51 protein-coding genes and 1 pseudogene (1 of these 52 running past the window's edge) are annotated in these 57671 nt (G+C 57.5%); 34 read left to right on the top strand and 18 right to left on the bottom strand.

The window, feature by feature from the left end; translation table 11 throughout:
* Positions 1–1696, top strand: the 3' portion of a protein-coding gene (gene thiC, locus HBH25_RS16160; RefSeq protein ID WP_168084965.1) for a phosphomethylpyrimidine synthase ThiC. Its footprint begins 191 nt before the window's first position; the window shows 1696 of its 1887 coding nt (coding positions 192–1887); the start codon falls outside the window, past its left edge; it ends in the stop codon at positions 1694–1696.
* Positions 1697–1754: 58 nt separating this feature from the next.
* Entirely contained in the window at positions 1755–3044 is a 1290-nt protein-coding gene (gene cytX / locus HBH25_RS16155; RefSeq protein WP_178089015.1) for a putative hydroxymethylpyrimidine transporter CytX, read from the top strand.
* Here the strand turns inward: cytX and HBH25_RS16150 are convergent.
* The gene (locus HBH25_RS16150; protein ID WP_168084964.1) at positions 3004–3747 is read right to left on the bottom strand and encodes an RsiV family protein; all 744 of its coding nucleotides are present in this window, start codon (positions 3745–3747) and stop codon (positions 3004–3006) included. The two genes, cytX and HBH25_RS16150, sit on opposite strands and share 41 nt — an antisense overlap.
* Positions 3748–3890: 143 nt before the next feature.
* On the opposite strand from HBH25_RS16150, the gene HBH25_RS16145 reads away from it, so the two are divergent.
* The 22 genes from HBH25_RS16145 to HBH25_RS16040 all read left to right on the top strand — a co-directional run bounded on the left by HBH25_RS16145 (position 3891) and on the right by HBH25_RS16040 (position 28106).
* Positions 3891–4508 (top strand): NUDIX domain-containing protein, encoded by a 618-nt coding sequence (locus tag HBH25_RS16145; RefSeq protein WP_168084963.1) that lies wholly within the window; start codon positions 3891–3893, stop codon positions 4506–4508.
* Positions 4499–4951, top strand: coding sequence for a DUF1249 domain-containing protein (locus HBH25_RS16140; protein WP_168084962.1), 453 nt, complete (start codon positions 4499–4501; stop codon positions 4949–4951). Before HBH25_RS16145 ends, HBH25_RS16140 begins: the two co-directional genes overlap by 10 nt.
* Before the next feature lie 347 nt (positions 4952–5298).
* The gene (cpdA, locus tag HBH25_RS16135; RefSeq protein WP_178089013.1) at positions 5299–6111 is read left to right on the top strand and encodes a 3',5'-cyclic-AMP phosphodiesterase; all 813 of its coding nucleotides are present in this window, start codon (positions 5299–5301) and stop codon (positions 6109–6111) included.
* A 56-nt stretch (positions 6112–6167) separates the two neighbouring features.
* Positions 6168–6776 carry a YqiA/YcfP family alpha/beta fold hydrolase gene (locus HBH25_RS16130; RefSeq protein WP_168084961.1) on the top strand — a complete coding sequence of 203 codons (609 nt, stop codon included), beginning with the start codon at positions 6168–6170 and terminating at the stop codon, positions 6774–6776.
* Positions 6777–6806: 30 nt separating this feature from the next.
* Positions 6807–8711 (top strand): DNA topoisomerase IV subunit B, encoded by a 1905-nt coding sequence (gene parE, locus HBH25_RS16125; protein WP_168084960.1) that lies wholly within the window; start codon positions 6807–6809, stop codon positions 8709–8711.
* Positions 8708–9697: an esterase-like activity of phytase family protein gene (locus tag HBH25_RS16120; RefSeq protein WP_168084959.1), complete on the top strand. Its 990-nt coding sequence runs from the start codon at positions 8708–8710 to the stop codon at positions 9695–9697. Before parE ends, HBH25_RS16120 begins: the two co-directional genes overlap by 4 nt.
* The gene (locus tag HBH25_RS16115; protein ID WP_168084958.1) at positions 9694–10212 is read left to right on the top strand and encodes a retropepsin-like aspartic protease family protein; all 519 of its coding nucleotides are present in this window, start codon (positions 9694–9696) and stop codon (positions 10210–10212) included. The genes HBH25_RS16120 and HBH25_RS16115 overlap by 4 nt, the downstream gene beginning before the upstream one ends.
* Positions 10213–10222: 10 nt before the next feature.
* Positions 10223–12481 carry a DNA topoisomerase IV subunit A gene (gene parC, locus HBH25_RS16110; protein WP_168084957.1) on the top strand — a complete coding sequence of 753 codons (2259 nt, stop codon included), beginning with the start codon at positions 10223–10225 and terminating at the stop codon, positions 12479–12481.
* Between the two features lie 162 nt (positions 12482–12643).
* The gene (locus tag HBH25_RS16105) at positions 12644–13348 is read left to right on the top strand and encodes a PqiC family protein (protein WP_168084956.1); all 705 of its coding nucleotides are present in this window, start codon (positions 12644–12646) and stop codon (positions 13346–13348) included.
* Positions 13349–13895: 547 nt separating this feature from the next.
* A complete protein-coding gene (locus HBH25_RS16100; protein WP_168084955.1) occupies positions 13896–14954 on the top strand; it encodes an LPS O-antigen chain length determinant protein WzzB in 1059 nt (352 codons plus the stop codon).
* A 410-nt stretch (positions 14955–15364) separates the two neighbouring features.
* Positions 15365–16258 (top strand): glucose-1-phosphate thymidylyltransferase RfbA, encoded by an 894-nt coding sequence (gene rfbA / locus HBH25_RS16095; protein ID WP_168084954.1) that lies wholly within the window; start codon positions 15365–15367, stop codon positions 16256–16258.
* Positions 16259–16322: 64 nt separating this feature from the next.
* Positions 16323–16727, top strand: coding sequence for a sugar 3,4-ketoisomerase (locus tag HBH25_RS16090; RefSeq protein ID WP_168084953.1), 405 nt, complete (start codon positions 16323–16325; stop codon positions 16725–16727).
* Positions 16720–17184 carry an acyltransferase gene (locus tag HBH25_RS16085; protein ID WP_168084952.1) on the top strand — a complete coding sequence of 155 codons (465 nt, stop codon included), beginning with the start codon at positions 16720–16722 and terminating at the stop codon, positions 17182–17184. The genes HBH25_RS16090 and HBH25_RS16085 overlap by 8 nt, the downstream gene beginning before the upstream one ends.
* A complete protein-coding gene (locus HBH25_RS16080) occupies positions 17181–18308 on the top strand; it encodes a DegT/DnrJ/EryC1/StrS family aminotransferase (protein WP_168084951.1) in 1128 nt (375 codons plus the stop codon). Before HBH25_RS16085 ends, HBH25_RS16080 begins: the two co-directional genes overlap by 4 nt.
* Complete coding sequence (locus HBH25_RS16075; protein ID WP_168084950.1) at positions 18305–19582, top strand: O-antigen translocase; 1278 nt, start codon at positions 18305–18307, stop codon at positions 19580–19582. Before HBH25_RS16080 ends, HBH25_RS16075 begins: the two co-directional genes overlap by 4 nt.
* Positions 19579–21036 (top strand): glycosyltransferase family 4 protein, encoded by a 1458-nt coding sequence (locus HBH25_RS16070; protein WP_168084949.1) that lies wholly within the window; start codon positions 19579–19581, stop codon positions 21034–21036. Before HBH25_RS16075 ends, HBH25_RS16070 begins: the two co-directional genes overlap by 4 nt.
* A gap of 140 nt (positions 21037–21176) precedes the next feature.
* Positions 21177–22193: a hypothetical protein gene (locus HBH25_RS16065; protein WP_168084948.1), complete on the top strand. Its 1017-nt coding sequence runs from the start codon at positions 21177–21179 to the stop codon at positions 22191–22193.
* The gene (locus HBH25_RS16060; protein WP_168084947.1) at positions 22190–23095 is read left to right on the top strand and encodes a glycosyltransferase family 2 protein; all 906 of its coding nucleotides are present in this window, start codon (positions 22190–22192) and stop codon (positions 23093–23095) included. Before HBH25_RS16065 ends, HBH25_RS16060 begins: the two co-directional genes overlap by 4 nt.
* Before the next feature lie 47 nt (positions 23096–23142).
* Positions 23143–24054, top strand: a complete 912-nt coding sequence (locus HBH25_RS16055; RefSeq protein ID WP_168084946.1) for a glycosyltransferase — start codon at positions 23143–23145, stop codon at positions 24052–24054.
* Positions 24051–25019: a UDP-glucose 4-epimerase family protein gene (locus HBH25_RS16050; protein ID WP_168084945.1), complete on the top strand. Its 969-nt coding sequence runs from the start codon at positions 24051–24053 to the stop codon at positions 25017–25019. The genes HBH25_RS16055 and HBH25_RS16050 overlap by 4 nt, the downstream gene beginning before the upstream one ends.
* Complete coding sequence (locus tag HBH25_RS16045; RefSeq protein WP_168084944.1) at positions 25016–26035, top strand: MraY family glycosyltransferase; 1020 nt, start codon at positions 25016–25018, stop codon at positions 26033–26035. Before HBH25_RS16050 ends, HBH25_RS16045 begins: the two co-directional genes overlap by 4 nt.
* Positions 26036–26111: 76 nt before the next feature.
* On the top strand, positions 26112–28106 hold the full coding sequence (locus tag HBH25_RS16040; protein ID WP_168085057.1) for a polysaccharide biosynthesis protein: 1995 nt from the start codon (positions 26112–26114) through the stop codon (positions 28104–28106).
* A gap of 32 nt (positions 28107–28138) precedes the next feature.
* On the opposite strand, the pseudogene HBH25_RS16035 reads toward HBH25_RS16040, so the two are convergent.
* Positions 28139–28715 (bottom strand): annotated as a pseudogene (locus HBH25_RS16035) (transposase).
* A 169-nt stretch (positions 28716–28884) separates the two neighbouring features.
* Positions 28885–30399, bottom strand: coding sequence for an AhpA/YtjB family protein (locus HBH25_RS16030; RefSeq protein WP_168084943.1), 1515 nt, complete (start codon positions 30397–30399; stop codon positions 28885–28887).
* Between the two features lie 121 nt (positions 30400–30520).
* On the opposite strand from HBH25_RS16030, the gene serB reads away from it, so the two are divergent.
* Positions 30521–31732: a phosphoserine phosphatase SerB gene (gene serB, locus HBH25_RS16025; RefSeq protein ID WP_168084942.1), complete on the top strand. Its 1212-nt coding sequence runs from the start codon at positions 30521–30523 to the stop codon at positions 31730–31732.
* Positions 31733–31813: 81 nt separating this feature from the next.
* On the opposite strand, the gene betA is transcribed toward serB, so the two are convergent.
* The 7 genes from betA to HBH25_RS15990 form a co-directional block, all read right to left on the bottom strand.
* Positions 31814–33508, bottom strand: a complete 1695-nt coding sequence (gene betA, locus HBH25_RS16020; protein ID WP_168084941.1) for a choline dehydrogenase — start codon at positions 33506–33508, stop codon at positions 31814–31816.
* A gap of 63 nt (positions 33509–33571) precedes the next feature.
* Positions 33572–35044, bottom strand: a complete 1473-nt coding sequence (betB, locus tag HBH25_RS16015; RefSeq protein ID WP_168084940.1) for a betaine-aldehyde dehydrogenase — start codon at positions 35042–35044, stop codon at positions 33572–33574.
* Positions 35045–35112: 68 nt separating this feature from the next.
* Entirely contained in the window at positions 35113–35712 is a 600-nt protein-coding gene (gene betI / locus HBH25_RS16010; protein WP_168084939.1) for a transcriptional regulator BetI, read from the bottom strand.
* Positions 35713–35848: 136 nt separating this feature from the next.
* Entirely contained in the window at positions 35849–37084 is a 1236-nt protein-coding gene (gene choV / locus HBH25_RS16005; protein ID WP_168084938.1) for a choline ABC transporter ATP-binding protein, read from the bottom strand.
* Entirely contained in the window at positions 37081–37926 is an 846-nt protein-coding gene (gene choW / locus HBH25_RS16000; protein ID WP_168084937.1) for a choline ABC transporter permease subunit, read from the bottom strand. The genes choV and choW overlap by 4 nt, the downstream gene beginning before the upstream one ends.
* Positions 37927–37988: 62 nt before the next feature.
* Positions 37989–38936, bottom strand: coding sequence for a choline ABC transporter substrate-binding protein (locus HBH25_RS15995; RefSeq protein ID WP_168084936.1), 948 nt, complete (start codon positions 38934–38936; stop codon positions 37989–37991).
* 39 nt (positions 38937–38975) lie between these two features.
* The gene (locus HBH25_RS15990; protein ID WP_168084935.1) at positions 38976–39134 is read right to left on the bottom strand and encodes a hypothetical protein; all 159 of its coding nucleotides are present in this window, start codon (positions 39132–39134) and stop codon (positions 38976–38978) included.
* A gap of 182 nt (positions 39135–39316) precedes the next feature.
* Between HBH25_RS15990 and HBH25_RS15985 the strand changes: the two genes are divergently transcribed.
* The 4 genes from HBH25_RS15985 to gbdR all read left to right on the top strand — a co-directional run bounded on the left by HBH25_RS15985 (position 39317) and on the right by gbdR (position 45072).
* Positions 39317–40693, top strand: coding sequence for an L-serine ammonia-lyase (locus tag HBH25_RS15985; RefSeq protein ID WP_168084934.1), 1377 nt, complete (start codon positions 39317–39319; stop codon positions 40691–40693).
* Between the two features lie 205 nt (positions 40694–40898).
* A complete protein-coding gene (locus tag HBH25_RS15980) occupies positions 40899–41384 on the top strand; it encodes a CesT family type III secretion system chaperone (RefSeq protein WP_168084933.1) in 486 nt (161 codons plus the stop codon).
* Positions 41385–41524: 140 nt separating this feature from the next.
* Positions 41525–43513 carry a hypothetical protein gene (locus tag HBH25_RS15975; RefSeq protein WP_168084932.1) on the top strand — a complete coding sequence of 663 codons (1989 nt, stop codon included), beginning with the start codon at positions 41525–41527 and terminating at the stop codon, positions 43511–43513.
* Between the two features lie 455 nt (positions 43514–43968).
* On the top strand, positions 43969–45072 hold the full coding sequence (gbdR, locus tag HBH25_RS15970) for a choline metabolism transcriptional regulator GbdR (protein ID WP_168084931.1): 1104 nt from the start codon (positions 43969–43971) through the stop codon (positions 45070–45072).
* 16 nt (positions 45073–45088) lie between these two features.
* On the opposite strand, the gene HBH25_RS15965 is transcribed toward gbdR, so the two are convergent.
* The 5 genes from HBH25_RS15965 to choX all read right to left on the bottom strand — a co-directional run bounded on the left by HBH25_RS15965 (position 45089) and on the right by choX (position 48825).
* A complete protein-coding gene (locus tag HBH25_RS15965; RefSeq protein ID WP_168084930.1) occupies positions 45089–45343 on the bottom strand; it encodes a hypothetical protein in 255 nt (84 codons plus the stop codon).
* A 107-nt stretch (positions 45344–45450) separates the two neighbouring features.
* Complete coding sequence (locus HBH25_RS15960) at positions 45451–45963, bottom strand: thioesterase family protein (protein WP_229631941.1); 513 nt, start codon at positions 45961–45963, stop codon at positions 45451–45453.
* A complete protein-coding gene (locus HBH25_RS15955) occupies positions 45956–46921 on the bottom strand; it encodes an L-carnitine dehydrogenase (protein WP_168084929.1) in 966 nt (321 codons plus the stop codon). The genes HBH25_RS15960 and HBH25_RS15955 overlap by 8 nt, the downstream gene beginning before the upstream one ends.
* A 12-nt stretch (positions 46922–46933) precedes the next feature.
* Complete coding sequence (cdhC, locus tag HBH25_RS15950) at positions 46934–47821, bottom strand: 3-dehydrocarnitine:acetyl-CoA trimethylamine transferase CdhC (protein WP_168084928.1); 888 nt, start codon at positions 47819–47821, stop codon at positions 46934–46936.
* 65 nt (positions 47822–47886) lie between these two features.
* Positions 47887–48825 (bottom strand): choline ABC transporter substrate-binding protein, encoded by a 939-nt coding sequence (choX, locus tag HBH25_RS15945; RefSeq protein ID WP_168084927.1) that lies wholly within the window; start codon positions 48823–48825, stop codon positions 47887–47889.
* A gap of 163 nt (positions 48826–48988) precedes the next feature.
* On the opposite strand from choX, the gene HBH25_RS15940 reads away from it, so the two are divergent.
* Together HBH25_RS15940 and HBH25_RS15935 are read left to right on the top strand one after the other, a co-directional pair.
* Entirely contained in the window at positions 48989–49924 is a 936-nt protein-coding gene (locus tag HBH25_RS15940) for a GlxA family transcriptional regulator (RefSeq protein ID WP_168084926.1), read from the top strand.
* A gap of 130 nt (positions 49925–50054) precedes the next feature.
* Positions 50055–51731, top strand: coding sequence for a metallopeptidase (locus HBH25_RS15935; RefSeq protein ID WP_168084925.1), 1677 nt, complete (start codon positions 50055–50057; stop codon positions 51729–51731).
* Positions 51732–51787: 56 nt separating this feature from the next.
* On the opposite strand, the gene HBH25_RS15930 is transcribed toward HBH25_RS15935, so the two are convergent.
* From HBH25_RS15930 to HBH25_RS15920, 3 genes are all read right to left on the bottom strand, one after another.
* The gene (locus HBH25_RS15930; RefSeq protein ID WP_168084924.1) at positions 51788–52357 is read right to left on the bottom strand and encodes a hypothetical protein; all 570 of its coding nucleotides are present in this window, start codon (positions 52355–52357) and stop codon (positions 51788–51790) included.
* A gap of 62 nt (positions 52358–52419) precedes the next feature.
* Entirely contained in the window at positions 52420–53151 is a 732-nt protein-coding gene (locus HBH25_RS15925; protein ID WP_229631942.1) for a hypothetical protein, read from the bottom strand.
* 109 nt (positions 53152–53260) lie between these two features.
* Positions 53261–53689, bottom strand: a complete 429-nt coding sequence (locus HBH25_RS15920; RefSeq protein WP_168084923.1) for a lysozyme inhibitor LprI family protein — start codon at positions 53687–53689, stop codon at positions 53261–53263.
* Positions 53690–53933: 244 nt separating this feature from the next.
* On the opposite strand from HBH25_RS15920, the gene HBH25_RS15915 reads away from it, so the two are divergent.
* From HBH25_RS15915 to dgcA, 3 genes are all read left to right on the top strand, one after another.
* Positions 53934–54923, top strand: a complete 990-nt coding sequence (locus tag HBH25_RS15915; RefSeq protein ID WP_168084922.1) for a dipeptidase — start codon at positions 53934–53936, stop codon at positions 54921–54923.
* Positions 54924–54990: 67 nt separating this feature from the next.
* A complete protein-coding gene (locus HBH25_RS15910; RefSeq protein WP_168084921.1) occupies positions 54991–55521 on the top strand; it encodes a DUF5943 domain-containing protein in 531 nt (176 codons plus the stop codon).
* 15 nt (positions 55522–55536) lie between these two features.
* Positions 55537–57597, top strand: a complete 2061-nt coding sequence (gene dgcA, locus HBH25_RS15905) for a dimethylglycine demethylation protein DgcA (RefSeq protein ID WP_168084920.1) — start codon at positions 55537–55539, stop codon at positions 57595–57597.
* Positions 57598–57671 lie beyond the last annotated feature (74 nt).

Below are 57671 nucleotides of genomic sequence, written 5' to 3'. Positions count from 1 at the left end.
GGTGGTGTATGACACATCGGGCCCCTATACCGATCCCACTGCCCGCATCGATGTACGCAAAGGCCTGGCCGATGTACGTTCGGGCTGGATCGATGACCGGGGCGACACTGAACGCCTTCCAGGCCTGAGCTCCAGTTTTGGGCAGCAGCGCCTGGCAGATGCCGAATTGACCAAGCTGCGCTTCGCCCACGTGCGCAACCCGCGCCGCGCCAAGGCAGGCGCCAACGTGAGCCAGATGCACTATGCCCGGCAAGGCATCATCACCGCTGAGATGGAGTACGTCGCCATCCGGGAGAACATGAAGCTGCAGGAAGCCCGGGCAGCCGGCCTGTTGACCGACCAACACCCCGGTCATAGTTTCGGCGCCAGCATTCCCAAGGAAATCACGCCCGAGTTCGTGCGCGATGAAGTGGCCCGCGGCCGGGCGATCATCCCTGCCAACATCAACCATACCGAGCTGGAACCGATGATCATCGGGCGCAACTTCCTGGTGAAGATCAATGGCAACATTGGCAACAGCGCGCTGGGGTCGTCCATTGAGGAGGAAGTAGCCAAGCTCACCTGGGGTATCCGCTGGGGGTCGGACACCGTCATGGACCTGTCCACAGGCAAGCATATCCATGAAACCCGTGAGTGGATCATCCGCAACTCGCCGGTGCCTATCGGCACCGTGCCCATCTACCAGGCCTTGGAAAAAGTGGGCGGAGTGGCCGAAGACCTCACCTGGGAGCTGTTCCGTGACACGCTGATCGAACAGGCGGAGCAGGGCGTGGACTACTTCACCATCCACGCCGGGGTATTGCTGCGCTATGTGCCTCTGACCGCCAAGCGCGTGACCGGGATTGTCAGCCGTGGCGGTTCGATCATGGCCAAGTGGTGCCTAGCCCACCACCAAGAGAACTTCCTGTACACGCATTTCGATGAAATCTGCGAAATCATGAAGGCCTATGATGTGAGTTTCTCTCTGGGCGACGGGTTGCGCCCCGGTTCCATTGCCGATGCCAACGACGCAGCCCAGTTCGGCGAACTGGAAACCCTGGGCGAGCTGACCAAGATCGCCTGGAAGCACGACGTGCAGTGCATGATCGAAGGGCCGGGCCATGTGCCCATGCAGTTGATCAAAGAGAACATGGACAAGCAGCTGGAATGCTGCGACGAGGCGCCGTTCTATACCCTCGGCCCACTGACCACAGACATTGCCCCTGGCTACGACCACATCACCTCTGGCATTGGCGCGGCGATGATCGGCTGGTTCGGCTGCGCCATGCTCTGTTACGTCACCCCCAAGGAGCACCTGGGGCTCCCCAACAAGGATGATGTGAAAACCGGGATCATCACCTACAAGATCGCTGCCCATGCCGCCGACCTGGCCAAGGGGCACCCTGGGGCGCAGATCCGTGACAATGCCCTGTCGAAGGCGCGCTTCGAATTCCGCTGGCAGGACCAGTTCAACCTGGGGCTGGACCCGGATACTGCACGGGCGTACCACGACGAAACCCTGCCGAAGGAGTCGGCCAAGGTGGCGCATTTCTGCTCCATGTGTGGGCCGAAGTTCTGCTCCATGAAAATCACCCAGGAGGTACGCGAGTACGCAGCGAACCAGATTCCCAGCGTGGAGGTAAACGCCGAAGAGGGGATGCGCCAGCAGGCCCAGCGGTTCAAGGCCGAAGGCAGCCAGCTGTATCACAAGCTTTGAAACCCTGCGCGCCTGGCTAAGCCGGGCGCTCGTTTATCTTGCTGCGAGAGCCTGCCCCTTGACTCACTATTCGCCTGACCTTCCTGTTGCACCTGAGCACCGTGTATTCGGTGCCCGTGATCTGTTTACCCTGTGGTTCTCCCTGGGCGTCGGCCTGATGGTCTTGCAGACCGGCGCTTTGTTGGCACCGGGCCTTGGCCTGGCCCACGGCGTGCTGGCCATTGTGCTGGGCACGGCGGTGGGGGTGCTGCTGCTGGCTGCCGTGGCGGTGATTGGCGCCGATACGGGCCTTTCAGCCATGGCTTCGCTCAAAACCAGCCTGGGCCGCCAAGGCGTGATGCTCCCTACGCTGCTCAACCTGTTGCAGTTGATAGGGTGGGGGGCGTTCGAGCTGATCGTGATGCGCGATGCGGCCAGTCTGTTAGCCACCACCCGCTGGGGTGAAGCCAGCCCATTGGCCAACCCACTGCTTTGGACCCTGGCCTTCGGTGCCTTGGCCACCCTCTTGGCTGTAGGCGGCCCGCTCACCTTTGTGCGTCGTGTATTGCGCAGGTGGGGTATCTGGCTGTTGCTGGCCGCGTGCCTGTGGCTGACCTGGAACCTGTTTGCCAAGGCAGACCTGGCAGCACTCTGGGCGCGTGCAGGGGATGGCTCCTTGAGTTTTGCCGTAGGGTTCGACATCGCAATCGCCATGCCGCTGTCCTGGCTGCCGCTGATTGCCGACTACTCCCGTTTTGGCCGGTCGGCACGTCAGGTATTCACGGGTACGGCCTTGGGCTTCCTGCTGGGCAATGTCTGGCTGATGGGCCTGGGAGTGGCCTATACCTTGGCGTTCGCGCCCAGTGGGGAAACCAATGCGTTGCTGCTGGCCCTGGCAGGGGCAGGCCTGGGCATTCCGCTGCTGCTGATTTTGCTGGACGAGTCCGAGAATGCGTTTGCCGATATTCATTCGGCAGCGGTTTCTACGGGCCTGCTGGTGCGGCTGAAGGTTGAACACCTGGCGGTGATGGTGGGCGTGGCCTGTACCCTCATTGCCGCGTTCGCGCCGCTGGCCCAGTACCAGAACTTCCTGCTGCTGATCGGCTCGGTATTCGCGCCACTGTTCGGTGTGGTGTTGGTGGACCACTACCTGCTGCGCCGGCGTCGTGTGGCAGGCACCTGTCCGGCATGGCGCGCCCCGGCAGTGATAGCGTGGCTAGCGGGGATTGTGCTGTACCACTTCTTGGCCCGTTACTGGCCAAGCGTGGGCGCCACGCTGCCATCCTTGGTCATGGCAGGAGCGCTGCACGGAGTACTATCAAAAATGCTTAGCGGCGTGGGCGCAGTTCCGGCCGGATCACACCGTTGAGCCGGGCATAGGGGATTTTCAGCTCGATGTGGCCCATGGCGTACGGCGCGATGCTATAAACATTGTATTTGAGCACCACTGCATCAGACGCCAGGGCGATGTTGTCAGTGCGCTGGAACGGCCAGTTCTTGATGAATTCAGCGTCCTGGTCCAGCTTGGACGCGATCAGCCAGCCCCGGTGCGCTTCCTGGGCAGCCAGCCAGAAGGTGGCTTCCTGGCCTGGCACTACCATGTCGGCCAGGCTCAGTGCCTTATGTTGCTCGCGTGACCACGTAATGAACCCGCGGCCCGGCATGCCATGGGCACCACCGGTGTCCAGGTAGCTGGACAGTTCCACAATCACCAGCCCGTCATGCTGTTCCCTTACCTTGGCTTGCAGGTAGGTGGCGTTGCCAGTTTGTGCTCTGCCCAGAAACTGTTGCTCGTAGGCCGGCAATGACGCCGTGGGCGCAACATCTGGATTGTCCTGCGTCATTTGGACCAGGCGTTGCTGTACAAGCGTATCCAGCGCAGGCTCATCGGGAAAATGCACGGTATCCAGGTTTACCAGCGGGCAGTCTGCTGTGGTACAACCGGGCTTGATGTGTTCCCAGGCCTCACGCTCGGTTTTGAGCGGTTTGTCGTAATTGGGTTGAAAAAGGCTTTGGCAGGCGCCAAGACTCAACGCTAGAAGCGCCAGCGCTGAAATTTTCAAGGGTGACATGGAAATCCCTGGCGATGATGAAGTCGGGGTTGGACTATAAACGCTAAGGCGAGTTCGCCATAGGCTTACGGCGCTGCATTAGGCACGCGGGTTGCAGGTGTGTCAGGCACGTGCAACCCAAACGATGGGAAAAGAGGATTCGTATGACAGACGCTAACCATTCGGTGCCGACGAAAGTCGAGATCACCCGCCGCGAAAACTGCTTCAAGGGTTTCTACAAAGTAGACAAGCTGTTCCTGCGCCATGAACTGTTCTCGGGCGGGCTGTGCAAGGAAATCAGCCGCGAGCTGTTTGTGCGTCACGACGCTGTGTGCGTGCTGCCCTACGACCCCCAGCGGGACGAAGTGGTGCTGATCGAGCAGTTTCGCGTAGGGGCCATGGGCAAGGTAGCTAACCCCTGGCTGATTGAAATGGTCGCCGGCTTGATCGACAAGGACGAACAGCCCGAAGAGGTTGCACACCGCGAAGCGGAAGAGGAAGCTGGGCTGAAATTCCAGGCGCTGTGGCCGATAACCAAGTACTTCCCATCACCAGGCGGCAGCGACGAATACGTTCACCTGTACCTGGGCCGGTGCTCCAGCGAGGGCGCGGGCGGGTTGCATGGCTTGGAAGAAGAAGGCGAAGACATCCGTGTACGGGTGTGGGCCTTTGAAGATGCACTGCAGGCGGTACGCGATGGCAAGATCATCAATGCCGCCGCACTGATTGCCATTCAATGGCTGGCGCTGAACCGCGAAGAAGTCAGGGGGTTGTGGAAGTGAATTTGTTGCGCGAACGCTACCGGGTCGATCTGGCCGGTTTGCAAGCGGCCTGCGAGGCCAACTATGCACGCTTGATGCGCCTGCTGCCCGGCATGCGCGGGGAGCAGCGTTTGCGCCATATTGGCCTGAGCCAGGGTGACCGGGCATTGGGCGTGATCAGCCTTGAAGTTATCCAGGCCAGCCCCTACACCACCACGATCAGTGTGAGCCAGAAGCACAGCCTGCCGTGGCTGCCTGTGCCTCGCATGGAAGTGCAGGTGTACCACGATGCCCGCATGGCCGAAGTGATCGGTGCCCAGCACGCACGCCGCTTCCACGGTATCTACCCTTACCCCAATGCAGCCATGCACCAGCCGGACGAGAAGGCCCAGCTGAACCTGTTCCTGGGCGAGTGGTTGAGCCATTGCCTGGCATGCGGGCATGAGTATGAGCATGTGAGGTAGCACAGGCCTGTTGGACCGGGCATAGCCGGGAACAGGCGCTTCCAATACGCAAGCCAGTGCTTTGGCTGTCGAAATTACCCGTCAATATCGCGCTTTTCGCCCAACCACACCATAATCCTAGGTGTATTCGCCTTGGGCTGTGTACGAAATGTTCTGACGCAAAGGTCAGGCCGGGCCGCGCAGGCAAGGCGAAAACAGCTCGGGCCGCGCAGGCGAGGAAGCGGACTGGGCCCGCATTCGGGTTTACTGGTTGTAAATGAGCATTCCGAGCCTGGGCGGCCCCAGCTGTTTTCAACGCAGCATCACCGAGTGTCAGGACTTTTCATACATAGCCTAGGAGACGGCCCTTGCCTGACCGACATATAGCCCCCGACGCCTCGGTCCTGTTGTTGCAACTGACCGATAGTCACCTGTTTGCCGAAGCCGAAGGCACGCTGCTGGGCATGAACACGGCTGACAGCCTGCGTCAGGTCGTGGCACGGGTGATGGCCGAGCTGCCAGCAGTGGACCTGATGATTGCCACAGGGGACCTGTCCCAGGACGGCACGGTAGCGTCGTACCAGCGCTTTCAGGCCATGACCGCTTGTATCGATGCGCCTCACCGCTGGATGGCAGGCAACCACGACGAAGCGGCGATCATGGCGGACCATTTCGGTGCTACCGAATTGATGCAGCAGGTGGTGGACATCGGCAACTGGCGTATCACGCTACTGGATTCGTCCGTGTCCGGATCAGTGCCGGGCAGGCTGGCTGACGACCAGCTTCAGGTGCTTGAAAACGCCTTGAAGGGTGCGCCCGAACGTCACCATCTGGTATGCCTGCATCACCATCCGGTGTCCATCGATTGCAAGTGGATGGAGCCGATCGGCCTGCGCAATGCCGAGGCCTTCCTGGCCATCATCGACCGTTACCCGCAGGTGCGCGCCATTCTCTGGGGGCACGTGCACCAGCACCTGGACCGCGAGCGCAACGGTGTACGGCTACTCGCCACGCCATCCACCTGTGTGCAGTTCGAACCTTTGAGCGAGGCATTCGCGGTGGACCGTATCGCACCTGGGTATCGCTGGCTGCATCTGCACCCTGATGGCACCCTGGATACCAGCATCTCTCGCGTGCCGGGTTTCGAATTTGCCCCAGGGTTCGGGGGCAGCGGTTATTGAAAAGGCCCACCTGAGATACACTTGGCCGTCTTCAATTCATCCGCCAAGGGGGCCATGTGTTTGCTTCTATCCTGTACATACACGGGTTCAACAGTTCGCCCGCATCGCAAAAAGCCCGCCAGCTGGTCGCGGCGGCGGCGCAGCTGGGGCTGGAAGAGCACGTGTGCGTTCCTGCCCTGCATCACCATCCGCGCCAGGCGATGGCTCAGTTGGAAGCGGCAATTGTAACCTCGGGCAAACCGCTGCTGGTCGGTAGCTCCCTTGGCGGCTACTATGCCACCCACCTGGCACAGCGGCATGGGCTCAAAGCATTGCTGATCAACCCGGCGGTCAATCCGCATCGGCTGTTCAATGGCCAGTTTGGCCCCCAGCGCAACACCTATACCGGTGAGCCATGGCAGCTTACCCAGGACCACGTGGACGCCTTGGTCGAACTCGAGTTCGCGCCGCCCCTGGCAGGCGACCGTATTCAGGTCTGGCTGCAAACCGCTGACGAAACCCTCGACTACCGCCGGGCCATGGTCTTCTACCAAGGCTGCAAGGTAGATGTGCGCGAAGGTGGCGACCACAGCTACCAGGGCTTCGCCCAGCGCCTGCCGGATGTATTTCGGATGGCCGGCGTCGAACCGTCGCGGTGCGATACCCTCGACTGTGACGCCCTGTGAATTTTCACCACGAATCAACTAAGAGAACCCATGGCCACTCCTAGCGCTAGTTCTTATAACGCCGACGCCATCGAAGTCCTCTCGGGCCTCGACCCGGTGCGTAAACGCCCGGGCATGTACACCGACACGCAGCGGCCCAACCATTTGGCCCAGGAAGTCATCGACAACAGCGTGGACGAAGCGTTGGCTGGGCACGCCTCATCCATCCAGGTCATTCTGCATGCCGACCACTCGCTTGAAGTGATCGATGACGGGCGCGGCATGCCCGTGGACATCCACCCGGAAGAGGGCGTGCCCGGTGTGGAGCTGATCCTCACCAAGCTGCACGCTGGCGGCAAGTTCTCCAACAAGAACTACCAGTTCTCCGGCGGCCTGCATGGTGTGGGCATTTCCGTGGTGAACGCCTTGTCCAACCTGGTGCGCGTGCGGGTGAAGCGAGACGGCCAGGAATACGAAATGACTTTCGCCGACGGCTTCAAGGCCACGGACCTGAAAGTCATTGGCACCGTGGGCAAGCGCAATACCGGCACCAGTGTGTACTTTGCACCGGACCCGAAATATTTTGATTCCCCCAAGTTCTCCATCAGCCGCCTCAAACACGTGCTCAAGGCCAAGGCAGTACTGTGTCCAGGCCTGTCAGTCACCTTTGAGGACAAGGCCAGCGGCGAGAAAACCGAGTGGCACTACGAGGATGGCTTGCGTTCCTACCTGGCCGACGCGGTCAGCGAGTTCCAGCGCCTGCCTACCGAGCCGTTCTGTGGCAGCCTGGCAGGCAACAAGGAAGCCGTAGACTGGGCCTTGCTGTGGTTGCCTGAAGGGGGCGACAGTGTTCAGGAAAGCTACGTCAACCTGATTCCTACCGCCCAGGGCGGCACCCATGTGAATGGCCTGCGCCAAGGGCTGCTTGATGCCATGCGCGAGTTCTGCGAGTACCGCAACCTGCTGCCGCGCGGCTTGAAGCTGGCGCCGGAAGACGTGTGGGAGCGCATCGCGTTTGTGCTGTCGATGAAAATGCAGGACGCCCAGTTCTCTGGCCAGACCAAGGAACGGCTGTCATCCCGAGAGGCAGCAGCCTTCGTGTCCGGTGTGGTGAAGGATGCCTTCAGCCTGTGGCTCAACGCGCATCCTGAGCTGGGCCTGCAATTGGCCGAACTGGCCATTAACAATGCCGGGCGCCGCCTGAAGGCCAGCAAAAAGGTGGAGCGCAAGCGCATCACCCAAGGCCCAGCACTGCCGGGCAAGCTGGCCGACTGTGCCGGGCAGGATCCGGCCCGTGCCGAGCTGTTCCTGGTAGAGGGGGATTCAGCCGGTGGCTCCGCCAAGCAGGCGCGGGACAAAGAGTTCCAGGCCATCCTGCCATTGCGTGGCAAGATCCTGAACACTTGGGAAGTGGACGGCAACGAAGTATTGGCCAGCCAGGAAGTGCACAACATTGCCGTGGCTATCGGGGTCGACCCGGGGGCCACGGACATCAGCCAGCTGCGCTACGGAAAAATCTGCATCCTGGCGGACGCCGATTCCGACGGCCTGCACATTGCTACCTTGCTGTGCGCGCTGTTCGTGCAGCACTTCCGCCCCCTGGTCGATGCGGGTCATGTCTATGTGGCCATGCCGCCGCTGTACCGCATCGACTTGGGCAAGGAAATCTACTACGCCCTGGACGAAGCCGAGCGAGATGGCATCCTGGACCGCCTGGTCGCTGAAAAGAAGCGTGGCAAGCCCCAGGTCACTCGCTTCAAGGGGCTGGGTGAAATGAACCCGCCTCAGTTGCGCGAAACCACCATGGACCCTAACACCCGCCGGCTGGTGCTGCTCACCTTGGAAGATTTCTCCCACACCAGCGAAATCATGGACATGCTGTTGGCCAAGAAGCGCGCCAGCGACCGCAAAAGCTGGCTCGAAACCAAGGGTAACCTGGCCGAGGTGCTTAGTTGATCCGTGTGCTACTGGCCATGGGGTTGCTGTCAGCCACCATGGCAGTTGCCCAGGCCGCAGCGGCTGTTCCGGAGCTCGCCTTCGAAGGTGAGTACCCCATAGAGGGTATGCGTGGCGGCAACCTGTCCGGTTTTGCACTGTGCGCGGGCGAACTGTGGGCTGTGTCAGACCGGGACGATGACCAGGTGTATCGCATGGACAGGTCCGCAGCGGTATGGCAAAGCCAGGCCCTGACGTTCAAGGCCCCGCCAGCGCCTGACATGGGCTTGCCTACAGGTATTGTCGCGCGCACGGTCGCAGCAGGCCTGGTACGCGGCGGCAGCCTGGACTTCGAAGGTATCGCCTGCGACGCGCGCCAACAGCTGTATTTGGTGAGCGAGGCCAAGGCGGCCGTATTGCGCATTGCACCAGGTGGCGACGCCGCTTGGCTGCCACTGCCTGCCAGCATCGTGGCCGAGGCGCGCCAGCGCGGTATGCTTCACCACTTCAATGCCATTTTCGAAGGCCTGGCCATGGACCCGAAAGGGCAACGCCTGTGGCTGGCGGCCGAGCGTGAAAAGCGTGGCCTGCTTGCCTTGCAGTTCGGCGCGGATGGTTGGGCCTGTGGCAAGGCCTGCGTGTTGCTGAGCGAGGGCGGTTCAGAAGATGTACCACCCCCTATGCGCACGGGTGCAAGTTATGCCAAGGACTTTTCCGACCTTACCTGGTTCAAGGGCAAGCTGTTCACGTTGGAGCGCAACGCCTACAAGCTGTGCCGCCGCGACGCTGACACCGGTGCGGTTGAACGCTGCTGGTCGTTCGCTGACACGGGGCTGCAACCCTCCCGGCGCTATGACCAGCCGTATGGCCTGACCGAGGCGCTGGCGCTGGACGATACGGGCGCCTGGGTTGGCACAGACAATAACAACTGGGTACGCGCCGATGGCGAGCGGCGTCCTGTGGCCTGGCGGTTTGCCGCGCCGGCCGGCGGTTGGGAGGCCCCTTGACGTCCGCACCGGGCCGGCAAGCGGGGCGTTGGCTGATGGCGCTGGCCTGGGTGGCCGGGCTGTTCCTGGCATCGCGTTTCTTCGGCGACTGGGAGCAGAAGCAGGAAAACCCCAACCGCGAGATAAGCTCTACCCATGGCGCGGGCTTTGTGGAAGTGCGCTTGCAGGGTAACCGTCAGGGCCACTTTGTGGCAGAGGGCGGCGTCAATGGTCAGAAGGTCAGTTTCATGATTGATACCGGTGCGACCGACGTGGCAATCCCAGCCGCCGTGGCCAGCCGCCTCAACCTGGACAAAGGCATGCCGGTGACCCTGAACACCGCCAATGGCGCAGCCCAGGGTTATCGCACGCGGCTAACCAGCCTGGAGCTAGGTGATATTCGCCTGGCGCAAGTTAGCGCTGTCGTGGTGCCTGGGCTGCCGGGCGAGCAGATACTGTTGGGCATGAGTGCCTTGAGACGACTTGAATTCACGTTGCGCGACGGCAATATGCTGTTGCGCCAGAACACCCATTGATGAGGCTTGAATGAGCGAATCAACCGATCTCAGCCTGGATGGCGTAGAGCGCCGGTCCCTGGCTGACTTCACCGAACAGGCCTACCTCACCTACTCCATGTACGTGATCAAGGACCGCGCGCTGCCCCACATCGGCGATGGGCTCAAGCCCGTGCAGCGGCGGATCGTGTATGCCATGAGTGAGCTGGGGCTGGATGCTGACGCCAAACACAAGAAATCCGCCCGTACCGTGGGTGACGTGCTTGGTAAGTTCCACCCCCATGGCGACTCGGCCTGCTATGAGGCCATGGTGCTCATGGCGCAGCCGTTCAGCTACCGCTATACGCTTGTGGACGGGCAGGGCAACTGGGGTGCGCCGGACGATCCCAAGTCCTTCGCAGCCATGCGCTACACCGAGGCACGCCTGTCGCGCTATTCCGAGGTGTTGCTCACCGAGCTGGGGCAGGGCACGGCCGACTGGGTGCCCAACTTCGACGGCACCTTGGACGAGCCGGCGGTACTTCCGGCACGCCTGCCTAACATTTTGCTCAATGGCACCACCGGTATTGCTGTGGGCATGGCCACCGACGTACCGCCCCATAACCTGCGGGAAGTAGCTACGGCCTGTGTACGCCTGCTGGATGAGCCGGACGCGACCATCGAGCAACTGTGCGAACACGTACCGGGGCCGGATTACCCGACCGAAGCTGAAATTGTCACGCCCCGGCACGAGCTGCTGAAGATGTACGAGAACGGCCGTGGCTCGTTGCGCATGCGTGCCGTGTACCGGGTTGAGGACGGTGATGTGGTGGTCACTGCACTGCCGCACCAGGTGTCTGGCGCCAAGGTGCTGGAACAGATTGCCGCACAGATGCAGGCCAAGAAGCTGCCCATGGTGGCGGACCTGCGCGATGAATCGGACCATGAACACCCTTGCCGTATCGTCATTATCCCGCGCTCCAACCGTGTGGATGCCGCCGAGTTGATGCAGCATCTGTTTGCCACAACGGACCTGGAATCCACCTACCGGGTGAACATGAACATCATTGGCCTGGACGGCCGCCCGCAGTTGAAAAACCTGCGTGCGTTGCTTCAGGAGTGGCTGGTGTTCCGCACCCGTACCGTGCGCCGTCGCCTGCAATTCCGCCTGGACAAGGTCGAGCGCAGGCTGCACTTGCTCGAAGGCCTGCTGGTGGCCTTCCTCAACCTGGATGAAGTGATTCAGATCATCCGTACCGAGGATCACCCCAAGGCCAAGCTGATCGCGCGCTTCGGGCTGTCCGAGACCCAGGCCGATTACATCCTCGATACCCGGTTGCGCCAGCTGGCGCGCCTGGAAGAGATGAAGATCCGTGACGAGCAGGACGCACTCGCCAAGGAGCGCGACAAGCTGCTAGCCCTGCTGGGCAGCGAGGCAAAGCTGAAAAAACTGGTGCGTACCGAATTACTGGCCGATGCCAAGACCTACGGCGACGACCGCCGTTCGCCGATCGTTGAGCGGGCCGAAGCCCGTGCCTTGTCGGAAAACGAGCTGATGCCCACCGAGCCGGTGACCGTCGTGCTGTCGGAAAAAGGTTGGGTACGCTGCGCCAAAGGCCATGATATCGATGGCACGGCCTTGTCCTACAAGGCCGGGGACGGCTACAAGGCCGCCGCGCCTGGCCGCTCCAACCAGTACGCAGTGTTCATTGACTCCACAGGCCGTAGCTACTCGCTGCCGGCCCATACCCTGCCATCGGCCAGGGGGCAGGGCGAACCACTGACAGGGCGCCTTACGCCACCGCCAGGGGCACAGTTCGAATGCCTGCTGCTGCCCGATGACGATGCTCTTTATGTCATCGCCTCGGATGCCGGCTACGGGTTTGTGGTGAAAGGTGAAGACCTTCAAGCCAAGAACAAGGCAGGCAAAGCGTTGCTCAGCCTACCCAACGGCGCCAAAGTCATGGCTCCTCGGCCCCTTAGAAACCGTGAGCAGGAATGGGTAGCAGCCGTCACCACCGAAGGCCGGCTGCTGGTATTCAAGGTGGCCGACTTGCCGCAACTGGGTAAAGGCAAAGGCAACAAGATCATCGGCGTACCAGGGGACCGCGTGGCGAGCCGCGAAGAGTACGTGACCGACCTTGCCATCGTGGCCGAAGGGGCCACACTGGTACTGCAGGCTGGCAAACGTACCTTGTCGCTCAAGGCCGATGACCTCGAACATTACAAGGGCGAGCGTGGGCGCCGTGGCAACAAGTTGCCGCGAGGCTTCCAGCGTGTAGATGCCCTGTTGGTCGAGCCCTCTGTCTAAATTCGGCCTCCTAGGCCGCCGCTTTCCGGCAGGCGGTCGTGGGAGGCTGGAGTCTGCCATGTTATTCACGGATGATATGGGCCTTGTGGCGCGCCCTGTAGGTGCGCCCGTTGGTATCGGCATTACTGCGGCCCTGCTCAACAGCGCCGCCTGGACGGGACAATGAATTTTCTGCGCCTACCTTTCGCTGTACTTCTGACCGGTGTGCTCGGCTTGGCCGGCTGCAGCGTTCACCAGCCGGTGGCGTTGTACCAGCTGGACAGCGGTAACCCTGGCCAGCCAAAACGTGCCAGCGGCATGGCGGTGCTATTAGGCCCGGTGTCCGTAGCCGACTACCTGCAGCGTGAAACCCTGTTGCAGCGGCAGAAGGACGGAAGCTTGCGCGCGGCCACCGACGGGCGGTGGGCTGGTAGCCTTACAGCCGACATCGACCAGTTGCTGGTGCGCCAGTTGGCATGGCGGCTCGATACGCAGCGGGTCATGCTGGCCCCTGCCAAGGCGAGCTTCAGCCCGGACGCCCAGGTACTGCTCTCCATCACACGCCTGGACTCAGGCGGCAACCAGCCGGCCGTTCTGGATGCCCAGTGGCGTGTGCTGGACCGTCGTGGCCAGGTACGTGCCAGCCGGCTGGTGCACCTGGAAGAAAAACACAGTGGTGATACGGCGGCGCAGGTTCAAGCCCAAGGCGTGCTGCTGCAACGGCTGGCTGCTCAACTGAGCGCTGCCGTAAAACCCCTGGCCAGCCAGCCGGCGCTGGCGGATGAGCGCAAGCCAGTGCCCACGCAAGTGGAAAAGGATGAGCCTGAAAAGCAGAAAATCCCCTTGGCCGTGCCCGTGCGGACGAAGGCGGAAGTGTTCAGGTTCTAGGCGCTTGCCTGGCCCTATAGCGCTAGGCAAGACAGAACATAAACGTCAGCGTCTACACTCTGTTTTGCCAATGAGGGCGTAGGCAAAAGAAACCAAAATCACTGCTTCTCCGCCAGGATCAGTGTGAAGTCATGTCTCGGCTCGAACACCTTCTAGCTATTACTGCAGGGCAGTACTAGCTGCTAGTCAGCCTGGGCATGTTCATCCTTTCTCCAGCCAGGTTGAGCTAGTAGGTGGCCTACCTGCTACAACAGGTATTACTGCGCATCCTGATATTCCCACCAAAGCTCAGCGACTGACCACGCACCATGACCGCCCGTTACTGTAGGCGAGTGGCTTGAGCCTAGGTTGCCGAAGCGCAGGTACTCGCAGGCCGACTCACAACATGATTCCGCCCACACCTTGGCTTTTGCATTGCCCTGAGGTATAGCTTTACGCCTAGCACATACCATTCGTCTGCCATCCACGTTGGCTAGAGGAACTATTTCAGTTAAATCTTATTTAGTGTAAGACTTGGCGTATAAATTCTTACATAGGTCTTATCAGAATGTTGAATCACCCACCGACGACGCGCGAAGCAGACGAAATTGATCTGTTCGAGCTCGCCGCGGCCGTCTGGGCTCAGAAGGTGTTGATCATTGGCTTTATTGTGCTGGCCACGGGCGCCGCCGCTGCCTATGCATTCTTGAGCAAACCAATCTACGAAGCGAGGCTGTACGTGCAGCCTCCTACCTTGAACGATATCGCCGACTTCAACTACGGCCGCACACGTGAAGCCGAACTAACGCCTTACACCATCAATGACGTTTACGGCGTGTTCACCCGTAACCTGCAAGGCGAGTCGCTACGGCGTGCCTTTTTCACTGATGTGTATCTTCCATCGTTGAGCGAAGAGCAACGCCAGGGTTCTCAAGATCTGTTGTATTCAGATTTCTTGAATACCCTGATGATCGGCGGCCCAACCAAGGATTTGCCGGATCGATACTCCGTTGCGGTATACGGCAGCGATCCGGCCCAGGCCACTGCCTGGGCCAAAGCCTTCGTGGAGAAGGCCGGCGCACAAGCCGAGAATGAGATGATCACTAACGTGGAGCGCGAAGGCGAGGTGCGAGCACGTAATTATGAGCATCAGATTGCCACCCTCCAGGAAACCGAAAGTCGGGTTCGCAACGACGCGATTTCACGCTTGCAGGAAGCGTTAAACGTGGCTCAAGCCATCGGCCTCGAAAACCCACCTATTATTTCCGGGGGCGTTGCCGCTGAAGTTTCAGCGACCATGGATGGTCAACTGACTTACATGCGTGGCACCAAAGCGTTAAATGCAGAGATTAAAAACCTGAAAGAACGTAAGTCCGATGATCCCTTTATCACTAGCCTGCGTGCATTGCAGATCAAGCAGAGCTTCTACCAAGGGCTGCAGGTGAGTCCGCAGACCGTTTCCGTCTATCGTCAGGATGGGCCGATCGAGGTACCTGACCGCCCCATCAAGCCTAGAAAAGGGTTGATCATCGTTGGTGGATTCATCGGTGGCGGTATTCTTGGGGTGCTGTTTGCGCTCAGTCGTTTCTTTATCGGTCAACGTAGAAAATCACTTCACAGCGCCTGATCACTAACGAGCGCCTGTGATCAGGCGCTTCCTGCCCCAGTCTGAACAGACATGAATTTTATTGAATTGTCCACGCGCTTGATGCTTGCTTCGACGTGAAAATGCCCGCGTTTCTTGGCCTATAAGTCGCCCATTGCGTGACGAAAAAGCGGCTGGCATCTATCATTGGCACGTTTTGGAGCTGCGTTTCATGGAAATGTAGCCCAACGTGCACAATGGATTCGCCTGGCTCAGGCTGCATTAGTGCCCGCTGGCAGCGCCCGTAGCACCAATTTTCAAAAAAAATACCGACGCAAGCGTGCCGGTCGCTGACCTCGCAGCCCGATACGGATAAGCTGTGCAGGACCTTTTCTCCGTTTGCCAGGCTGGCAGAGGGGAGCAACCCGGATGTTGAAGGAAATGTTAGTCAGATGACCGTCACTAAACGCAAAGGCATCATTCTCGCAGGCGGTTCAGGCACACGCCTGCACCCGCTGACCCTCGGTGTATCCAAGCAGATGCTGCCGATCTTCGACAAACCGATGATTTTCTATCCGTTGTCCGTGCTGATGCTCGCAGGCATGCGCGAAGTGCTGATCATCTCCACGCCGGAAGATTTGCCGGCCTTCCGCAAGCTGTTGGGTGACGGCAGCCAGTACGGCATCGAGCTCAGCTACGCGGTGCAGCCCAGCCCAGATGGCCTAGCACAGGCCTTTATCATTGGCGAAGAATTTATCGGCAACGATGCCTGCTGCTTGATTCTCGGTGACAACATTTTTTATGGCCACCACTTCTCCGAGAACCTGAGCGCTGCCATGGCCCAGGGTTCAGGCGCGACGGTGTTCGGCTACCATGTATCCGACCCGGAGCGCTTTGGTGTAGTGGAGTTCGACAAAACTGGGCGGGCACTGAGCATCGAAGAAAAGCCCACCGCACCGAAGTCCAACTATGCCGTCACGGGGCTTTATTTCTACGACAATCGGGTTGTCGAGATTGCCAAGAACATCAAGCCCTCAGAGCGCGGTGAGCTTGAAATTACGGATGTGAATCGCGCTTACCTGGAAGATGGTTCGCTCACTGTAGAAATGCTCGGGCGCGGGTTTGCTTGGCTGGACACCGGCACCCACGAATCGCTCCTGGAAGCCAGCCAGTTCGTGCACACCATCGAGCACCGCCAGGGTTTGAAAGTGGCGTGTCTTGAAGAGATTGCGTTTGCCCAAGGGTGGATCACACCTTCGCAACTCAAAGAACAAGGCGAGAAACTCAAAAAAACCGGTTACGGCCAATACTTGTTGAAGCTGCTGAAAGAGAATGACCACGTATGAAGTTGATCCAGACTCTGGCAGTTGATGAGTTGGCTGTAGCTCATTCAATCCTGGCAATAAGCAAATGAGCCTGATTACGGTTTTGGATTTGAAGACGCTTGGCGACGAACGGGGGCATCTTGTTGTTCTGGAGAACAACCGGGATGTGCCGTTCGAAGTCAAGCGGGTCTATTACTTGACCGACACCCAGCCAGGAGTGCCGAGGGGGTTTCACGCGCATAAGCAGCTTCTTCAGGTTGCCGTATGTGTGTCTGGAAAATGCCTGATGAAGCTGGATGACGGCATACTCAAAGAAGAGGTCTGGCTGGACACGCCTAATAAGGCCATCTTGATTGATAAAATGATCTGGCATGAAATGCATGATTTCAGCCACGGCTGCGTGCTGCTGGTACTGGCAAGTGACTTTTATGATGAGGCTGATTACGTGCGCGATTATTCTCGCTTTTTGGAGATGATCGGGCATGCCTAAAATACATCCACTTGCTGACGTGAAAAGCGAGCAGATTGGTAAAGCCACGCGTATTTGGCAGTACGCTGTCGTCTTCGAGGGAGCTGTAGTTGGCGAAGATTGCAACATCTGCGCTCATACTCTGATTGAAAATGGAGTGACTGTTGGTAATAACGTTACAATCAAGTCAGGTGTTTACCTGTGGGCAGGAACGGTTATCGCCGACAACGTATTCATTGGGCCAAACGCGACGTTTACCAATGATGTTATGCCACGTTCCAAAGTCTATCCCGAAAAATTCTCAGGCATTATGGTAAATCAGGGCGCAAGTATCGGCGCTAACGCTACTATATTGCCCGGCCTGACTATTGGCAAAGGTGCTATGGTTGGCGCAGGTGCGGTAGTCGTCAATGATGTTCCAGAGCGTGCAGTTGTTGTCGGTAATCCTGCAAAAGTTATCAGGTATTTGAGCGAATGATCAGTTTCCTAGACTTGAAAGAAATCAACCAGGCCTGCCGCGACGAGCTGGTTGCCGCCTGCACGCGAGTCATTGATTCCGGTTGGTATATCGGCGGCACAGAGCTGCAGGCATTTGAAAGCAGCTTCGCCAACTATTGCGGTACTAGGCACTGCATAGGGGTCGCAAACGGGCTTGACGCATTAGTGCTGGTTATCCGCGCCTGGAAAGAGCTTGGCTGTCTTCAGGCTGGCGATGAGATCCTTGTACCTTCAAATACCTACATTGCCAGCATCCTCGCGATCTCCGAAAACGGGCTGGTGCCCGTGCTGGTAGAGCCTGATCCGGCAACATTCAACATGTGCCCGCTAAAGGCGGAAGCCGCGATCACTGAGAAAACAAAAGCTATCTTACCGGTTCATCTTTATGGCCGTCTGGCTGATATGCCGGCCATCATGGCGCTGGCAGAGCGCCGCGAACTGCTTGTCTTGGAAGATTCCGCTCAGTCTCACGGCGCCAGCATTAATGGCCGACGTGCGGGGAGCTGGGGTGATGCATCAGGTTTTAGCTTTTATCCAGGCAAGAACCTAGGCGCGTTGGGTGATGCAGGTGCAATCACAACGAACGATGATCTGTTAGCGACGACGCTGAAGGCCCTGCGCAATTACGGGTCGCACAAGAAGTATGAAAACCTGTATCGCGGTGTAAACAGCCGACTCGATGAAATGCAGGCTGCCTGCCTTTCAGTCAAGCTGAAATACCTGGATGAGCAGACTGCGCATCGTCGCGTGATAGCCGACGTGTACACTCGTACGCTATCAAACCCCGCCATTCGCACACCCGTGGCGACTGAGTTCGACGTCTCCCACAACCTTAGTCACGTATGGCACGTCTATACAGTGCTCTGTGAAGACCGCGACGGATTGCAGCGCTATCTAGCAAATCAGGGTGTACAAACGTTGATTCACTACCCAATCCCCCCACACCATCAAAAAGCCTACGCCGAATGGGGTGATGCTTCATTCCCGGTTTCCGAGCAGATCCATCAGCAGATCCTGAGCTTGCCCATAGGGCCGACGCTTTCGTTGGAAGATGCCGAAGCTGTAGTTAGGGCGTGCAATAGTTTCAAATCAGGAACGTTATGAACCTGATTAAGACTAGCTTGCTGAATGGTATTGCAGTTGCTGTGAAGATGGTGACACTTCTAGGTCTTAACAAGATACTGGCTATCTATATAGGTCCGGCAGGCTTTGCGGCGATCGGCCAGTTCCAAAATGCATTGCAGATGATTACTACATTTACCGGAGGTGCAATTACAAACGGAGTAGTCAAGTATACAGCTGAGTACGGTGACGATGAGAATCTGCAGAGGGGTGTATGGAAGGTGGCTGGAACCCTAACGGTTCTAGGTAGTTTGCTGACTGCGGTGCTCTTAGCGATATTTAGTAGAGAGCTTTCTGGGTTTTTTTTGCATGATGAAAGCGTCTACGACATATTTTTATGGTTGGCAGGTGGAGTAGTATTTTTTTCGCTTAATACCTTGTTGCTTGCCATCTTGAATGGGAAGAAAGAAATTCTTCTTTACGTTGGCGCCAATATCGCAGGAAGCCTTCTGTCATTATTAATTACCGTGGGCTTAACGATGCTGTACGGTCTCCACGGGGCACTTATATCATTAGTGTTGTATCAATCAATCAGTTTTTTTGTCACAGCTACTTTTTGTGTGCGTACGCAATGGTTCCGACTGACCTTTTTATTCGGCTCCCTTGAAGGGTCAGTAATCAAAAAGCTATCAGCTTTTTTTTTCATGGCATTGGTGGCCGCAGTCGCTACTCCCATTGTTCAGACCTTGATTAGGCGCCATCTTGGCGCCGATTTTGGCTGGGAGGTTGCCGGGTATTGGGATGCGATAACGCGCTTAAGTGGTGCCTATCTTCTTATTGTCACCACCACATTGAGCGTGTACTACTTGCCAAAGCTTTCTGAGCTTAAAACAGGCAAGGAGATCCGATCTGAAATACTGCAGGGATACAAGTTTATCCTGCCTGTAGCTATGTTTGCTGGATTGATGATGTATCTACTTAGAGATTTCATCATCCTCGTTTTATTTACCGACGCGTTTTCTCCAATGCGTATGCTTTTCGCAGGACAGGTCGTGGGAGACAGTCTCAAAATTGTGAGTTGGATAATCGCCTACGTCATGCTAAGTAAGGCAATGGTTAAGGAGTTCGTGATAGCCGAGGTGGCGTCCTGTCTGTGTCTCTATGGGCTTACGGTCGTATTCACTGACCGATGGGGCATCGTGGCAGTCACTTGGGCTTATGCGGCAACTTACTTGGTTTATGGCTTGATGATGTATTTTCTGGTCTATGAGAAATTGCACACTCTCGATCAAAAATTAGGCAGTGACGTAATTTGAAAATTTTATTCGACGACTTCGCTCACACCATAGTGGCAGAGCCTGATCTCGGCCGAGCTTTAGAGCTTGCGGAAATCTATGGTAATTTACTATGGTTTGCGGATGTGGGTGTCTATGACGCAACTGTGGTTGAATTAGATTTGATTTCTCGTTGTAAGGCTAGAAATGTTTGGGCAACTGCTTATCCAGACTCGGGCTCTGATTCGCGTATCCTTCACGTGATTACTGAGCCATTTCTTTCGGGGGGACATACTCGATTAATGGAGAAGCTTGCGCGCATGAGCGCAGGGGGCGCCGACTTGCTAATTACTCGTAAAGCGTCTACTGCCGCAGTCCAGCGGGTCTCGAATTACGTTGATAACATCATTCATGTAAAAGCCATTAAGCCCGTTGAAAGGGTATATGAAATTGCAAGTGTTTTGGCGGCCTACAAAAAAGTAGTCCTCCATATTCATCCTGATGATATTTGTACAGTAGTTGCATGTGGTGTGGTTGTTAGTAAGGCAGTTCCCGAAATTTACTTTGTGAATCACGCGGATCACGTTTTTTCTTTTGGTTCTACTGTAGCAGACTATTATTTTGAGTTAAGCAGTTATGGCAAGCGTCTTGATGAGTCAAAGTTGATTAAGGGTAAAAAGAGCTTTTTAGGTATACCTATAGAAATTGAAACTTCTGCCACGCAGAGTGGGTTTGCGCCTTCGGTACAGGATGACTTGATTTTCATCACCGCAGGTAGCGATATAAAGTTTAAACCAGTCAAGGGTCTGAGTCCGACTGATTTGTTGGGCAAGGTTTTATCAACCTATCCAAATTCGAAGGTGCTTGTTATTGGTTCTGATATCAGAGTAGGTTATTGGTGGTGGCTTTTGAAGCTCAAGTATAGATCGCGGTTTTCTGTGATCAAGAGTTTGCCCTACTCAGAGTATAGGGAATTAGTAAAAAATGCTGATTTCTATATTGATAGTTATCCCATTCCCGGCGGTACCGCCTTCGCTGAGCAGTATGTCGCAGGCCAGCGCTGCGTTGGGCTTGTGTCTCCGCAGCAAGGCTATTCACCTGCAGATGTATTGAAAATGTCCTCTGTAGATGAAGTCATGAGCACCATTGCAGCGTATCAACCGCCTTCGGATTTATTAGCCAAGATCATTGAGGTCCATTCTATCGAAAACGTAAAGGCCCGATTCATAGCGTGTCTTGATAGTGGGCAAACGAGTGAAAACAAATTGGATGTTTACTGTCGCTGGACGGGCAATATAGGCCTTTTTCGGAGTGAAGGAACTCCCGCTTCAATCGATATTTCTGCTCAATCATTTTCCGCATTAAAGATACTTTGCCCTCAGCTGGCCAATCGCCTGTACCGAACACTGGGCTTTTCAAAAAGATTAAAGTTGCATGTCAAGCAGGTTGTTGCAAGCTATCGGCGAATCCGGGGTTCTAGCGTGGAAGCGGCATGATGTCTAGAATAATAAGGAGTATAGTACTTTGGTATTCACTTGCTACCATATTGGTTCCTGTGTTTTTTCTAAATAAACTGCTGTTCGTTCCCCTTTTTTTAATATCAATATTTTTGCTCTTTATTAAGCCTGTTAGAACTATGGCGCCGTTCATCATTTTGATCATTTTTGCATACGGCTTTGTACTGGGTATGACTGGTGACTTTGATCTGGGTCTGGCGCGTCAAATGCTACTTGGTGTACTGTCGTTATTTCTGATTTACATCATTGTACATTATCAGATAAACATGGAGAATGTGCTAAAGATATCTGGGGTTAGTCTGGCTTTAATTATGTGCGGTTTTTCGTTTATGTTGATGGTTTTCCCAGGGTTTTTTATAGGTGATATGCTGCTAGACTATTACAATGCTCATGAGCTAGGGTTTTATGGAGTCCGTAACTTTGGGGGCTTGCAGCTTTTCATGCTGCACCATCGATCCTCCCCATTCTTGCTGGTTCCACTGTCGCTACTTTTCTTAGACTTTTTGCGCTATCGTAAGATAATCACACTACTGTGCATAGGCGTGATTATCGCGGCAATCATCTGCACGGCATCACGTGCACTCATGGCTATGGCAGTCATCTCTTTGTTTGTGCTTTACCTTCACCACAAAACTTGGCCTCAGAGAATACTTATTCTTTCAGTAGTAATTCCGATTTTTGTTATCGGTGTGGTCTATCTACTAAATCAGACTAGTGTACTAAGCTCCAGTGAGCAGTCGAACAGTATCAAGCTAGGACACATTGCTTCATTTTTTGACACTGTCGATTGGTCCATGCTGTTCTTTGGGCGTGGTCTTGGTTCTTATTTTTATACGGAAGGATATGGTGCTGTTGTTTCTCAGACAGAAATAACCTGGCTGGACTCTGTGCGATTTGTAGGTTTTCCGCTTTCGTTAGTGCTTATGGGTAGCATTCTTTTTCCGGTCCGTCGAATCATGGGCCTAAAAGAAAATATCCCTCAATTTATCATCATTGTCTTGTACCTGATCATGTCGCTGAGTAATCCGGTATTGTTCAATTCATTCGGTTTTCTTGTTATTTTGTGGTATTGGTCAGTGGTTATGAGTAATCAGCCCAAAGAGCGGTTTGCTTTGCAGTCAAGGAAGTTGCTATGAAAGATGTTGCAGCAGTTGTTGTCAGCTTTCACCCAGAAATGCCTGTATTGGATAGGTTGCTCGCCTCTCTGCTGAATCAGGTGGATTTACTGCTGCTCGTGGATAATGGCGGGGGGGCGGGCTACCTTGCCGCAGATCCCGATCTTCGTGAACGAATTTGCTATCTGCCTCTTGGGGAAAATAAAGGGCTGGGTTTTGCCCTCAATGTCGGTTTTGCTAAAGCTTTACAACAGGGCAAGCGTTACATGGTCACCTTCGACCAAGACAGCCACGCTCAACCCGATCTCATCGAGCGTTTGCATCAGGCGATGAACGACGCTAAGCGTCTTGACGACAAAGCTATTGCTGTCAGCCCGGCCTTCTTTGATCGTCGTGATGGTAAGGAAGTCAATTTCCCGTTTTATTCATCCGTAGGCGGAAAGATCAAGCCGGTATTTGAAAGCGACAATGCGCATGGCTTGGTGAAAGCAGATGCGCTCATCACGTCTGGTATGTTTGTCGATATACAGGCCTGGGAGCAGGGCATCAGGTATGACGAAGGTATGTTTGTCGACTTTACCGACACAGAGTGGTGTTTCCGAGTCCGTGATCAAGGCTACAGTTTGTATGGTTGCTTGAACGTCCAAATGGGCCATGCCCTGTCTGATGCGCCCCCGGTAAAACTGCTCGGGCTGAGTTTTTTCCGGTATTCGCCTATACGCCGTTATTTTTTCTTTCGCAATACGGTGGCTGTCTGCCGCATGGCGCACACGCCTGCGCTCTGGAAGCGGCGGATGATGACCGCCTTGATGCTTCGCTTTGTAGTGAATCTTTTCATTGATATCGACCGCAAGAAGTCGCTTAGCATGATGATTCGCGGTGTACGCCATGGCGCCAAGGCGAGTCTTGGTCCGGTGCACTGACACCCGTTTCGTATTGGGCCGAGAGGTCTCAGAATTAAGGTAGGTTTATGCAACCACGTTTTTTGGTACTGCTGGCTGCTTATAACGGTGTGCAGTGGATTGAAGAGCAGGTCCAGTCGATTCTTTCTCAGCAAGAAGTGTCAGTGACTATCGCGATCAACGTCGATAAGTCTACTGACGGGACTGAGGAATGGGCGACAGCACTGGCTTTACGTGAGCCACGCGTTGTTGTGTTGCCGTTAGGCGAGCGCTTTGGCGGCGCCGCGCGAAATTTCTTTCGTCTGGTGCATGACGCACCGCTTGCAGGCTACGACTATTTCTCCTTCGCTGACCAGGACGACATCTGGCACCCTGACAAACTCATCCGTGCTGTCACTGTCATGAACGCCACGCGTGTGGATGGCTACTCTAGCGACGTTCAGGCCTTTTGGCCGAATGGAGTTGAGAAGACTGTCGTAAAGTCCCAGCCTCAGGCAGCCTACGACTTTTTATTCGAAGCGGCGGGTCCGGGGTGCACGTATGTTTTCACTCGGGAATTATTTATCACGATGCAGCGGCATCTGACTGCCCACTTTGCTGAGGTACAAGCTGTCACCCTGCACGACTGGTATTTCTACGCATTCAGCCGAGCCAATGGTTATCGCTGGCATATTGATAATGTGCCTTCAATGCGTTATCGGCAGCACGCTAGTAATCAAGTGGGCGTCAACCAGGGCGCGAAGGCTTTCAAGGCCCGTTTGGCTCAAGTGTTTGATGGCTGGTATCTGAACCAGGCTGCGAAGATTGCCAACTTGGTGGGCATGGGTGACAGCCCATTTGTACGAAGCTGGAGTGGTCTGGGCCGGTTTCAGCTATTACGATTGGCGAAAAACAGTTCTCAATGTCGTAGAAGGCTGCGGGACAAGTATGTGTTTGGGGCATTGTGCATTGCCCTCGCGCTGGTGAGGCACAAAAAATGAATACACAGCTATTGGTCACGGGCAGCACAGGTTTCGTTGGCAGGCGCCTAGTCGAGTATTTAGCGGCTGATTCGGCCTTCAAGGTTCATACCCTGCTGCGCGCTGCTCCCCACGGCGCGCCAGTCAATGCTCATTACAGCGTACTGGAGGACTTCTCAACGATTGATGCCCAACACCCGTCTTTGACCGGTGTTCACGTTGTTGTTCATCTCGCTTCGCGTGTTCATATCATGAATGACACTGACCCTGACCCGCTTGCGGCCTTCCGGCGAGTGAATGTGGGCCACACTTTGCAGCTTGCGCGTAGCGCGGCTGCGGCCGGAGTGAAACGGTTTGTGTTTGTCAGTTCCGTCAAGGTGAACGGTGAGGGCACCACCCCTGGCAAAGTTTATCGCGAAACTGATACCCCAAACCCCGTGGACCCTTACGGCATTTCCAAATGGGAAGCAGAAGAGGGGCTTAAAGCCATTGCCGCCGAAACGGGGCTTGAAGTGGTGATCATTCGTCCTGTCTTGGTCTACGGCCCCGGCGTCAGGGCAAACTTTGCAAGCATGATGAATTGGCTGCGCAAAGGCGTACCACTGCCGTTTGGTACCCTTCACAACAGGCGTAGCCTTGTCGCCTTGGACAACCTGGTCAGTTTCATCCGCTTGTGCTCGGTTCATCCAGCGGCCGCTTCTGAAACCTTTTTGATCAGCGACGGCCACGATGTGTCCACTACCGAGCTGCTGTACAAGCTTGGACAAGCGCTACACCGACCAGCACGGCTTTTGCCCGTGCCAGCTTGGATGCTTGCAGGCACGGCTAATCTACTAGGGAAAAAATCCTTGTCCCAGCGCTTGTGTGGTTCATTGCAGGTGAGCACTGACAAAGCACGCTTGTTACTAGGATGGAAACCTGTGGTAACCGTTGATCATGCCCTGAACGAAACAGCCCAGTACTTCCTAAGCGAGTTTGTAAAATGAGCTTTTGGTATCTGCTTCCCCTAATCACGCTCTTGTCATACGGTCTAACAGCATTGTTGCGCCTGTATGCACTCAAACGCAGCATCATCGACATTCCCAACGCCCGCAGCTCTCACTCCATTCCTACCCCAAGAGGTGGAGGTGTCGCGATTGTTATTGTATTCCTGCTGGCACTTCTTGCGCTGGGCTTGCTCGGTCTGGAAACCTGGCCCGTGCTTGTAGGTTACCTTGGCGCAGGCACACTCATCGCGGTTATAGGTTTTATGGATGATCACGGCCATATCGCAGCGCGCTGGCGGTTGCTGGGGCATTTTCTGGCGGCGGTGTGGGCTCTGTTCTGGCTCGGTGGGCTTGCGCCGCTGACGATGTTCGGTTTTACCGTTGACCTTGGCTGGCTGGGAGCGATGGCGGCTGCCTTTTATCTGGTGTGGATGCTCAACCTGTACAACTTCATGGACGGCATTGACGGTATCGCCAGTGTTGAAGCCATGTGTGCTTGCCTTGGGGCGTGTTTGATCTACTGGCTCACTGGGCATGAGCAACTGATCTACGCGCCGCTGTTTCTGGCTATGGCCGTGGCGGGGTTCCTGAGCTGGAACTTCCCTCCGGCCAAAATTTTCATGGGCGATGCCGGCAGCGGATTTTTGGGCATCATTCTGGGCTGTTTGTCTCTTCAGGCTGCCTGGGCGGGTTCGGCGTTTCTCTTTGCGTGGTTGATCCTGCTGGGCGTGTTCGTGGTGGATGCGACCTTTACCCTGATTCGTCGGCTGGTGCGTGGGGACAAGGTCTATGAGGCTCATCGCAGCCACGGCTACCAGTTCGCGTCGCGCCTGCATGGCAAGCACAAGCCCGTTACCCTTGCAGTGGTGGTCATCAATGTCGTGTGGTTGCTGCCGCTGGCCATCGGTGTAGGTTTGCAGTATATGGATAGCGCTGTAGGGCTTATGCTCGCCTACCTTCCGTTGGTACTACTGGCCGTCAAGTACAATGCTGGGCAGCTGGAAGAAACTGTTTGACCGAAGGGCAATCAATGCAAAACAGAGCCGGGTTCGGGTCTGCCAGTAGAGATGGAATCAAAAGATGGAAAGTTTGATGAATCAGGTTCGGGCGAGTTTGCTAGCCTTGCCACGTAGCAAGAAGCGGCTTTTACAAGTGGTAGCGGACCTGCTACTGGTCTGGTTTGCCATGTGGCTAGCGTTTCTCGTGCGCCTTGGGCTAGATGACATGTTTAACCCGATAGGCCAGCATCTGTGGCTGTTCATCGCCGCGCCAGTCATTGCTATCCCGTTGTTCATTCGTTTTGGCATGTATCGGGCAGTGATGCGCTATTTCGGCAATGACGCCCTGATCACCATCTTCAAGGCGGTAAGCCTCTCGACACTTATTTTGGGTGCGGTGGTTTACGCGTACAGCAACCATGAAGTAGTGATCCCGCGCTCCATTCTGTTCAATTACTGGTGGCTGAGCATGATCATGATCGGTGGTCTGCGCCTGATCATGCGCCAGTATTTTCTTGGTGATTGGTTCACCGCTGCGCAGCATGTGCCCTTCACGCGGCGCGATAATGGCCTTCCCCGCGTCGCCATTTATGGCGCGGGTGCGGCAGGTAACCAATTGGTCGCCGCGCTTCGCATGGGCCGCGTGATGAGGCCGGTTGCGTTTATCGATGATGATTCCGGCATTGCTGGGCGAGTGATTTCCGGCCTGCAGGTTTATAAGGCCAGGCATATCCAGAGAATGATCGACGCAACGGGTGCCCAAGAGATTCTGTTGGCTATCCCATCCTCAAGTCGCACGCGTCGGCGTGAAATATTGGAGTTGCTTGAAAAATACCCTTTGCATGTTCGCAGCGTTCCAGGCTTCATGGACTTGGCCAGCGGCCGGGTGAAAGTCGATGATATTCAAGAGGTTGACATCGCCGATCTGCTGGGGCGCGATGCTGTCCCGGCTCAAGAACATTTGCTGGAGCGCTGTATCGCTGGGCAGGCTGTACTGGTTACCGGTGCAGGCGGGTCAATTGGCTCGGAGCTGTGCCGCCAGATCCTGATGCTAAAGCCTAAGGCGCTGCTTTTGTTCGAGCACAGTGAGTTCAATCTCTACACGATCCTGTCCGAGCTGGAGCAACGAGTGTCACGCGAGTCGCTGCCCGTGCGCGTGTTGCCGATTCTGGGGTCAGTGCGCGACGAAGTTAAGTTGCTAAATGTCATGAAAACCTGGGACGTCAATACTGTTTATCATGCAGCGGCTTACAAGCATGTACCCATGGTGGAACACAATATTGCCGAGGGCGTACTAAATAACGTTGTAGGTACATTGAATACTGCACAAGCAGCAATCAAGGCCGGTGTAGCGAATTTCGTGCTGATCTCCACCGACAAAGCAGTACGCCCAACCAACGTTATGGGCAGCACCAAGCGGCTTGCGGAGCTGGTCCTGCAGGCGCTCAGTAGTGAACTCGGCCCAGTTATGTTCAAAGATGGCAGCAACGTACCTAGAGTCAATAAAACCCGGTTCACTATGGTACGTTTTGGTAATGTTTTAGGTTCCTCTGGCTCAGTGATTCCACTATTCCACAAACAGATAAAGTCGGGCGGGCCTATTACAGTTACGCATCCCAAAATTACGCGCTACTTCATGACCATTCCGGAGGCCGCTCAGTTAGTTATCCAGGCTGGCTCGATGGGCTTGGGTGGGGACGTATTTGTGCTGGATATGGGCGAGCCAGTAAAGATCGTTGAACTGGCAGAGAAAATGGTGCATTTGTCTGGGCTGAGCGTACGCTCGGACAAGAACCCACATGGCGATATTGCCATAGAGTTCACCGGCCTGCGACCCGGTGAGAAGCTCTATGAAGAGTTATTGATCGGCGAAAACGTGGCGACTACGGGCCATCCGATGATCATGAGCGCCCACGAAGATTACTTGTCATGGGAAGTGTTAAAAGAGAAGCTCGCGGAGTTAGTCAGCGCAGTGGGGAGCGACGATTACGACAAGGTGCGTAAATTACTTCGAGAAACCGTTAGTGGCTACGCGCCCGATGGCGAAATCGTCGACTGGATGCATCAACAGCGTAATCAGACACTCTAACGCCTATCTTTACTGAGCTTTTATGAAATGGACTATCGCAAACGGCTTAGCGAGCAAGCGAGTGAAACCATTGCTGAAAAGCTCTTTGCCAACCTGCCGTAGCAAGTGATGATACGGCGGTTTTCCTTCAGCCAGCCGAACATCCTTCAATGATGTTGCGCTGAGCCTATTTGGGCTTGTCGAATAGGCGAGACATTCTAGGGCGGGGCTTGCGCTTCATGGTCTGGAGTGGGATCACTGGCTGCATGCCGTAGTGGTCGCAGTACTGGCCTCGGCGCCGCTGGCGGCTTGGTGGCGTTGTCCTGCCGTGGAGTCAGTCATCCACGTCTGCACATCAATCAGCCTCTTTTCGCTGAGCCGTACATGCAGGCGTTTTAGCACCTGGTCAGATGTCTGAATCTCGCCAGTCACGAAGGATGGATAGACCGTCGACCAAGGACCAAAACGTTCGGGCATATCTCGCCAGGCAGCGCCCAAGTAGAGCACCCAGAGGATGCCCTTGAGCATCAAGCGATCATCAGCCCGAGGGCGCCGGTTGTATCGCGGCGCAGAGAAAAGGTCTTCGACAAAAGCTCAGAATTCGTCGGCAATTTCGTAGCGTTTCACCATCAGGGATGCTTCCCTGACGGACGTGAACTCTACTAATTGTGTGCGTAGGTGCTAGTTAAAGTGGTATCGATTAATTTCGTACAGAGCCTAAGAAAAGGCAACTTTAAAAAAGCCTCGCGGGCTCTGCTCTTGCCTAATTTGGCGAAGTACAGGAGCCCGCAAGCAGCTATTACAACCGCGTCCGCCGATCCGCTATCCGTGCCAGTTGACGCTCCAGCAACGACGGGTAAGGCTCCAGCAGCCGCTCTACGCACGACGCGCCCTCAGGGCTGGCAATGGGGCGAATACGTGCACGCTGGCGGATCAGTTGGTCATCATTGACCCCGCGCTCCACCAACAGCAGGTTGCGGCTGTGTTGCGACAGGGCCAGTGCTGTACGCGTCGGCTCGGACATAGCTACGGAAGCGTCGTCCATTCCATGAAGTTCATCGGCCAAGGCCAGGCCTAGTTGAAGCTGAAGCGTAATGCCGCTGTCCGCCACTTCGATCTGCAACTCATGACCCAGCGCCCGCAGCAGCTCACCGCAGCAAATGGCATTGGTCAGGTAGTCTTCACCACTGTCATTCGTGTGGAACAGCACCAGGCTGCTACCATCGGACAGGTTGTGCACATGCCCCTGATACAGCGATGAGGCCTGGTTCAGGAAGGTGCGGTAACGCTCTGTCAGCTCATCCAGGCGGGCCTTTGGCAAGCGACGCAACTGCTCCTGGGAACCCAGTTGAACGGCCAGCACCACGCTGTACTGAGGTACAGCAGGGGCTGCAGGCGCAACTGGTGCCATGGGCACGGTGGCAGGGCCTGGGCCTGGCACTGAAAAGTCTCCCAGGTCGGCGAAGGCGTCGTCGTCCTCTTCGTCCTCATCAGCCAATACACGGCGGCCAACCGGCACAGTCACAGGTGCAGGCTTGGCAGCTGCCCCGGTAAAGGGCGCAAAGGCCGGCGCTGCATCTTCTTCGTCGTCGAAGGCTTCAGGCACTGGCTCAATGGGTGGGTCTGGGGCGTACTTGTCGTGAAGGTCCCGCGCCACATCGCCGATTTCATCCTGGCGTTCGGTTGCCGGGGTGTAATGGTCGATCTGCCGCAGCCATACACGCAATTGCAGCAGGGGCGTGGTGAGGTTCCGGCCCAGGCGAAGGCTGATGACCAGGGTCAGTACCAGCAGGATAAGGCACAGAATGCCCATGCTTTGCAGGCTAATGGCCATGGGCTGTTGGAACTGCTCCATGTTGAGGCTGACCTGCAGCGTGCCGGTGCTGACGTCCTGGAACGACAGTTTTTTCTCGTACAGGCCGCCTGAAAGCGTCAGCAGGCCAGGCTTGGGTTTCTGCCCCGCCTCGGCGACCACCCGGTTGTCTCCGCTGTAGATGGCCGCATGGGCCACCAGCGGGTTTTTAACCAGGTTGTTCAGCAACACATTGAGGCTGAGGATGTCATTGGACACCAGCAACTCGGTCGCAGACACGGCAGTTTGTGTGGTGAGGCTTTGACCTAGGGCATCGGCCTGGTCATGCATGGCCTGCTTGAACTGCAACCCCATCACCCCGGCGTAGATCAGCAGGGCAACTGCCACCAGAACGATGTTGTGGATAGCGATACGCAGCGCGATCGGTGAGCGGCGATGGCGCAAGGACCGAAAGATCAGCAGGAAGAAATTATCGTTTTTAACGGGCGTGGGCCGGTTCACTGCGCTCGGCTCCTGAGGCTGAAAGTGCTGCGCAGTATAACGACCGACCCCTGGTGTTCAAAGCGCGCCAGCCCTGGAAACTGGTTAGAATGCGCTTTTTTTGCCAAAACCGAGGTAGGCCGTGCGCGAATTCGTCCTGATCAACATCACTGGCGTGGATCGGCCAGGGCTAAGTGCTGCGCTGGTGGGTGTGCTGGCGGAAGGCGGTGCCAGCCTGCTGGACATCAGCCAGGCTGTGATTCATGGCACGCTCAACCTGGCCGTGATGCTTGAGCAGGCCCCTGGGGTGTCCTCCGAAGCGCTTCTGGAACGGGTGAAAACCGCCTACGCCACCCTGGATGTTACTGTTCGCCTTCAGCCACTGGACCTGCCTGCCTACGAGCACTGGGCGCTTGCACAACGTGCGCCCCGGTATGTGCTTAGCCTGCTTACTCACGGCCTGAGTGCCGACCACGTGCATCGGGTCACGGGCATTGCGAACCGGCACGGGTTGGAAGTGGACCGCATAGACCGCTTGTCAGGGCCTGCTTACCTTGATAGCCAGGCACCCGCTACCCATGGCTGCGTGGACATTCTTCTTAAAGGCGTTGCTCATGATGCCCAAGCCCTGCGCGCCGAGCTGCTGGACGCCGCGCGCGACCTGGGTGTGGACATTGCCTTGCAGGCGGATGACCTGAACCGTCGCCATCGGCGCCTTGCCGTTTTCGATATGGATTCAACCCTGATTCAGGCCGAAGTGATCGACGAGCTGGCCAAGGCCTATGGCGTAGGCGAGCGCGTGTCGGAAATCACGGAGCGTGCCATGCGCGGGGAGCTGGATTTTCGTGCCAGCTTCAAGGAGCGCATGGCCTTGCTCAAGGGGCTGGATGTAAGCGTGCTGGACGAGATCGGTGCCGGCCTGCGTTTAACCGACGGGGCGGAGGCCTTGTTTGCCGGGTTGCGTCGGCTGGGCTACAAAACGGCGATCTTGTCGGGCGGGTTCACCTATTTTGCGCGTCAAGTGCAAGCACGGCTCGGCATCGACTACGTGTACGCGAACGAGCTGCAGGTAGAAGATGGCAAATGCACCGGTGTGGCGGTGGAACCCATTGTGGATGCCCAGCGCAAGGCCGAACTGCTACGTGAGCTGGCAGCGCGGGAGGGCGTCAGCCTGGAGCAGACCATCGCTGTGGGTGATGGCGCCAACGACCTGCCCATGCTAGCGCTGGCAGGCCTGGGCGTCGCCTTCCGTGCCAAGCCGTTGGTAAAGGCCTCGGCCAGGCACTCGATATCTACGCTAGGGTTGGAAGGGGTGTTGTACCTGCTCGGCGTCGAGGATCGGCTGCTGTCATAACCGCTCGGCTTTGCCCTGTGGCTGCGGGTTCCCGGGTTGCGCCTTTGGCTTCACCCGGTCCCACAGGAAGCAGGTGTAGGGCTACGCAGGTAGTGCGCGCATGGGTTGTTTGCGTACAGGCGCATCGCCGGCAACGTAGTAGCTGGCCGTGCTGCGAGGCAGAGGCTGGCGGCCACGAATGCGGTCGGCGATTTTCTCAGCCATCATGATGGTAGGGGCGTTCAGGTTGCCGGTAGTGATGATCGGCATGATGGACGCATCTACTACACGCAGCCCTTCCATGCCGTGCACACGGCCTTGGTCGTCGACCACCGCCATGTCATCCGTGCCCATCTTGCAAGAGCAGGAAGGGTGGTATGCCGTTTCAGCGTGTTCGCGGATAAACGTATCCAACTCTTCATCGCTTTGCAGGTGGGCGCCAGGTGAGATCTCGCGGCCCCGGTACGGGTCCAAGGCGGGTTGAGCCATGATTTCCCGGGTCAGGCGGATGCCATCACGAAACTCCTGCCAATCCTGTTCGGTGGCCATGTAGTTGAACAGGATGCTGGGGTGCTGGCGTGGGTCGCGAGACTTGATGCGCACGCGGCCGCGGCTTGGGGATCGCATGGACCCCACGTGAGCCTGGAAGCCATGCTCCTTCACCCCTTTGCTGCCGTTGTAATTGATGGCTACGGGCAGGAAATGGTACTGGATGTTAGGCCATTCGAACTCGGGCCGTGAGCGAATGAAGCCACCGGCTTCGAACTGGTTGCTGGCACCGATGCCCGTGCCATTGAACATCCACTCGGCGCCAATGGCCGGCTGGTTCCACCAAAGCAGGGAAGGGTACAGCGACACGGGCTGAGTGCACGCGTACTGCAGGTACATTTCCAGGTGGTCCTGCAAGTTCTCGCCCACACCGGGCAAGTCATGCACAACAGGCACACCCATCTCCTGAAGCAGGGCAGCCGGGCCTACGCCGGAGCGCTGAAGGATCTGCGGCGAGGCAATCGCGCCGCTACACAGCAACACTTCCTTGCGGGCACGAGCTTCGACTGGGCTGGTGCTGTCGCCCTCTAGATAGGCCACGCCTACCGCGCGCTTGCCCTCGAACAGAATGCGGTCAGTCAGGGCGTGGGTCACGATGGTGAGTGCATCCCGTGCCTTGGCTTGGTCCAGGTAGCCACGTGCAGTGCTGGCGCGGCGGCCTTTAGGCGTAACGGTGCGGTCCATCGGGCCGAAGCCTTCCTGCTGGTAACCGTTCAGGTCGTCGGTGCGCGGGTAGCCGGCCTGTACGCCCGCTTCGACCATGGCGGCGAACAACGGGTTATTACCGGCCTTGGGCGTGGTAACGCTTACGGGGCCGTCGCCGCCATGGTAATCGTTGGGGCCGATGTCACGGGTCTCTGCCTTTCGGAAGTAGGGCAGACAGTCCAGATAGGACCAGTTCTCCAGCCCTGGCAGTTTTGCCCAGCCATCGTAGTCCAGGGCATTGCCGCGGATGTAGCACATGCCGTTGATCAGGGATGAACCGCCCAAGCCTTTGCCACGGCCACACTCCATGCGACGGTTGTCCATGTGGGGCTCGGGGTCGGTTTCATAGGCCCAGTTGTAGCGCCGGCCTTGCAGGGGAAAGGCCAGGGCGGCCGGCATCTGGGTACGGAAGTCGGCGCGGTAGTCTGGGCCACCGGCTTCAAGCAGCAGCACACTCACGTTGGCGTCTTCGGTAAGGCGGGTAGCCAGTACGTTCCCGGCCGAGCCGGCACCGATGATGATGTAATCGTATTCTTTGGTCATAGGGCACCTTTTGGATGCGGCGGCCTACCTGGCAGGAAGGCCGCGAGAAAAAATGACGCGCCTTTAGAACACGGACGCGTAGTCGCCCAGTTCCACCTGTACGGATTTGATCCGGGTGTATTGAGCGAGGGAGGAAATACCGTTTTCACGGCCTACACCGGACTGCTTGTAACCGCCCACCGGCATCTGCGCTGGCGATTCACCCCAGGCGTTGATCCAGCAAATGCCGGCTTCCAGGCGATGAATGATGCGGTGAGCGCGGTTCAGGTCTGGGGTCACCACACCAGCGGCCAGGCCGAAATCAGTGTCGTTGGCACGGCGGATCACTTCGTCTTCGGTGTCGTACGCCAGAATGCTCATCACCGGGCCGAAGATCTCTTCGCGCACAATGGTCATGTCGTCGCTGCAATCAGTGAATACGGTAGGCGCCACATAAGCACCCTGGGCGAACGCACCGTCTTGCAGGCGGCCGCCGCCACACAGCAACCGAGCCCCTTCGGCCTTGCCCTTCTCGATATGGCCCAGCACGCTTTCCATATGCGCGAAGCTCACCAGTGGCCCGAAATTGGTGTTTTCGTCCAGTGGGTCCCCGGCACGAATACGTTTCACCCGTTCCAGTACCTTGGCTTCGAAGGCGGCTTTCAACTCAGCCGGCACGAAGACCCGTGTGCCGTTGGTGCACACCTGCCCGGAGCTATAGAAGTTGGCCATCATTGCGATGTCGGCGGCTTTATCCAGGTCCGCATCCGCGCACACGATCAGGGGTGATTTACCCCCCAGCTCCATGGTGACTTCTTTCAAAGACGAACTAGAAGCACTGGCCATGACTTTCTTGCCCGTGTCGGTGCCACCGGTGAAGCTTACCTTCTCGATGCGGGGATGTTCGGTGAGCAGGTTACCCACTTCCCGACCACTGCCGGTGAGTACATTGAACACACCATCAGGCAAACCCGCTTCGGTGAAGATTTCTGCCAGCTTGAGGGTGGTCAGCGACGTCACTTCGCTGGGCTTGAAGATCATGGCGTTACCAGCGGCCAATGCAGGTGCGGATTTCCACAGCGCAATCTGGATCGGGTAGTTCCAGGCGCCGATGCCAGCCGTTACGCCCAAGGGTTCGCGACGGGTGTAGACAAAGGAAGTGTCACGCAACGGAATCTGCTCGCCTTCGATGGCTGGAACCAGGCCGGCGTAATACTCCAGCACGTCGGCACCGGTCACGATGTCCACGTAGCGGGTTTCCGAGTACGCCTTGCCGGTGTCCAGGGTTTCCAGCATGGCCAGTTCGTCGTTGCGTTCACGCAGCAGGTCCACCGCCCGGCGCAGGATCCGCGAACGCTCCATGGCGGTCATCGCGGCCCAGACCTTCTGGCCTTTTTCCGCGCTGGCAACGGCTTTTTCCACGTCTGCCGCCGTTGCGCGCTGCACGTGAGCGAGTACTTCACCGGTGGCTGGGTTGATGGCGTCGAATACAGCGTCGCCGCTGGCGTCCACGTAACCACCGTTGATGTAGAGTTTTTGCAAGCCAAAACGGGCCATGTGATTCCTCGCGAAGTCCGGGGTGCCGTCGGCATTGCCGAGGCACTGGGGTTGATGGCGAACGGGCCTCAGGCAGTGGGCGCGTGCTTCGCCAATTGCAGGTCTAGGTATTCGTAGGCGATGCGCAATGCCTGATCGGTGTCGAACGCATCGCCGGAAAGTGCGCCTCGCAGCCATAGGCCGTCGATCAGCGCTGCCAGCCCGCGGGCAGCATTGCGTGCCTGGGCGGCGGGCAGCACTCGGCGAAACTCGCAGCACAGGTTCGAATACAGCCGGTGATCGTTGATACGTTGCAGCCGGTGCAGGGAAGGTTGATGCATGCTGGCGGCCCAGAAGGCCAGCCAGGTTTTCATGGCTGGGCTGCTCAGCTGGCTGGCGTCGAAGTTGCCTTCGATGATGACCTGCAAATGAGCACGCGCACTGCGGTCGCTCAAGGCCTTGCGCCGTATGGCCACGCTGGTTGCCAGTGCGCGCATCAAGTAAGCCATGGTGGCCTGGATCAGGCCGTTCTTATCTTGAAAATAGTGGCTGATGATGCCATTGCTCACGCCCGCTGTTTTGGCGATTACCCCAATACTGGCGTCTGCCATGCCGACTTTGTCCACGGCGTGCAGCGTAGCCTCGATCAATTGCTGGCGGCGAATAGGCTGCATTCCAACCTTTGGCATCAGTGCGTTTCCTCCTGCTCCGGCGACACAGGGAGTCGACATCGGCTGCGCCAGTGTAGTTTATTTTGATTGATCGTTCAAATAAAGAAAAACGACCCCGTAGGGTCGCTTTTAACTATTGCAGCAACTTCAGGCGTTAATTGGCCTTGCGCAGAGGCACCACGCCTTCGTTCGCCGGTGCCTCTTCAGCCGGGTGGCCCAGGCTTTTACCCAGCAAGGCGTGGTACAGCTCGGTATCTCCCAAAATGCCTACTACGCGGTTCTGCTCGTGCAGCACCAGCTTGTGGCCCGTGTGATAACGAATTTCCAAGGCGTCACGCATGCTCACTTCAGCGGCCACCAGTGTTGGCCTGCGCCCAAGGCTTTCGACCGGCTGGCCAGGCACCCAGGTCTGGATGTCCATGGGGGCATCGCCCAGGCGGCTGCCTTTAAGAGTGCTTTGCTCGCTTAATCCGAACCAGGCATTGCTGCCTGGGTCCAGGCAGATTTCGTTGTCCAGCCGCTTGCAGGCCGAAAGTGGCCGCATCAGGCTGCGCCCGCACAGCACGTTCAAGGGGTTGGTATGGGCGACGAAGGTACGCACGTAGTCATCGGCGGGGTTGAGCACAATCTCTTCGGGCCGTGAATACTGGATGATCTTGCCGTCCTTCATGATCGCAATGCGGCTACCCAGCTTGAGGGCTTCATCCAGGTCGTGGCTCACGAACACGATGGTTTTCTGCAGCTTGCGCTGAAGGTCCAGCAGCTCATCCTGTAGGCCTTGGCGAATGAGTGGGTCCAGCGCAGAGAAAGGTTCGTCCATCAGCAAGATGTCGGCGTCCATGGCCAACGCCCGTGCCAGGCCCACCCGCTGTTGCATGCCGCCGGACAGCTCATCGGGTTTCTTGTTGCGCCATTGGGTGAGGCCCACCAGTTCCAGTTTTTCATCCACCAGGCGGCGACGTTCATCACTGGGGCGGCCCTGCATTTCCAGGCCAAAGCTGATGTTTTCGCGCACCGTAAGCCAGGGCATAAGCGCGAACTTCTGGAACACCATGGCAATGCGCTTGGTGCGCATCATTTTCAGTTCGGCGGCTGAGCATGAGGCAATGTCGATTTGGCTGCCTTCGTGCTCCACGAACAGTTTTCCGCGGCTGACCGTGTTCAACCCATTGATACAGCGCAGCAAGCTGGACTTTCCTGAGCCGGAGAGGCCCATGAGCACGCAGATCTCGCCTTTGTTCACCTCCAGGTTGGCCTTCTCGACGCCGACCACCTGGCCGGTGCGCTTGAGAATTTCCGGCCGGCTCAGGCCCTCGTCCAGCAGCCGGAGGGCTTCCTTGGGCTGCTTGGTAAATACAACGTCAACGTCTTCGAAGCGAATGATGCTCATGCGTCACCTCCGACTTTCACATCGGGTTGTTTGCAGATGCGGTCCAGCATGATCGCCAGCAGCACAATGGCCAGGCCGGCTTCGAAACCTAACGCGATGTCGGCTGTGTTCAACGCGTTGACCACAGGCTTGCCCAAGCCGTCTGCGCCTACCAGGGCCGCGATCACCACCATCGACAATGACAGCATGATGCATTGGGTCACACCCGCTGCAATGCTCGGCATGGCATGGGGCAATTCGATCCGGGCCAGCAGCTGCCTGCGCGAACAGCCAAAGGCTTTGCCAGCGTCCATCAGCTCCTGGGGCACGTCACAGATGCCCAGGTAAGTCAGCCGGATAGGGGCGGCGATGGCGAACACCACGGTGGAGATCAGCCCCGGCACCACGCCCAGGCCAAACAGGGTGAGGGTAGGGATGAGGTACACGAAAGTGGGTACGGTCTGCATCAGGTCCAGTATGGGGCGCAGGAGGGTATAGAACAGCGGGTTATGCGCCGCAATAATCCCCAGCGGTACACCCAGCGCCACGCACACCACGGTGGCAAAGGTGACCTGCGCCAGGGTTTCCATGGTTTCCTGCCAATACCCCAGGTTGAGGATAAGCAAGAACGATAGGGCCACGAAAATGGCCAGGCTGATCTTGCGCTGAATGAAATAGGCCAGCCCGGCAAAAATCACCACAAGTGCCAGGGGCGGAAACCAGGTAAGGGCTGCCGTAAGGCCGTGGATCATCGCTTCAAGGGTGGAGGCGATCCAGTCGAATACATTGGCGCCGTGTTGGGTAAGCCAATCGACGAATGCAGCAATGTGTTCGCCTAGTGGAAGTTTATGGTCTGTCAGCATGGTGGGGCACCTGCCTGCAAGGGGAGCGGTTCCCGGCAGGCTGGCTGCCGGGGGTTCAGCAGTTACTGCGTAAGTTTGGCCTTCACGGCCTCAAGCCCTGGCTTGCCATCGAGCGTGGTCACGCCAGCCAGCCAGGTGTCCAGCACCTGTGGGTTCTTTTTGAGCCAGGCCTTTGCGGCAGCGTCCGGCTTCATCTTGTCGTCCAGTATGTTGCCCATTAGCGTGCTTTCCATGGGCAGTGTGAACGACAGGTTCTTCAGCAACTGCCCAACGTTGGGGCAGGCTTGAGCGTAGCCTTTGCGGGTATTGGTATAGATGGTGGCTTGCCCGAAGTTGGGGCCGAAGAAATCATCCCCACCGGTCAGGTATTTGATATTGAAGCGGGTGTTCATGGGGTGGGGCTCCCAACCCAGGAACACGATACCGGTGTGGCGCTTCTGAGCCCGGTCTACTTGAGCCAGCATGCCCGCTTCGCTGGACTCCACCACCTTGAAGCCGGCGTCTTTGAGGCCGAATGCGTTTTTATCGATCATGGACTGGATCAGCCGGTTGCCGTCGTTGCCCGGCTCGATACCGTAGATTTTGCCGTCCAGTTTGTCCTTGAACTTGGGCAGGTCAGCGAAATCTTTCAGGCCCGCCTCCCACAGCTCCTGAGGTACGGCCAGGGTGTACTTGGCGTTTTCCAGGTTAGCCCGCAGGGTTTCCACCGTCCCTGCTTCGCGGTAGGCCTTGATGTCGTTTTCCATGGTGGGCATCCAGTTGCCCAGGAACACGTCCATGTTCTTGCCGTCGGCCAGCGACTTGTACGTCACCGGTACCGAAATCATGGTGGTCTTGGTGGTGTAGCCCAGCGCCTGGAGTACTGCGCTGGTAACCGCTGTGGTCACGGTGATGTCAGTCCAGCCCACGTCGGAGAAGTTCACGGTGCTGCATTGCGCCGGGTCCGCGGCCTGGGCGGCCAGCGGTAAACACAACGCGGCGGCCAGCAGTAGCGATGGTGCAGCTCTCATCGGGTGAACTCCTTGTGTTGTCTAGGGGGCGCAAGCCGTTCATGGGGGCTGCAAGCCGGCGATTGCCGAGGCGGCAAACGAGGCGGCCACGGCTCCGTCCAAACGATCATCCAACAGCGCCGGGCAAACGCCTACTGGGTGAGTCGCATCCAGTACAGGGAGGGTCGTATCCAGTACCAGTGAGGTCGTATCTGGCATTTGCCCTGCGGGGCAAGGCGTTTTGGCGTTGCGTTTTCAATGAAAACGACACCGTGGGGAAGGCGTTGGCGAGCAAGGCCAAGTCGGTTGCAGACGTGCCAGGCTTGGAGAAAAGCCCATGATGCAGGCCAATGCAGCCGCTCAACCTACTCACCTATCTGCATTCAGGAGGTCTGCCTGCCATGGCAATCAGCGTGTTCGACCTGTTCAAGATCGGCATCGGGCCTTCCAGCTCGCATACCGTCGGCCCCATGCGGGCTGCCGCCCTGTTTGCTCAACAGTTGGCAGCACAGCAGGTGCAGGCGCAGGTGAAACGCATCGAGGTCCGGTTGTATGGGTCTTTATCGGCCACAGGCATTGGCCATGGCAGCGACAACGCTGTGATCATGGGGTTGACGGGCGCCTGGCCAGACACGGTTGCCCCACACACCATCCTGCCCGTGGTGGCAGCGCTTAAGCAGACGGGCGAGTTGTTGCTCAACGGCCAGTTTCCGGTGCGATTCGACTGGGCGCGGGACATGCAATTGCTGGAGGAGAACCTGCCCTATCACCCCAATGCTATGACGCTGGTGGCACACGGCGCGGGTCAGGTACTGCTCGAAGAAACCTATTACTCCGTAGGCGGGGGCTTTGTGGTAGATGCGGCCCAGGCGGCTTCCGGGCGGCTGGATAACGACACCACCGAATTGCCCTACGATTTCAACACGGCAGCGCAACTGCTTGAACTGTGTGAGCGGCACGGGTTGCGGGTATCGGCCCTGATGCTGGAAAACGAGAAGGTGTGGCGCAGTGAAACCGACATCCGTACGGGGCTGCTGACTATCTGGGCTGCCATGCAAGCGTGCGTGCATCAAGGGCTGGCGGAGGAGGGCATACTGCCAGGCGGCTTGAACGTTCGCCGCCGTGCGGCACGCCTTCACCGCAGCCTTCAAGAGCTGGGCAAACCCAACGTGATCGGCTCTACCCTTACCGCCATGGAGTGGGTAAACCTGTTTGCCTTGGCTGTAAACGAAGAAAACGCCGCAGGCGGGCGTATGGTCACTGCACCCACCAATGGCGCGGCGGGAATCATTCCGGCGGTATTGCACTACTACATGAAGTTCAGCGAACAGCCCAGCGACGACGATGTGGTGAACTACCTACTGGCCGCAGCGGCAGTGGGCATTCTGTGCAAAAAAAATGCGTCTATCTCTGGGGCTGAGGTGGGCTGCCAGGGGGAGGTAGGCTCTGCCTGTGCCATGGCCGCCGCAGGGCTGGCGGAGATTCTGGGGGCCACCCCTGCCCAGCTGGAAAACGCCGCAGAAATCGGCCTGGAGCACAACCTGGGCCTCACCTGCGACCCCGTAGGCGGGCTGGTACAGGTGCCCTGCATCGAGCGCAATGCCATTGCCGCAGTAAAGGCCATCAACGCAGCGCAAATGGCGCTTCGGGGCGATGGCAGCCACTTCATTTCCCTGGACCGGGTGATCCGCACCATGCGGGATACGGGTGCAGACATGCACGACAAGTACAAAGAGACCTCGCGGGGCGGGTTGGCGGTGAGTGCTATCGAGTGTTGAGGCCTGGGCGCAAAGGCGCGTGGTTGAGCCGCTAGTGATGTGATGGGCAGTGGCTGGAGGCTGCCACAGCCCCCCAGCGATATCAGTGTGCCAGGATGAACGGTTGGAACCTGATCCAAGGCTTTGCCACTGATTCTGCATCACGTAGCTGTTTACACAATAAAAGACGCCCTAGCGTCCCGTCTCAATCCCCGAGTCCCATCCCATGGCACTAGAAACCTATCGACTGTTGGTCGACCAGATTTGCGAACAAACACTTATTCCTAACCCTGCCGCGCTGTATGAACGTACCAATCTTACGATTCGTGAGGTCAACTTTACGCTGCGCCACTTGGAAGAAGGTGAGCACGGCACCGTCGTAGTGCATTGTGATTTCGGTGCGCTGCCTACCCGAGGGCGCGAAGCGGTGCTTTTGCGTCTGTTGGAAACCAACTTTTACGCGTTCGAAGGTCCCTCCGCACCCGTACTGTCATTCAGTGACCAAACCCAGCGGGTGGTGCTGTCCTGCAAGCTGCCCTTGGTGGTCGACGCCTCTATCATATTGTTCCTGCTAAGCCAGTTCGCCGACATGGCCAAGGCTTGGCGCGCTGATTTTTTCCTGAGTAATGACAAAAACACTGCACCTGCGGCTTCGGCAAGACGTGCCTCTACTACCTTGACGCGCTCTCTGGGCGCTCCCGTCTTTCGTTGATTGGAGGAACCCCCATGCCCGTTCAAGGCGCAGGCAGTACATCACCCATACGCTCTACCCAGCAAATCACTGAGGCGGCCAGTAGCTCCCGTCAGCCCGCAATTGCAGCACACCCTTCAAGCGAAAGCGTTGGAGGCCATATGCCCACCAGCAACGCGCTTGAGTTGTTTGAGCAAGCCGGCCCACCTAAGGCAGGCGGTGAGTTGAGAGCCAGCGCAGGTGCATTGGCGCAGAAGCTCCAGCAGAACCCAAGCAACCTGTTGGCCCTGCAGACCGAACAGTTGACTTTGCAAGGAGAGCTGCTCAAAGCGTTACCGACCACGGCCTATGAGGACATCGTAGGCAGTTTGCACGAGGACCTAAAGGCCGCCCTAGCCCATGAGAGTGCACCGCTAGAAAGTGCAAGCGTTGCAATTGGCGAAGCATTGGTACCTCTCGCTCAGCATGAAAGTGGAGTGGTGGATACCAAGCAGTTATCTGCTGCGCTCAACAACCACTCCAATGCTTTGGCCGAGCACCTGCAGGTTGCCCATGCACGTTACGAAGAAGTCTTGAAAACGCCTGATTTACCTGCTGCGCAAAAAGCCAATATTGAACGTAGCCGCGACGCGTTCGTAGATTATGCTATCCGTGTAGGTACGCAGACAGATCGTATGCTTACAGATAGCATCAACAGCTGTAGTGAGCGTGCAGATCAGCTTCAAGAGCAGGCAGACAAGGCCAAGAAAGAAATCGAAAACGCTGGGCCTGGCAAAGCTAACTCCCAGACCGTTGAGGAGCATAGGCAGCTTCAGAAAAGTAGTGAAAGCTGGAAGGCCGCGAGTCAGCTAATGAAGCAGGTCAAGAAGGACTATAAGCCACCTGAGGAATTGGCCGCTGCCGTCCACAATGCCAAATTACCCACAGTGCTGGCGAAATTTGAAGAACAATCTAGCTTCTTCAATAAAATTCGCGCGCTCCTACCCAAACTGTTTCAGCAACTTGTGGCGTCTGCAGGGCATTTCGGTGCGGTGCGTGCAGCGATCGAATGGGCGTTGCGCAATGCCAATTTTGGCGCTCGGGTGACTGGGGCAGGGGCAGGTCTCGGCGCATCCCATGAGTTGATTAACAATACCGTTCGCCCTTGGGTCAATGAACTGCTTGTATCGCTGACAGGCAGGGAAGTGCGGCCAGTCAAATTTTCTGAGGTTTCCAGTCAGCCCACCGAGCAATACACGGTCGATGGTGTTAGCCATAAACGAAGCCCTGCGGAAATGGCGGCTGCAAAAAAAGCTTACAACGAGTTCAAAACACGCTTCGCCGAAGCGCAAAATAATCACAAGTTTGGCACCATGAAAGGTGAGCTGGAGTTCTTCAGCGGCTTCGGTTTGGCACAGGGCATATTGGAAGGGCTTGTGGATGCAGGTGTGGTGCCAGCGAAAACCATTCCGGCGCTTGTCTTGGCCTCGGCAACGGGGGGGGCTGTTTCAGCGAGCTTGCAGACATGGAATCAGCTGACAACTACTGTCAAGGATGACCAAGGCCGAGAGGTGCGGACTCATGTTCCGGTCGGGGTCGACAAAGCCCTTTTGGACAGGTTAGGGAAAGTGACTAAGGACGGCTTCAAGGCAATCGACCTTAGAAGCCCAGACGTACAAGAAGCCTTTCTGAGCAAGATGTACGGGGCAATCCAAGGTGTCACGATTTCAACAGCGGTGTCTGACTATGTGAAAGACCTGGATTTGGACAAGCCTGCACACATTGCTTCAAAAGTGTTTGCATCCAGTTTCGGCCCCGCCTTGACGTTGTCGTCTTTTTTCGCAGCGATGCAGAACAAGATCGAGGCTAAGAAAGGAGGCACTGGTCGGATGGGCAATGTGGGCAACAATTTGTTGGCGCCTGACCGTGAAACCTTGCCACACACTACTCCTAAGGACACCAAGTCGCGCAAGTTTGAGAATTTAATCCACCGAGGCCGTGGCGTATTGCAAGCACCTTCGCAGGCAACAACTGTGGCTAGTGCTGCCTTGGTTCAAAGCGTGCTGCATCCTTCTGCAACGGCAAAAAGCTTCGCAACTATGATGCGTGGTACTCCAAGCACGAGCCAGGAAAGCCAAATAGAAATGGGTCAAATGGGCCGGCCGAGCTAATCAGGCAGGCGATGAATGGTTTGTCTTTGGGTTGCCGTTATATCGGCGCCCAAAGACAGCCAGCTGTACGGTCCTAGAGCTGTCAGTGACAAATATTGAGCAATTGAAACCCTTAGGGTCGGTGTTCAATCACCAACCTGCGCTTTTTTTGCTCACGTAATGACGCAGTGCTGCTTTTTAGCCCATTGTTACGCGGTGGTCACCTGTGCTCAATCTCGTGTGGCCAACCGCACCCTGCCTTTACGAATTGCTACCAAACTCCCCACGCCCTGCGCTGTACGCCTCACCCAACCCTGCCATTGCAAGGCATGGCCAACCGATACCAGACCGTTTGCGACGTCGTTTTCAGGTTTTATTGAATGCGCATTCAAGGTTCGGCACGGCAATTGCTCCAGTGAATAGTAGAAAAAGAGCCCTCAGCCTGGGGCCACCTACGAATCAGAGGAGATACTGCGATGACGTCGTTCAACTCCGGGGCTCAACCCCAGACCCGTGCGCCTCAATCCATCGGTTTTTTGCTGCTGGATAACTTCACGCTGATTTCCCTCGCCTCGGCGGTCGAGCCCCTTCGCATGGCCAACCAGTTGTCTGGCCGCGAGCTGTACCGTTGGACCACCCTCACCGCCGACGGTGGCCAGGTATGGGCCAGCGACGGCCTGCAAATCACCCCCGATGCTGGCATGTACCAGGCCACTGCCTTGGACAGCGTGATCGTGTGCGGTGGTGTGGGCATACAGCGTACGGTGACCCGTGAGCACGTGACCTGGTTGCAGAGCCAGGCCCGTCAGTCGCGCCGCCTAGGGGCGGTGTGTACGGGTAGCTGGGCCCTGGCCTGTGCTGGTTTGCTGGATGGCTTCGACTGCAGCGTGCACTGGGAATGCCTGGCGGCCATGCAAGAGGCCTTTCCCCGCGCCACCATGAGCACGCGGCTGTTTACCCTGGACCGTAACCGTTTCACCAGCTCCGGCGGCACTGCCCCTATGGACATGATGCTGCACCTGATCAGCCGCGATCATGGCCGTGAACTGTCTGCGGCTATCTCGGAAATGTTCGTGTACGAGCGGATTCGCAACGAGCAGGACCACCAACGTGTACCGCTCAAGCACATGCTAGGCACCAACCAGCCCAAGTTGCAGGAAATCGTGGCGCTGATGGAGGCCAACCTGGAAGAACCGATTGACTTGGATGAGTTGGCCGTTTACGTGGCCGTTTCACGCCGGCAACTGGAGCGGCTGTTCCAGAAGTACCTGCACTGTTCGCCTTCACGCTACTACCTGAAGTTACGCCTGGTGCGGGCGCGCCAGTTGCTCAAGCAAACCCCTATGTCGATCATTGAGGTCGCGTCCGTGTGCGGCTTTGTGTCCACACCCCACTTTTCCAAGTGCTATCGCGAATACTTCGGCATTCCGCCCCGCGACGAGCGTGCAGGGTCCAACACCACACAGCAGGTGACCTTGCTGCCGATTCCGCAAGGCATGGTACTGCCGCCGCTTTCAGGGCCGTTGGCAGCGTTGAGCCAGGCGCGCAACGAGTCCACCTTCGCCAGCGTAAGGGTGTAGGCCACGCGTGGGCGGCTTACTGCCGCCCGAACTGCGCCAAGGCTGGTAACAAGTTACGATCGATGGCCTGCCGCACGGCGGGCAGCAACGTTGCACTGCCGCCCAACAGCTGCTCCACCATGCCTCGCAGTGCCTTGGCACGGTGCGTATCCAGCCCTCGAACGGCACATTCGCAGGCCTGCTCTGCGCTGGCCCCTGGAGGCATCTCGAACCCCAGGGCACGCAATTTGCCCAGCAGGTCGTCCTGATCGATCAAGTCAGCGTGCATCATGTGAAGCGTCCTTTGGAGGGGCGTTTACTGGATTGTGATCAGGCCACTCCTGGCCCGCAATACCTCGCGGGCCGAGATGGCAGGGGTGGGTATGAACGGGTCGTTTTTTAGCCCTGGCGGGGTGCCAAGGCAATCACACGGCCGGCCCAAGGCGGAGGAGCGAACGCGGCCTGCTGCTGATACAGGTGGTTCAGCATTTCTGAGGCGTGCTGTGCAAAGGGTGCGGATCGCGGCCCGTCCAGCGTCACATGCAGCAGCATTTGCTCACTGGCGGCCAACGCTTCACCACCGCCAGGCCGGTGCAGGCTGTGATACAGGTGCACGCGCTTGTGGTCGTGGGCCAATACACGGGTGTGCACCTCAACGGCTTCACCCTGCTTGACCTCATGCAAGAAGTTCAGATGGCATTCCAGGGTAAACAGCGAGCAGCCTGTGACCTGGCGGCCGGCCTCGTCCAGCCCGATGCGGTCCATGAAACCATCGGTGCCATAGCTGAACAGCAGCAGGTAGAACGCATCACGCAGGTGGCCGTTGTAGTCGGTCCATTCGGCGGCCACCTCGCCTTGCCAGGTTATCAAGGGCTCAGTTATCAAGGGCTCGCTCATCAAGGGCTCAGTCATCAGCGGCTATCCCATGGGCCTGCTGGGTGTGCTTCACAGCAGCCATGACCGCGAGCAGTGCATCATCGCGATAGCGTTCCAACGCGGCAATGCTGTGAGTGCCCAATTGCTCAGCGGTACCGTCGACCACGTCGTCGATCAGTTTGTCCGTGAGCGCAGGTGCGGGAAGGTACGTCCAGGGCAATTGCAAGGCAGGGCCAAACTGCTGCATGAAGTGGCGCATACCCGCCTGGCCTCCCGCCAGGGTATAGGTCAGGAACGTACCCATGAACGACCAGCGCAACCCGGCGCCGTAGCGAATGGCGTCGTCGATTTCACCTGTGGTGGCCACGCCGTCGTTAACCAAGTGAAGGGCCTCGCGCCACAACGCTTCCAGCAAACGGTCGGCAATAAACCCTGGCACTTCCTTGCGCACGTGCAGGGGCCGCATGCCCAGGCGGCGATACACGTCGCTGGCCGTTTCGATGGCCTGCACGCGGGTGTGCTGGCCGCCGACCACTTCCACCAATGGCAGCAGGTACACCGGGTTGAAGGGGTGGCCTACCACACAGCGTTCGGGATGGCGCGCACTGGCGTAGAACTCACTGGGCAGCAGCCCGGAGGTGCTGGAGGCAATGATCACGTCAGGCCGTGCCGCTGCGCTGATCGCCTCGTGAAGCTCCCGTTTGAGTTCAAGCCGCTCGGGGGCGCTTTCCTGGATAAAGTCCGCGTCGGCGACGCAGGCTTCGATAGTGGCCGCCATGCGCAGTCGCTCAGGCGAAGCGCCGGGTGCCAAGCCCTGCTTTTCCAGCGCAGGCCAGGCATTGGCCACGCGTTGGCGGATAGTGGCCTCGGCGTTAGGGGCAGGGTCCCAGGCCACTACATCCAGGCCATGGGCCAAGGCCCGGGTGACCCAGCCGCTACCAATCACACCGCCACCCAACGCCGCGAAAGTTTTAACGTCGCTCAAAAAAGTCATTGCGCTACCTCGTTAACCACGGCGGGCCAGGTTCATTTTTTCACGGCCTTGGGCCGGGGTAAGAATGCGTGCACCCAGCCGCGTGAGGATTTCGCTCACCCGCTCCACCAATTGCCCATTGGTGGCCAGCACGCCCTTTTCCAGCCATAGGTTGTCCTCCAGGCCTACCCGCACGTTGCCCCCCAGCAACACCGCTTGGGCAGCCATGGGCATTTGCATACGGCCAATGCCGAACGCTGCCCAGGTCGCCCCGCCAGGCAGGTTGTCGACCATGGCTTTCATGGTGGTTGTGTCAGCAGGTGCACCCCACGGAATGCCGAGGCACAACTGGAACAATGGGTCGTGCAACAACCCTTCGGCGATCATTTGCTTGGCGAACCACAGGTGGCCGGTGTCGAAAATCTCCAGTTCGGCTTTCACTCCCAGCTCAGTGATGCGTTGGGCGCCGGAACGTAATTGCGTGGGCGTGGAGACATAAATCGTGTTGCCATCTCCAAAGTTGAGGGTGCCGCAATCCAAGGTGCAGATCTCGGGCAGCAGTGCTTCAACATGGGCAAGGCGGGTCAGCGGGCCAACCAGGTCGGTGCCTGGGCCAAATTCGGTAGGGCATTCGCCTGGGCCGATTTCCAGGTCGCCTCCCATACCGGCGGTGAGGTTGACGATGATGTCCACATCCGCTTCTCGAATACGCTCCATTACCTCACGGTACAGGGCAACGTCTCGGCTGAAGCGGCCGGTCTGCGGGTCACGTACATGGCAATGAACCACGGTGGCACCGGCTTTCGCCGCTTCTACCGCGGCTTCAGCAATCTGTTTTGGCGTAACGGGCACATGGGGGCTGCGTGCCGTGGTGTCACCTGCGCCAGTGAGGGCGCAGGTAATGATCACATCATGGTTCATGACAGTTCCTCAGGGCGAGCGCTGCCGCTTGCGTTAAACACAACGCAAGGGCAGGGCAGGCAGGGTCAGTGGGTGGTCAGGCGCAGCTTGCTGTCGGCAGGCTTACCGTCGAAGGTTGTTACGCCTTCCAGCCAGCGTGCGCGATCCTGGGGGTGGTCCTTGAGCCACTGGCGTGCGGCATCCAAGGGCTCTTTATGGTCGAGCAGTGGTTGCATCATGCGGCTTTCATCTGCCGCGCTAAACGTCAGGTTGCTCAGCAGCTGATTCACATTAGGGCAACGGCTAGCGTAGTCCGGCGCTGTAACTGTCCAAACTGTGGCTTTCCCTTCGTCCGGGCCCAACGCGCCTTCGCTGCCCGTCAGGTAGGTCATCTTCAGGTTGACGTTCATGGGGTGGGGCGCCCAGCCGAAGAACACAATGGCTTCATTACGTTTCACGGCACGGGCAACGGCTGACAGCATGCCAGCCTCACTGGACTCCACCAGCTGGAAGTCGCCCAGGCCAAACTGGTTGCTGGCAATCATCTGCTTGATCTGGGTATTGGCACCCGACCCCGGCTCAATGCCGTACAGCTTGCCGCCCAGCTCTTTCTTGAAGCGGGCAATGTCCGCAAAGCGCTTCAGCCCTTTGTCCGCCAGGTAGCTGGGCACTGCAAGCGTTGCACGGGCATCGGCCAGGCTAGGTGTGTCGAGCACACGCACCTGTTTCTGGTCCACAAAGGGCGTGATGGTGGCGGTCATCAGGGGGTTCCAATACCCCAGGAACAGGTCCAGGCGCTGGTCCCGAATGCCTGCAAAAATGATTTGCTGGGAAGCGCTGGTCTGCCGTGTTTCATAACCCAACCCGTCCAGCAGTACCTGGGCCAGGCTGCTGGTGGCAATGACATCGGTCCAGTTCACGACGCCAAGCCGCACGCTTTTGCAGGCCGCCGTATCAGCGGCCTGCACCAGCGGAACAGCAGTAGCGGTAAGCAACAGCACACAGCCGCAGATTAACCTTTTCATGGTGACGTTCTCTGGCAGGGCATTTTATTGGTAGGGGGTGTCTGTGCACCCTGCCCAAGAGCCTACGCCTGAGGGCGCAGCGGCAAGCGCACTGTGGCGACCGGGACTTGCACTCGGGCGACCGTCGCGCTATTAACCGTCGCATTCCCCTTGAGCCGCACCCATGCCCGAGATGTTCCACTTCCTGTTGCTGCCTGGCTTCTCTGCGTTGGGGTTTATCAGCGCGTTGGAGCCGCTGCGGGTCGCTAACCGGTTTAGGCCAGGGTTGTATCAATGGCGGGTACTAAGCCTTGACGGCGGTGCCGTACTGGCCAGCAATGGCATGTCCGTTAACGCAGATGCCGGGCTGGAGGCGCTCCCGCCAGGTGCCCGTGCGTTGCTGGTGGCGGGTTTCGAACCCTTGAAAGCCTACTCAGGCGCCTTGCGTACCTGGTTGAGAAAGGTAGCTGGGGACGGCGGAACCTTAGGCGGCATCGATACGGGTGCCTTCGTCTTGGCTGAGGCGGGCCTGCTAGGCGATGCCCGAGTAACGTTGCACTGGGAGGCCATCAGCGCGTTCAAGGAGCGCTGGCCTTCAGCGAACGTAACCCAAGAGTTGTTCGAGATCGATGATCGGTTGATTACGTGCGCCGGCGGTACCGCATCGATCGACCTGATGCTGGATCTGATCGCCCAGGCCCATGGCAGTGACCTGGCCATGGAGGTGTCGGAGCAGTTTGTACTGGGCCGCATCCGGCCCCGCCAGGACCACCAGCGCATGGCCTTGGCCTCACGGTTCGGCACACGTAACAAGAAGCTGCTTCATGTGATTGCTGCCATGGAACAGCACACCGAAACGCCGTTGACCACTTCAGCGCTGGCCGCTTCCATAGGCGTCACACGCCGCCAGCTGGAGCGGTTGTTTCAGGTTCATATGCACAGCACGCCCAGCCATTTCTACCTGGGGTTACGCCTGGACAAGGCACGGCAGCTGTTAAGGCAAACGGCATTGAGCGTGACGGAAGTGAGTATTGCCTGCGGCTTCGAACTGCCGTCGTATTTTGCACGGTGCTACAAGGGGCGGTTTGGGCGGTCGCCACGGCAGGACCGAGCTCAATAGCAAAGGTTTGATCACCACAGGCCCCTGGCATTTTCGATCTTCTTAGCCTGAAAGCTAGCATATTGCTAGTTACCCAAGCTTGAGCGTTGCGCTCAAATAGAGCCTTAAATATACAGAGGCATGGAAGATAATGGCCATTTATTGGAAACCAGGCTGGCTCGGTGTGATCTTGATCATGTTGGCAGGGTGCGCTTCTCCTGGCGGCGCGCCAGAGAAAAGGTTGGCTGCAGAAGGCAGTATCGAATCGGTATTTGAGCTGAAGGCCAGCGACAAGATCACGCGTGCGCCGGCCGCTGAAAGAGCGAAAGGCATGGAGCCTGCTCTTTCAACGGTACTCGAAAACCCCGCGACCATGAATGCATGGTTTGTCAACGCAAAACCCGAGACGGTTTCTCATGATAAGTCGGTACTGTCTGTACCGCTTCCAGACGGTAAAACCGTTCGCTTTAACCTGCGCCAATTCGGGAACGAAGGCGGGTTGCCAAACTGGATCGGAGACATGCCCTCAGGTGCGCAACAGCCTGTGGTTTTGCCAGGGCAAGCAACGTTCAATCCATTCGGTTGGGCGTCTCTGGTGCGTGACGGAAACCAGGTGGTAGGTGATATACACGTGGGTGAGCAAGTGTATCAGTTGTACCCTCTAAGCCAAGGGCGGCATGTACTTGTACAGGTAGACGAGGCAAAGCTGCCACCCGAGGCCAAGCCCATCATGGTTGGCGATGTTAGGCAGCCGGAGAAAAAGGCTGGTACAGAACACAGTACTATCCGCGTGCTGTTTGTAACGACCAACCAACGTCGGCAGCGCTCTCCCAATTACAGAGCTGAACTAATTAATGCATTGGCAGAGTCTAATCGATTCCTGCGCAATAGCGACGTTGCTATTACTTATCAGCTTGCGGGATTCTATGACGCGGATTATGACGAAACAGGACAGGTTTATAAAGACCAGCTGTATGCTTTGAAGGGGCCGGATACACCGCTTGCTCGGGCAGTTTACATCCACCGTGATGAACTCCAGGCAGACCTCGTTTCAATGTATTCGACAGCCAGTGAGTACTGCGGCATGGCTTTCGCTTCGTCAAAAAAGGAAACAGGCTACACGGTCGTGAGTTGTCTTATTTCGCTAGCGCATGAGCTGGCTCACAACCTTGGCGGGGCAGATGGATGGCACCCTGAGCCTGGGTCGGGGTATAACCATGGCTATAAACATGAAACCGATCCTGTATTTCACACAAGAATGGTCACTTCCCATGGCGCCATTCCTTATTTTTCCAATCCTCGCCTTAGCTACCAAGGATTAGCCCTAGGGACGGAACGGCATGATATGGCCAGGCAGCTGAATGACTACAGGGAAACAGTTGAAAATTTCTATCCCAGCCCCGAAGAGAGCGGTACGCGGATAACAAACGTTGCGCGCGAGCAGGCGGGAGCGAAGGCTTGCCTTAAAGCAGAGGGTTCGACTGTGGTGTTTGCCGAGTGCTTTTCCGGAGGGGCTCTTGAAGCAAGGCTTTGGAAGCGCGAGCAGAGGCCTTCATATTTCTTGATCAAGAACTTTAAGGCGCAGCAGGATAGCGCGCCAGACGCCTGCTTGAAGTCCAATGTTCTGGCACCCTGCCCTGACATAGCATTGCCTGCCCAAATGATGAATTGGACCAAGATAAAGGTTAGCGGGAACCGCTACAGGCTCCAGACCACCTGGCTCTTAAACAATTACTGCCTGGCTGCACAAGACGGCATTGACACATTGCAGACGGTGCGATGCAAGGTGGACGATCCAAAGCAGCAATGGGAGTGGCAATCACTTTAAAGCGCGGTTTGCGATGTGGAAGGCTCAAAGCGTTGGCTGGGCAAGTGGCCTGTGTATTACAGGTTAGTGACATCGATTTCGTAGGCTTTCATTTCCGTGGCCACAGCTGAACGCTGAGCCTCAAAGCGCTCGGCTTCGAAATCCGCTTCCCAGCAGGTCCGCTCAATGGGTAACCGGGTCTTGGGTGCTTTGGGGTCAGGGGTGCCGCGTAGTTGTATCACGCGCAGCCTGGGCACATGGCCTTCAGGCAGGCTCAGCCGAACCAGCAAGTAGGTGGCCATGTTGCTGTCACTGGCACTATAGGGCAGGGGGGCTGAGCCATCGGAATGAGTGGCAATCACGTGGCGAACGATGGTTTTGAAGCGGGTGTTCGGCGGCTGCTTGGGTGGCGTGCTCCCATTGAAGATGTCTAACCAGATGCCACTGGCAGGCGTATAAACCTGCTGGGTTTGCTGCCTATTAACCTGGCTCCAACCCAGCGCATGCAAACGCTGAATAAACGTATCTAGCCATGCCTTGGGTGAGGCTTCTGGATCGTACAGACGTCGAGCATACAAGGAGGACAGCCGCACAGTGGCTAACAGGTCTTCATACAGGGCTGTAGCTGCAGAGGTTGGGTCAGTCATAGCTTGAACCTCTGGTTGGGCAACCACCCGCCGCCGCGGCGGCAGGTGGCTGGTTTGGTCGGTCAGAAGTCCAGGCCCAGGATGTCATCGGCCTGGGAGGCCAGCTTGCGATTCACCGCATCACGCAGCGCGTTGAACTGGCGTACGCTGAAGGTGCCTTGCTGAGACGCGCGGTACACACGGGTGGAGGCCTTTTCAAATTCGCGGGTGACCGTGCCTGTGTTAACGGCATGGTCGTAGGCGATCTGGAAGCTCTTCATGTGCATGATAGGCATGCCCTGCGGGCTGATCTCGCAATCCACGGCCTGGAAGGTGCTCGACTTGCCCGAAACGCTGGTGCTGCTGCGTTCGAACAGGTTCTTCGCAGCCGGTGCAACGGCAATGGCATTGAAGCTGCGACCCAGGCAGCGGGCCATGCGGTGCTTGTGGCCTAAGTCACGTGCAACCAATGTGACCGCGATGCTGGCGAGGGTAGCTTTGTCCTGGTCCATGGCCTCTTCGGCATGGGCCGCGCCGGTCATGGTCCAGCCCAGTTTGGCCAGCCCGTTGGTGTAGTAGTTGTACCACTCGCGCTGCTGGGTTTCTTTGTTGAAGGCTTTTTCAGAGGACAGGCCAATCAGGCGCATGCTGGCTGCCACATCTTCAGCGATGCTAGCGGGCACATTGTCTGCGAAGATGCAGACGGTGCTGCCGATCAGCAGTACACGCTCTTCGCCTTCCTTCTTCAGCGCAGCAATGGCTTGTTCTACGGGGGTTTTGGGCAGGGACAGCTGGTTTACGAATGCTTCGGTCATGGTTTCCATTCCTTAGTGCTTACATAAGGCTGGCCCGTTGGGGCCGGCCCGCACTATGGAAGCAACCAGGGGTTGCTCATAACCGACAAATGCTTCCTCTGCTAACGCATCACTGGTCGGGAGCGTCGTTTTCCTCGCCTTGGGTCCCCAGTGTCTGCAGGTATTCGCTGCGCTCGTCACTGCGTTGGGCCATGCAGTCATTAAGGGCGGTCTGGCTGGCGCTGCCGTTCTTGTCAGCTTCCAGTATCTCTACAGAGCAATCGGCATCCCGCAGCTTGCGCCATAGCTCTTGGGCAACTTTGACCTTTGCCAAGTAATCCTTGAGCACAGCAGGCTGGTCGCCATATTGCCCGCTTATACGGGCATTGAGGCCATTGTAGGCATCATTGAGCTCGCTTTCGGCGGTTTTACGGTTGTACACCGAGCAATCCAGGCTTTGCTGGCTGGTTTCAACGCTGTCGCATGGCGTAGGGCCATCTTCGTTGGCAGCCTGTGCGCCTATGGCGATAAACGCCAGTATCCATAACCAAGATTTCATTCCATGCCTCTGGGCGGTGCAACAAAAGGTCTATGAATTCTGGCTCAAGGCTGGGCCGATGAACAGCCAGGTGGAGGAGTTTCATCTTCGAAGAAGGCCAAGCCTGCGCAGCGCTACGTGCCCTTGACGCTTTTGGCATTTGATCGGTCGTTTTTGCATCCGGGCGCCATGTCAGGGGGGCATATGCTGGCCTCCAAAGCGCCGGCAAACGATTCGGCGTAACGCTACCTGAAGGGACCGCCTGATGAGCCCAGCTTCGAGCCCAGCCGAATTACACGCCGACAGCATCGTCATAGATGGGCTGATCATTGCCAAGTGGAACCGTGAGCTGTTCGAGGACATGCGCAAGGGCGGCCTTACTGCAGCGAACTGTACCGTTTCAGTGTGGGAAGGGTTCAGGGCCACCGTAGACAGCATCGCCGCCAGCCAGAAGCTGATTCGCGAGAACAGCGACCTGGTGATGCCTGTGCGGACCACAGCCGACATTCGCCGTGCCAAGGAACAGGGCAAGACCGGCATTCTGTTCGGTTTCCAGAACGCCCATGCCTTCGAAGACCAATTGGCCTATGTAGACATCTTCAAGCAATTGGGCGTTGGCATCGTGCAGCTGTGCTACAACACCCAGAACCTGGTGGGCACCGGCTGCTATGAGCGTGACGGTGGGTTGTCCGGCTTTGGCCGCGAGGTGGTGGCCGAAATGAACCGTGTGGGCATCATGTGTGACCTTTCCCACGTGGGCTCGAAAACTTCTGAAGAAGTGATCCTGGAGTCGAAAAAGCCGGTCACGTACTCTCACTGCCTGCCCTCGGGCCTCAAAGAGCACCCCCGCAACAAGTCTGATGCCGAACTCAAGTTCATTGCCGACCATGGTGGCTTTGTAGGGGTAACCATGTTCGCGCCTTTCCTGGCCAAGGGCATCGATTCGACCATCGATGACTATGCCGAAGCCATCGAATACGTGATGAATATCGTGGGAGAAGATGCCATCGGCATCGGAACAGACTTCACCCAAGGGCACGGCCAGGACTTTTTCGAATACCTGACCCACGACAAGGGCTATGCCCGCCGCCTCACCAATTTCGGAAAAATCATCAACCCCCTGGGCATCCGCACCGTGGGCGAATTCCCTAACCTGACCGAAACCCTACTCAAACGCGGGCATTCGGAGCGGGTGGTGCGCAAGATCATGGGCGACAACTGGGTGCGCGTACTGGCCGACGTCTGGCTCGAATAACCACTGGCGTTATTCACGGGGCATAGCCCTGAAACAACCGAATACGAATTTTCTGGAGTTGAGATCCATGGCCAAACACGCCCCCGAATTGCCGATTGAAGTCGACAGCGAAACCGGTGTCTGGACCTCAGACGCCCTGCCGATGCTGTACGTGCCGCGGCATTTTTTTGTGAACAACCATATGGGTATCGAAGAGGTGCTAGGGGCCGATGCGTATGCAGAGATTCTTTACAAAGCAGGTTACAAATCTGCCTGGCACTGGTGTGAGAAAGAAGCCGAGTGCCATGGCCTGGAAGGCGTGGCGGTATTCGAGCACTACATGAAGCGGCTGAGCCAGCGTGGCTGGGGGCTGTTCAAGATCCAGGACATTGACTTGGAGCAGGGCACCGCCAGCGTGAAGCTGGAGCACTCTGCCTTCGTGTACGTGTACGGCAAGGTCGGCCGCAAGGTGGACTACATGTTCACTGGCTGGTTCGCCGGCGCCATGGACCAGATTCTCGCTGCCCGTGGCAGCACCCTCCGTACCGTCGCCGAGCAGGTGTACAGCGGTTCGGAAGAGGGCCACGAAGATGGCCTGTTCACCGTCAAGCCGTTGTAAGTCGAGGACACCCTGATGGCTTTCGAAGCGATGTTCCAGCCGATTCAGATCGGCAAGCTGACGATCCGCAACCGCGTGCTCAGCACGGCGCATGCCGAGGTGTATGCCACCGACGGCGGCATGACCACGGACCGTTACGTGAAGTATTACGAAGAGAAAGCCAAGGGCGGCATCGGCTTGGCCATTTGCGGTGGGTCTTCCAGCGTGGCCATCGACAGCCCCCAAGGCTGGTGGAAGTCGGTCAACCTGGCCACCGACAAGATCATCCCGCATTTCCAGAACCTGGCCGATGCCATGCACAAGCATGGTGCCAGGATCATGATCCAGATTACCCACATGGGCCGCCGCTCTCGGTGGGACGGCGACCATTGGCCTACCCTGATGTCGCCTTCAGGCATCCGTGAACCCGTACACCGCGCCACCTGCAAAACCATCGAACCCGAAGAGATCCAGCGGGTGATCGGCAACTATGCCCAAGCTGCGCGCCGTGCCAAGGAAGGGGGGCTCGATGGCGTGGAGCTTTCCGCCGTGCACCAGCACATGATCGACCAGTTCTGGAGCCCGCGGGTCAACAAGCGTACCGATGAATGGGGTGGCAGCTTCGAGAACCGCATGCGTTTTGGCTTGGAGGTGATCAAGGCCGTACGCGCTGAGGTGGGTGATGATTTCTGCGTAGGCCTGCGCATCTGTGGCGATGAATTCCACCCTGATGGGCTTAGCCATGAGGACATGAAGCAGATCGCGGCCTACTACGATGCCACAGGGCTGCTGGACTTCTTCGGCGTGGTGGGCTCCGGGTGTGACACCCATAACACCCTGGCCAACGTGATCCCTAACATGAGCTACCCGCCGGAGCCGTTCCTGCACCTGGCCGCCGGCATCAAGGAGGTGGTGAAGGTTCCGGTGCTGCATGCCCAGAATATCAAGGACCCTAACCAGGCCACGCGTATTCTGGAAGGCGGCTATGTGGACATGGTGGGCATGACCCGCGCCCACATTGCCGACCCGCACCTGATCGCCAAGATCAAGATGGGCCAAGTGGACCAGATCAAGCAGTGCGTAGGCGCCAACTATTGCATCGACCGCCAGTACCAAGGCCTGGATGTACTGTGCATTCAGAACGCGGCCACGTCTCGTGAGTACATGGGCGTACCGCATATCATCGAAAAAACCACCGGCGTAAAACGCAAAGTGGTGATCGTTGGTGCAGGCCCCGCGGGCATGGAAGCGGCACGCGTGTCGGCAGAGCGTGGCCATGACGTGACCCTGTTCGAAAAGAAGGAGCAGATCGGAGGCCAGATCAGTATTGCTGCAAAAGCCCCGCAGCGGGACCAGATCGCCGGCATCACTCGCTGGTTCCAGCTTGAACTGGCGCGCCTGAACGTTGACCTTCGCTTGGGTACAGCCGCAGACATCGACACCATTATGGACCTTCGCCCGGATGTGATCGTACTGGCAAACGGCGGGCACCCTTTTGTGGAGCAGAACGAGCATTGGGGCGCTGACGAAGGCCTGGTGGTCAGCAGCTGGGATGTGCTGGACGGTAAGGTAGCGCCTGGCAAAAACGTGCTGGTGTACGACACCATCTGCGAATTCACCGGTATGTCGGCGGCCGATTTCCTGGCCGACAAAGGCAGCCAGGTGGAAATTGTGACAGACGACATCAAGCCTGGCGTGGCCATGGGCGGCACTACTTTCCCCACGTACTACCGCAGCCTGTACCCCAAAGAAGTGATCATGACGGGCGACCTGATGCTGGAGAAGGTCTACCGCGAGGGCGACAAGCTGGTAGCGCTGCTGGAAAACGAATACACCGGCGCCAAGGAAGAGCGGGTGGTGGACCAAGTGGTGATCGAGAACGGCGTACGGCCCGATGAGGCGCTGTACTACGGCCTCAAAGAGGGCTCGCGCAACAAGGGCCAGGTGGATATCGAAGCGCTGTTCGCCATCGAGCCACAACCCGCCTTGAGCCAGCCGGGCGACGGCTACCTGCTCTACCGGATCGGCGATTGCGTGGCCCAACGCAACATACACGCTGCGATCTACGACGCCCTGCGCCTGTGCAAGGATTTCTAGCGCCAACTGTAGGAGCGTGGGGGGGGGGCGGACCGCGCGGGCCCCCGGAGGGGGCGGGGGGGGCCCGCCAAAAA

It is taken from the genome of Pseudomonas quercus, assembly GCF_012033695.1.
Lineage (GTDB): Bacteria > Pseudomonadota > Gammaproteobacteria > Pseudomonadales > Pseudomonadaceae > Aquipseudomonas > Aquipseudomonas quercus.
This window is presented reverse-complemented; position numbering and strand designations above follow the sequence as displayed.

Excerpts from the sequence above, each read along its gene's own strand:
- betA (WP_168084941.1), bottom strand. The coding sequence starts at position 33,508 with ATGACCAAAGAATACGATTACATCATCATCGGTGCCGGCTCGGCCGGG.
- HBH25_RS16150 (WP_168084964.1), bottom strand. The coding sequence starts at position 3,747 with ATGTCACCCTTGAAAATTTCAGCGCTGGCGCTTCTAGCGTTGAGTCTT.
- HBH25_RS16040 (WP_168085057.1), top strand. The coding sequence starts at position 26,112 with ATGAATCAGGTTCGGGCGAGTTTGCTAGCCTTGCCACGTAGCAAGAAG.
- parC (WP_168084957.1), top strand. The coding sequence starts at position 10,223 with ATGAGCGAATCAACCGATCTCAGCCTGGATGGCGTAGAGCGCCGGTCC.
- HBH25_RS15975 (WP_168084932.1), top strand. The coding sequence starts at position 41,525 with ATGCCCACCAGCAACGCGCTTGAGTTGTTTGAGCAAGCCGGCCCACCT.
- HBH25_RS15925 (WP_229631942.1), bottom strand. The coding sequence starts at position 53,151 with ATGACCGAAGCATTCGTAAACCAGCTGTCCCTGCCCAAAACCCCCGTA.
- HBH25_RS15965 (WP_168084930.1), bottom strand. The coding sequence starts at position 45,343 with ATGATGCACGCTGACTTGATCGATCAGGACGACCTGCTGGGCAAATTG.
- HBH25_RS15935 (WP_168084925.1), top strand. The coding sequence starts at position 50,055 with ATGGCCATTTATTGGAAACCAGGCTGGCTCGGTGTGATCTTGATCATG.
- HBH25_RS16100 (WP_168084955.1), top strand. The coding sequence starts at position 13,896 with ATGTTGAATCACCCACCGACGACGCGCGAAGCAGACGAAATTGATCTG.
- betB (WP_168084940.1), bottom strand. The coding sequence starts at position 35,044 with ATGGCCCGTTTTGGCTTGCAAAAACTCTACATCAACGGTGGTTACGTG.
- HBH25_RS16145 (WP_168084963.1), top strand. The coding sequence starts at position 3,891 with ATGACAGACGCTAACCATTCGGTGCCGACGAAAGTCGAGATCACCCGC.
- HBH25_RS15930 (WP_168084924.1), bottom strand. The coding sequence starts at position 52,357 with ATGACTGACCCAACCTCTGCAGCTACAGCCCTGTATGAAGACCTGTTA.
- HBH25_RS15980 (WP_168084933.1), top strand. The coding sequence starts at position 40,899 with ATGGCACTAGAAACCTATCGACTGTTGGTCGACCAGATTTGCGAACAA.
- HBH25_RS15960 (WP_229631941.1), bottom strand. The coding sequence starts at position 45,963 with ATGACTGAGCCCTTGATGAGCGAGCCCTTGATAACTGAGCCCTTGATA.
- HBH25_RS15985 (WP_168084934.1), top strand. The coding sequence starts at position 39,317 with ATGGCAATCAGCGTGTTCGACCTGTTCAAGATCGGCATCGGGCCTTCC.
- HBH25_RS16090 (WP_168084953.1), top strand. The coding sequence starts at position 16,323 with ATGAGCCTGATTACGGTTTTGGATTTGAAGACGCTTGGCGACGAACGG.
- HBH25_RS16075 (WP_168084950.1), top strand. The coding sequence starts at position 18,305 with ATGAACCTGATTAAGACTAGCTTGCTGAATGGTATTGCAGTTGCTGTG.
- HBH25_RS15940 (WP_168084926.1), top strand. The coding sequence starts at position 48,989 with ATGCCCGAGATGTTCCACTTCCTGTTGCTGCCTGGCTTCTCTGCGTTG.
- betI (WP_168084939.1), bottom strand. The coding sequence starts at position 35,712 with ATGCCAAAGGTTGGAATGCAGCCTATTCGCCGCCAGCAATTGATCGAG.
- HBH25_RS16065 (WP_168084948.1), top strand. The coding sequence starts at position 21,177 with ATGGCGCCGTTCATCATTTTGATCATTTTTGCATACGGCTTTGTACTG.
- rfbA (WP_168084954.1), top strand. The coding sequence starts at position 15,365 with ATGACCGTCACTAAACGCAAAGGCATCATTCTCGCAGGCGGTTCAGGC.
- HBH25_RS16045 (WP_168084944.1), top strand. The coding sequence starts at position 25,016 with ATGAGCTTTTGGTATCTGCTTCCCCTAATCACGCTCTTGTCATACGGT.
- HBH25_RS16105 (WP_168084956.1), top strand. The coding sequence starts at position 12,644 with ATGAATTTTCTGCGCCTACCTTTCGCTGTACTTCTGACCGGTGTGCTC.
- HBH25_RS15915 (WP_168084922.1), top strand. The coding sequence starts at position 53,934 with ATGAGCCCAGCTTCGAGCCCAGCCGAATTACACGCCGACAGCATCGTC.
- HBH25_RS16085 (WP_168084952.1), top strand. The coding sequence starts at position 16,720 with ATGCCTAAAATACATCCACTTGCTGACGTGAAAAGCGAGCAGATTGGT.
- cdhC (WP_168084928.1), bottom strand. The coding sequence starts at position 47,821 with ATGAACCATGATGTGATCATTACCTGCGCCCTCACTGGCGCAGGTGAC.
- HBH25_RS16050 (WP_168084945.1), top strand. The coding sequence starts at position 24,051 with ATGAATACACAGCTATTGGTCACGGGCAGCACAGGTTTCGTTGGCAGG.
- HBH25_RS16060 (WP_168084947.1), top strand. The coding sequence starts at position 22,190 with ATGAAAGATGTTGCAGCAGTTGTTGTCAGCTTTCACCCAGAAATGCCT.
- HBH25_RS16055 (WP_168084946.1), top strand. The coding sequence starts at position 23,143 with ATGCAACCACGTTTTTTGGTACTGCTGGCTGCTTATAACGGTGTGCAG.
- HBH25_RS15920 (WP_168084923.1), bottom strand. The coding sequence starts at position 53,689 with ATGAAATCTTGGTTATGGATACTGGCGTTTATCGCCATAGGCGCACAG.
- choW (WP_168084937.1), bottom strand. The coding sequence starts at position 37,926 with ATGCTGACAGACCATAAACTTCCACTAGGCGAACACATTGCTGCATTC.
- HBH25_RS15995 (WP_168084936.1), bottom strand. The coding sequence starts at position 38,936 with ATGAGAGCTGCACCATCGCTACTGCTGGCCGCCGCGTTGTGTTTACCG.
- choV (WP_168084938.1), bottom strand. The coding sequence starts at position 37,084 with ATGAGCATCATTCGCTTCGAAGACGTTGACGTTGTATTTACCAAGCAG.
- gbdR (WP_168084931.1), top strand. The coding sequence starts at position 43,969 with ATGACGTCGTTCAACTCCGGGGCTCAACCCCAGACCCGTGCGCCTCAA.
- dgcA (WP_168084920.1), top strand. The coding sequence starts at position 55,537 with ATGGCTTTCGAAGCGATGTTCCAGCCGATTCAGATCGGCAAGCTGACG.
- parE (WP_168084960.1), top strand. The coding sequence starts at position 6,807 with ATGGCCACTCCTAGCGCTAGTTCTTATAACGCCGACGCCATCGAAGTC.
- choX (WP_168084927.1), bottom strand. The coding sequence starts at position 48,825 with ATGAAAAGGTTAATCTGCGGCTGTGTGCTGTTGCTTACCGCTACTGCT.
- HBH25_RS15955 (WP_168084929.1), bottom strand. The coding sequence starts at position 46,921 with ATGACTTTTTTGAGCGACGTTAAAACTTTCGCGGCGTTGGGTGGCGGT.
- HBH25_RS15910 (WP_168084921.1), top strand. The coding sequence starts at position 54,991 with ATGGCCAAACACGCCCCCGAATTGCCGATTGAAGTCGACAGCGAAACC.
- HBH25_RS16080 (WP_168084951.1), top strand. The coding sequence starts at position 17,181 with ATGATCAGTTTCCTAGACTTGAAAGAAATCAACCAGGCCTGCCGCGAC.
- HBH25_RS15990 (WP_168084935.1), bottom strand. The coding sequence starts at position 39,134 with ATGCCAGATACGACCTCACTGGTACTGGATACGACCCTCCCTGTACTG.